Annotated in this window: 51 protein-coding genes, 2 tRNA genes and 2 rRNA genes; 4 read left to right on the top strand and 51 right to left on the bottom strand. The window is 44.2% G+C overall.

The annotated features are described in order from the left end of the window. From E4663_RS18870 to spoIIE, 14 genes are all read right to left on the bottom strand, one after another. Nucleotides 1-89 (bottom strand): 16S ribosomal RNA (locus E4663_RS18870); the annotation flags it as partial. 418 nt (nt 90-507) lie between these two features. Continuing rightward, on the bottom strand, nt 508-1,995 hold the full coding sequence (gene lysS / locus E4663_RS18875) for a lysine--tRNA ligase (RefSeq protein WP_135328762.1): 1,488 nt from the start codon (nt 1,993-1,995) through the stop codon (nt 508-510). 188 nt (nt 1,996-2,183) lie between these two features. Then, entirely contained in the window at nt 2,184-2,684 is a 501-nt protein-coding gene (folK, locus tag E4663_RS18880) for a 2-amino-4-hydroxy-6-hydroxymethyldihydropteridine diphosphokinase (protein ID WP_135328763.1), read from the bottom strand. Beyond that, nucleotides 2,681-3,043 (bottom strand): dihydroneopterin aldolase, encoded by a 363-nt coding sequence (gene folB / locus E4663_RS18885; protein WP_079477385.1) that lies wholly within the window; start codon nt 3,041-3,043, stop codon nt 2,681-2,683. The genes folK and folB overlap by 4 nt, the downstream gene beginning before the upstream one ends. After that, entirely contained in the window at nt 3,036-3,809 is a 774-nt protein-coding gene (gene folP / locus E4663_RS18890) for a dihydropteroate synthase (RefSeq protein WP_135328780.1), read from the bottom strand. Before folP ends, folB begins: the two co-directional genes overlap by 8 nt. Before the next feature lie 179 nt (nt 3,810-3,988). Further along, nucleotides 3,989-4,915 (bottom strand): cysteine synthase A, encoded by a 927-nt coding sequence (cysK, locus tag E4663_RS18895; protein WP_176140510.1) that lies wholly within the window; start codon nt 4,913-4,915, stop codon nt 3,989-3,991. A 167-nt stretch (nt 4,916-5,082) separates the two neighbouring features. Next, complete coding sequence (hslO, locus tag E4663_RS18900) at nt 5,083-5,964, bottom strand: Hsp33 family molecular chaperone HslO (RefSeq protein ID WP_079477387.1); 882 nt, start codon at nt 5,962-5,964, stop codon at nt 5,083-5,085. Nucleotides 5,965-5,970: 6 nt separating this feature from the next. Next, nucleotides 5,971-6,756: a type III pantothenate kinase gene (locus tag E4663_RS18905; protein WP_079477388.1), complete on the bottom strand. Its 786-nt coding sequence runs from the start codon at nt 6,754-6,756 to the stop codon at nt 5,971-5,973. A gap of 159 nt (nt 6,757-6,915) precedes the next feature. Beyond that, nucleotides 6,916-8,943 (bottom strand): ATP-dependent zinc metalloprotease FtsH, encoded by a 2,028-nt coding sequence (gene ftsH, locus E4663_RS18910; RefSeq protein ID WP_079477389.1) that lies wholly within the window; start codon nt 8,941-8,943, stop codon nt 6,916-6,918. A gap of 117 nt (nt 8,944-9,060) precedes the next feature. Beyond that, nucleotides 9,061-9,600 (bottom strand): hypoxanthine phosphoribosyltransferase, encoded by a 540-nt coding sequence (hpt, locus tag E4663_RS18915; protein WP_079477390.1) that lies wholly within the window; start codon nt 9,598-9,600, stop codon nt 9,061-9,063. Between the two features lie 12 nt (nt 9,601-9,612). Then, nucleotides 9,613-11,016, bottom strand: coding sequence for a tRNA lysidine(34) synthetase TilS (tilS, locus tag E4663_RS18920; RefSeq protein WP_241657243.1), 1,404 nt, complete (start codon nt 11,014-11,016; stop codon nt 9,613-9,615). Between the two features lie 73 nt (nt 11,017-11,089). After that, nucleotides 11,090-12,019, bottom strand: coding sequence for a protein kinase domain-containing protein (locus E4663_RS18925; RefSeq protein ID WP_135328764.1), 930 nt, complete (start codon nt 12,017-12,019; stop codon nt 11,090-11,092). Continuing rightward, nucleotides 12,000-12,734: a vWA domain-containing protein gene (locus E4663_RS18930; RefSeq protein ID WP_079477393.1), complete on the bottom strand. Its 735-nt coding sequence runs from the start codon at nt 12,732-12,734 to the stop codon at nt 12,000-12,002. Before E4663_RS18930 ends, E4663_RS18925 begins: the two co-directional genes overlap by 20 nt. 64 nt (nt 12,735-12,798) lie before the next feature. Then, nucleotides 12,799-15,246: a stage II sporulation protein E gene (gene spoIIE, locus E4663_RS18935; RefSeq protein ID WP_079477394.1), complete on the bottom strand. Its 2,448-nt coding sequence runs from the start codon at nt 15,244-15,246 to the stop codon at nt 12,799-12,801. Between the two features lie 279 nt (nt 15,247-15,525). Here spoIIE and E4663_RS18940 point away from each other — a divergent pair. The 3 genes from E4663_RS18940 (at nt 15,526) to E4663_RS18950 (ending at nt 17,462) form a co-directional block, all read left to right on the top strand. Continuing rightward, nucleotides 15,526-15,602: transfer RNA gene (locus E4663_RS18940), tRNA-Met, on the top strand. 18 nt (nt 15,603-15,620) lie between these two features. Continuing rightward, nucleotides 15,621-15,692: transfer RNA gene (locus E4663_RS18945), tRNA-Glu, on the top strand. A gap of 207 nt (nt 15,693-15,899) precedes the next feature. After that, entirely contained in the window at nt 15,900-17,462 is a 1,563-nt protein-coding gene (locus E4663_RS18950; RefSeq protein ID WP_135328765.1) for a methyl-accepting chemotaxis protein, read from the top strand. A 151-nt stretch (nt 17,463-17,613) separates the two neighbouring features. On the opposite strand, the gene E4663_RS18955 is transcribed toward E4663_RS18950, so the two are convergent. The 25 genes from E4663_RS18955 to metG all read right to left on the bottom strand — a co-directional run bounded on the left by E4663_RS18955 (nt 17,614) and on the right by metG (nt 42,231). Then, nucleotides 17,614-18,000, bottom strand: a complete 387-nt coding sequence (locus E4663_RS18955) for a S1 domain-containing RNA-binding protein (protein WP_079477396.1) — start codon at nt 17,998-18,000, stop codon at nt 17,614-17,616. Between the two features lie 75 nt (nt 18,001-18,075). Then, on the bottom strand, nt 18,076-18,459 hold the full coding sequence (locus E4663_RS18960; protein ID WP_079477397.1) for an FtsB family cell division protein: 384 nt from the start codon (nt 18,457-18,459) through the stop codon (nt 18,076-18,078). A gap of 25 nt (nt 18,460-18,484) precedes the next feature. Then, nucleotides 18,485-19,069 (bottom strand): spore cortex biosynthesis protein YabQ, encoded by a 585-nt coding sequence (gene yabQ, locus E4663_RS18965; protein ID WP_079477398.1) that lies wholly within the window; start codon nt 19,067-19,069, stop codon nt 18,485-18,487. Beyond that, entirely contained in the window at nt 19,066-19,344 is a 279-nt protein-coding gene (gene yabP, locus E4663_RS18970; RefSeq protein WP_135328782.1) for a sporulation protein YabP, read from the bottom strand. The genes yabQ and yabP overlap by 4 nt, the downstream gene beginning before the upstream one ends. 148 nt (nt 19,345-19,492) lie before the next feature. Continuing rightward, nucleotides 19,493-19,750: an RNA-binding S4 domain-containing protein gene (locus E4663_RS18975; RefSeq protein WP_079477440.1), complete on the bottom strand. Its 258-nt coding sequence runs from the start codon at nt 19,748-19,750 to the stop codon at nt 19,493-19,495. Between the two features lie 2 nt (nt 19,751-19,752). Next, a complete protein-coding gene (gene yabN, locus E4663_RS18980) occupies nt 19,753-21,213 on the bottom strand; it encodes a bifunctional methyltransferase/pyrophosphohydrolase YabN (RefSeq protein WP_135328766.1) in 1,461 nt (486 codons plus the stop codon). 5 nt (nt 21,214-21,218) lie between these two features. Further along, entirely contained in the window at nt 21,219-22,763 is a 1,545-nt protein-coding gene (locus E4663_RS18985; RefSeq protein WP_135328767.1) for a putative polysaccharide biosynthesis protein, read from the bottom strand. A gap of 147 nt (nt 22,764-22,910) precedes the next feature. Continuing rightward, nucleotides 22,911-23,447 carry a stage V sporulation protein T gene (gene spoVT / locus E4663_RS18990; protein ID WP_135328768.1) on the bottom strand — a complete coding sequence of 179 codons (537 nt, stop codon included), beginning with the start codon at nt 23,445-23,447 and terminating at the stop codon, nt 22,911-22,913. Nucleotides 23,448-23,792: 345 nt separating this feature from the next. After that, nucleotides 23,793-27,329: a transcription-repair coupling factor gene (gene mfd / locus E4663_RS18995; protein ID WP_135328769.1), complete on the bottom strand. Its 3,537-nt coding sequence runs from the start codon at nt 27,327-27,329 to the stop codon at nt 23,793-23,795. A 36-nt stretch (nt 27,330-27,365) separates the two neighbouring features. Beyond that, entirely contained in the window at nt 27,366-27,596 is a 231-nt protein-coding gene (locus E4663_RS19000; RefSeq protein ID WP_079477404.1) for an anti-sigma-F factor Fin, read from the bottom strand. A gap of 85 nt (nt 27,597-27,681) precedes the next feature. Further along, the gene (gene pth / locus E4663_RS19005; RefSeq protein WP_135328770.1) at nt 27,682-28,245 is read right to left on the bottom strand and encodes an aminoacyl-tRNA hydrolase; all 564 of its coding nucleotides are present in this window, start codon (nt 28,243-28,245) and stop codon (nt 27,682-27,684) included. A 185-nt stretch (nt 28,246-28,430) separates the two neighbouring features. Next, nucleotides 28,431-29,084, bottom strand: coding sequence for a 50S ribosomal protein L25/general stress protein Ctc (locus E4663_RS19010; protein ID WP_079477406.1), 654 nt, complete (start codon nt 29,082-29,084; stop codon nt 28,431-28,433). Between the two features lie 79 nt (nt 29,085-29,163). After that, nucleotides 29,164-30,117, bottom strand: coding sequence for a ribose-phosphate diphosphokinase (locus E4663_RS19015; RefSeq protein WP_079477407.1), 954 nt, complete (start codon nt 30,115-30,117; stop codon nt 29,164-29,166). Nucleotides 30,118-30,132: 15 nt separating this feature from the next. Next, nucleotides 30,133-31,512 carry a bifunctional UDP-N-acetylglucosamine diphosphorylase/glucosamine-1-phosphate N-acetyltransferase GlmU gene (gene glmU, locus E4663_RS19020; protein ID WP_135328771.1) on the bottom strand — a complete coding sequence of 460 codons (1,380 nt, stop codon included), beginning with the start codon at nt 31,510-31,512 and terminating at the stop codon, nt 30,133-30,135. Between the two features lie 168 nt (nt 31,513-31,680). Next, on the bottom strand, nt 31,681-31,980 hold the full coding sequence (gene spoVG / locus E4663_RS19025) for a septation regulator SpoVG (protein WP_079477409.1): 300 nt from the start codon (nt 31,978-31,980) through the stop codon (nt 31,681-31,683). Between the two features lie 219 nt (nt 31,981-32,199). Then, entirely contained in the window at nt 32,200-33,018 is an 819-nt protein-coding gene (purR, locus tag E4663_RS19030; protein ID WP_079477410.1) for a pur operon repressor, read from the bottom strand. A 66-nt stretch (nt 33,019-33,084) separates the two neighbouring features. Beyond that, nucleotides 33,085-33,945, bottom strand: a complete 861-nt coding sequence (ispE, locus tag E4663_RS19035; RefSeq protein ID WP_079477411.1) for a 4-(cytidine 5'-diphospho)-2-C-methyl-D-erythritol kinase — start codon at nt 33,943-33,945, stop codon at nt 33,085-33,087. 152 nt (nt 33,946-34,097) lie between these two features. Continuing rightward, nucleotides 34,098-34,271, bottom strand: a complete 174-nt coding sequence (locus E4663_RS19040; RefSeq protein ID WP_079477412.1) for a small, acid-soluble spore protein, alpha/beta type — start codon at nt 34,269-34,271, stop codon at nt 34,098-34,100. 156 nt (nt 34,272-34,427) lie between these two features. After that, nucleotides 34,428-34,688 (bottom strand): biofilm formation stimulator Veg, encoded by a 261-nt coding sequence (veg, locus tag E4663_RS19045; protein ID WP_035545428.1) that lies wholly within the window; start codon nt 34,686-34,688, stop codon nt 34,428-34,430. 211 nt (nt 34,689-34,899) lie between these two features. Continuing rightward, on the bottom strand, nt 34,900-35,775 hold the full coding sequence (yabG, locus tag E4663_RS19050) for a sporulation peptidase YabG (RefSeq protein ID WP_079477413.1): 876 nt from the start codon (nt 35,773-35,775) through the stop codon (nt 34,900-34,902). A 387-nt stretch (nt 35,776-36,162) separates the two neighbouring features. After that, a complete protein-coding gene (gene rsmA, locus E4663_RS19055) occupies nt 36,163-37,035 on the bottom strand; it encodes a 16S rRNA (adenine(1518)-N(6)/adenine(1519)-N(6))-dimethyltransferase RsmA (protein WP_135328772.1) in 873 nt (290 codons plus the stop codon). Further along, nucleotides 37,028-37,588: a ribonuclease M5 gene (gene rnmV / locus E4663_RS19060; RefSeq protein WP_135328773.1), complete on the bottom strand. Its 561-nt coding sequence runs from the start codon at nt 37,586-37,588 to the stop codon at nt 37,028-37,030. The genes rsmA and rnmV overlap by 8 nt, the downstream gene beginning before the upstream one ends. 400 nt (nt 37,589-37,988) lie before the next feature. Continuing rightward, nucleotides 37,989-39,230, bottom strand: a complete 1,242-nt coding sequence (locus tag E4663_RS19065; RefSeq protein WP_135328774.1) for a G5 and 3D domain-containing protein — start codon at nt 39,228-39,230, stop codon at nt 37,989-37,991. A gap of 213 nt (nt 39,231-39,443) precedes the next feature. After that, a complete protein-coding gene (locus E4663_RS19070) occupies nt 39,444-40,214 on the bottom strand; it encodes a TatD family hydrolase (RefSeq protein WP_079477417.1) in 771 nt (256 codons plus the stop codon). A gap of 58 nt (nt 40,215-40,272) precedes the next feature. After that, nucleotides 40,273-42,231: a methionine--tRNA ligase gene (metG, locus tag E4663_RS19075; protein ID WP_135328775.1), complete on the bottom strand. Its 1,959-nt coding sequence runs from the start codon at nt 42,229-42,231 to the stop codon at nt 40,273-40,275. Between the two features lie 415 nt (nt 42,232-42,646). Here metG and E4663_RS19080 point away from each other — a divergent pair, with 415 nt between their 5' ends. Continuing rightward, complete coding sequence (locus tag E4663_RS19080) at nt 42,647-42,925, top strand: AbrB/MazE/SpoVT family DNA-binding domain-containing protein (RefSeq protein WP_079477419.1); 279 nt, start codon at nt 42,647-42,649, stop codon at nt 42,923-42,925. A gap of 146 nt (nt 42,926-43,071) precedes the next feature. Here the strand turns inward: E4663_RS19080 and rsmI are convergent, their stop codons facing one another. The 12 genes from rsmI to rrf all read right to left on the bottom strand — a co-directional run bounded on the left by rsmI (nt 43,072) and on the right by rrf (nt 50,863). Then, nucleotides 43,072-43,944 carry a 16S rRNA (cytidine(1402)-2'-O)-methyltransferase gene (rsmI, locus tag E4663_RS19085; RefSeq protein WP_135328776.1) on the bottom strand — a complete coding sequence of 291 codons (873 nt, stop codon included), beginning with the start codon at nt 43,942-43,944 and terminating at the stop codon, nt 43,072-43,074. A gap of 3 nt (nt 43,945-43,947) precedes the next feature. Then, entirely contained in the window at nt 43,948-44,208 is a 261-nt protein-coding gene (locus tag E4663_RS19090; protein ID WP_135328777.1) for a GIY-YIG nuclease family protein, read from the bottom strand. Then, on the bottom strand, nt 44,198-44,941 hold the full coding sequence (locus E4663_RS19095; RefSeq protein WP_135328783.1) for a tRNA1(Val) (adenine(37)-N6)-methyltransferase: 744 nt from the start codon (nt 44,939-44,941) through the stop codon (nt 44,198-44,200). The genes E4663_RS19090 and E4663_RS19095 overlap by 11 nt, the downstream gene beginning before the upstream one ends. Before the next feature lie 185 nt (nt 44,942-45,126). Then, on the bottom strand, nt 45,127-45,480 hold the full coding sequence (gene yabA, locus E4663_RS19100; protein ID WP_079477423.1) for a DNA replication initiation control protein YabA: 354 nt from the start codon (nt 45,478-45,480) through the stop codon (nt 45,127-45,129). Nucleotides 45,481-45,496: 16 nt separating this feature from the next. Next, entirely contained in the window at nt 45,497-46,324 is an 828-nt protein-coding gene (locus E4663_RS19105; RefSeq protein ID WP_079477424.1) for a PSP1 domain-containing protein, read from the bottom strand. 7 nt (nt 46,325-46,331) lie between these two features. Further along, nucleotides 46,332-47,318 carry a DNA polymerase III subunit delta' gene (gene holB, locus E4663_RS19110; RefSeq protein WP_079477425.1) on the bottom strand — a complete coding sequence of 329 codons (987 nt, stop codon included), beginning with the start codon at nt 47,316-47,318 and terminating at the stop codon, nt 46,332-46,334. 15 nt (nt 47,319-47,333) lie between these two features. Further along, nucleotides 47,334-47,771, bottom strand: coding sequence for a YaaR family protein (locus E4663_RS19115; protein ID WP_135328778.1), 438 nt, complete (start codon nt 47,769-47,771; stop codon nt 47,334-47,336). A gap of 17 nt (nt 47,772-47,788) precedes the next feature. Continuing rightward, nucleotides 47,789-48,118, bottom strand: coding sequence for a cyclic-di-AMP receptor (locus tag E4663_RS19120; RefSeq protein ID WP_079477427.1), 330 nt, complete (start codon nt 48,116-48,118; stop codon nt 47,789-47,791). 30 nt (nt 48,119-48,148) lie between these two features. Further along, nucleotides 48,149-48,784: a dTMP kinase gene (gene tmk, locus E4663_RS19125; protein ID WP_079477428.1), complete on the bottom strand. Its 636-nt coding sequence runs from the start codon at nt 48,782-48,784 to the stop codon at nt 48,149-48,151. 2 nt (nt 48,785-48,786) lie between these two features. Next, a complete protein-coding gene (locus E4663_RS19130; protein WP_135328779.1) occupies nt 48,787-50,202 on the bottom strand; it encodes an aminotransferase class I/II-fold pyridoxal phosphate-dependent enzyme in 1,416 nt (471 codons plus the stop codon). Nucleotides 50,203-50,308: 106 nt separating this feature from the next. Continuing rightward, nucleotides 50,309-50,494, bottom strand: coding sequence for a sigma factor G inhibitor Gin (locus tag E4663_RS19135; protein WP_079477430.1), 186 nt, complete (start codon nt 50,492-50,494; stop codon nt 50,309-50,311). Nucleotides 50,495-50,749: 255 nt separating this feature from the next. Beyond that, a 5S ribosomal RNA gene (rrf, locus tag E4663_RS19140) occupies nt 50,750-50,863 on the bottom strand. Nucleotides 50,864-50,874 lie beyond the last annotated feature (11 nt).

Consider the following 50,874-nt stretch of genomic DNA (forward strand, 5'->3'; position numbering starts at 1 on the left):
AGGGGATCAACTCGCTTCCTGCGCTCGACTTGCATGTATTAGGCACGCCGCCAGCGTTCGTCCTGAGCCAGGATCAAACTCTCCATAAAAGTTAAGTTTGACTTGCTCATTTGCACACCGAATGTGCTTCGTTGTCTTTTCTTCACTAAGAAGAAAAATATTGACGTACTGGTTGGTTCGTTCAGTTTTCAAAGATCAAATTGTGTCTGCTGTTCAAAACAGCGACTTGACTATCATAACATTTCGCTTCGTTATTTGTCAATAACTTTTTTTGAAATGTTTTTGATTGTGTTTGCCGCGTCGTTTTTGCGACTTAATTAATATACCACGTTGTTCTTGTTTTAGTCAATAACTTTTTCATGATATTTTTTGCGGCTTTCAAGTGTTGTCGGCTTTTTTGCGACAAGTAATAATATACCACGGTATATTCGTTGATACAAGAGTAAATCCAATAAAATATATCTTTTCTTATAAAAAGCCCCTCGCAAGAAGCGAGGGGCTTTTACATTAAGATTCGCGATTTCTCATTTGAGGGAATAGTAATACGTCTCGAATGGATGGAGAATCTGTTAATAGCATTACTAGACGGTCGATCCCGATTCCTAGTCCGCCTGTCGGAGGCATACCGTACTCTAATGCTTCAATGAAGTCATTGTCCATCATGTGCGCTTCGTCGTTTCCTTCTTCACGCTCTTTAAGTTGTGCTTCGAAGCGTTCACGTTGATCGATTGGGTCATTCAATTCAGAGAACGCATTAGCATGTTCGCGTCCTACGATGAACAGTTCGAAACGATCCGTGAATCGTTTGTCTTCATCGTTCTGTTTAGCAAGCGGAGAAATCTCCACTGGGTGACCATAGATGAAGGTCGGCTGAATAAGTTTATCTTCTACACGCTGTTCAAAGAATTCGTTCACTATATGACCGAATGTCATAGTATCTTTGATTTCGATGCCGTGTTCATGAGCAAGTTCTTTTGCCTTCTCGTCTGTCATCCTCTCCCAGAAGTCCACACCAGTGTAGTCTTTGATGGCATCTACCATATGAAGACGTGCCCAGTTCGGTTTCAAGTCAATGGCTTGTTCGTTGTAAGTGACGGTAGTGGAACCCAGCACCTCTTCTGCAATATGAGCGACCATGTTTTCAGTTAGATCCATCACGTCGTGATAATCCGCATACGCTTCGTATAACTCAAGCATAGTGAATTCTGGGTTGTGTCGAGTAGAGACACCTTCATTACGGAATACTCGTCCGATTTCATATACCTTCTCCAAGCCACCTACGATTAGTCGCTTCAAGTGAAGCTCGATCGCAATACGCATGTATAGTTGCATGTCCAGCGCATTGTGGTGAGTGATAAACGGACGCGCTGATGCTCCGCCCGGAATTCCGTGCATAAGAGGGGTTTCCACTTCAAGGAATCCTAACCCGTCTAGGTAACGGCGCATGGATTGAATGATTTTACTTCTTGTAATGAATGTGTCACGACTTCCCGGGTTCGTGATCAAGTCCAAGTAACGTTGACGATAACGCTGCTCCACATCTTGTAAACCGTGGAATTTCTCCGGCAGTGGACGAAGAGATTTCGTCAACAGATGAAATTCGGACGCTTTTACCGAGAGCTCCCCTACGTTCGTTTTGAACATAACACCTGTAACCCCTACGATATCACCGAGGTCAGCTGTTTTGAATACGTCGTAAGCTTCTTCCCCAATCTCATCTTTACGAACATACAATTGGATTTGTCCACTTACGTCCTGGATATGTGTGAAACCTGCTTTCCCTTTACCGCGTTTGGTCATGATACGACCTGCGATTGTTGCAGGTACCTGTTTTTCTTCCAGCTCTTCTTTCGAGAATGAATCATACTTTTCGACAAGTTCTTCTGATAAATTCGTTCGTTCAAATTTCCCGCCGAACGGATCCATCCCCTGCTCCAAGTAAGAATTCAATTTATCGCGGCGCACCTGCATTTGTTCATTGAGTTCTTCTGACATGATAATCACTCCATTCCTTATCTATAAAAGTTACGTAAACTCCGCTTCAATAATAAAAACTGCCAGCGAGAAACTGGCAGTAGACTGTCTATCGTTTAGTATAGAAAAGTCCTTCAACCGTGTCAACGATCTTACGTTCACTTACCCGCGTATGGTCGTTTCTTGGCTAAAGGGCGAAACCTCCATGTCTAAATGCTTCCCCACACTTTCATGTCATTCACATCAGACTCCGGCAACTGGTTTATCATTGCGCTAACTGTTTGATCGCGCCCTGGAATGGTCACGTTTGGCGCCACGTCCCGAAGCGGAACCATAACAAATGCACGCTCATGCATGTGAGGATGCGGGATAATAAGTCGCTCCCGTTCTATATTTTCATCATCATATAGTAAGATATCAAGGTCTATCGTGCGCGGTCCCCACTTTACGACTCGCTCACGCCCGAGCTCTTGTTCAATAGACTGGCACTGCTCCAATAATTCTAAAGGAGTTAACGTAGTCTGCACTTTAACGACCATATTCAAAAAATCACTTTGATCTGTATAGCCTACTGGTTCCGTTTCATAGACATAAGACTTCTCCACCAATTCCACCGCTTGATGTTTGTCGAGTAGTTGGAGAGCGCGGGCTAGATAACGCTCCCTCTCAGAAAGGTTAGAACCAAGGGCGATAAAAGCTGTATGATTCACTGGCGACTCCGATATATCTCAATTGCAACGGATTGATAATGCCCCGGGATTGGTGGATCGGGCTTGTACATTTTGATTCTACATGCATCAAGTATCTCGAATTGATTCAACAGTTCACTAGCAATCTGCTCCGCTACAGACTCAACGAGGTTATAGGCTTTACCCTCTACAACTTTCTTTGTGATTTCATAGATTTCTGCATAGTTGATCGATTTGTTCATGTCGTCAGAAGTCGAGGCAGGTTTCAAGTCTAACTCAAGCTCAGCATCTACATAGAAACGCTGTCCTAATTTATTCTCTTCTGGAAAAAGCCCGTGATACCCCCAGAACTCCATCTGGTTCACATATATCTTATCCACTCTCTTCACCCTTTCCTATCATGGCATCCATCATTTTTGTCATTCTAGCTATCGGTTTTACATCATGTACTCTTACTATGTGTATGCCCTGGGAAACGGCATAACAAACTGTCGCTCCCGTGCCTTCCACCCGGTCCTCTTTCGGTAGATCAAGTGTCAGTCCGATAAAGGATTTGCGACTACTCCCAAGCAACAGCGGATACCCAAGGCTATGGAATTGTTCCAGGTTCCGCATCACAATAAGGTTATCTTCCGGTGTTTTAGCAAAACCTATACCAGGATCCAAGATGATATTTTCTTCTTTAACACCTGCTGCTTTTGCAATCGCGATGCTCTCTTCAAGGTCCTGCTTCATGTCTTCAATGATAGAATCGTAGTCCCTTTTAGGACGGTTTTGCATTAAAATGATTGGCACGTTACAGTGGGCCGCAATTTTTGCAATGGCAGGTTGCTCTTTAGCTCCCCAGACGTCATTAATAATCGATGCTCCAGCTTGCACTGCTTGGCTGGCCACTTCCGCTTTGTAAGTATCAATGGATATCGGAATTTGAACAGCGTCCTTTACAGCGCGTATAACCGGAAGGATACGATCTAATTCTTCCAGTTCTGACACAGGGTCGTGCCCCGGTCTCGTTGACTCTCCTCCGACATCAATAATGTGAGCACCATCCTTCTCCATTTGGACGGCCTGTTCCACAGCAGCCTCCACATTATTGTAGTGTCCCCCGTCTGAGAAGGAATCTGGAGTAACGTTTAAGATCCCCATGACAAGGGTCTCTTTTGATAAATCATATGTTTTCTCTTTTGTTTTTAATAAGTAACCCACGAGCAGCCCTTCCTTCTGTAGAAATCCTTCTTCTCATCTTACACCATTTAAACCGAGGTATCATGTCCACAAAAGCATAAAAAAGCATTGACCAGCTCTCGCCGTCAATGCTTTTCATGTTATTCTTCGTCGAATTGGTAAAGTGGTGTTGAAAGGTAGCGCTCTCCGTTACTTGGAATAATCGCTACAACCTTTTTCCCTTTGCCTAACTTCTTCGCAACCTGTTTGGCAACGTGGATCGCAGAACCAGAAGAAATTCCGCCCAGGATTCCGTCTTTGCGAGCTGCTTCGCGAGCGGCAGCAAAAGAATCTTCCTGTGTTACTTGATACACTTCATCGTAGATTTCCGTATTTAAGATACCTGGAACAAATCCAGCTCCGATTCCCTGAATCTTATGTGGTCCTGGATTTCCTCCAGACAATACAGGAGACCCCTCAGGCTCGATTGCAACGATTTGGATGTCTGGATATTGTTGTTTCAACACTTTACCCGCACCCGTAATCGTTCCACCTGTTCCGATCCCTGCTACAAAGGCATCAAGTTGGTCACCCATTTGTTCTACAATTTCTGGACCTGTTGTTTTTTCATGAATCAACGGGTTCGCTTCATTGTTGAATTGTTGAGGCATAAAATAGCCGTGTTGTGCTTGAAGTTCAGATGCTTTCTTGATGGCACCCTTCATCCCTTCACTACCCGGAGTCAAGACAAGGTCTGCACCGTAAGCACGTAGTAAGTTGCGTCGTTCCTGGCTCATTGTATCCGGCATTACTAAGATTGCCTTGTACCCTTTAGCGGCAGCAATCATCGCAAGACCAATACCAGTGTTTCCACTTGTCGGCTCGATAATGGTATCTCCATCTTTAAGGTTGCCTGCTTTCTCAGCTTCCTCAATCATTGAAAGGGCTATTCTGTCTTTCACAGAACTTCCAGGGTTCATGTATTCCAGCTTCAAATAGATATCTGCACTATCCTCATCTGCACTTCCGTTCAATTTGACCATAGGGGTTTGCCCTACTAATTCACTCACGTTATTCGCTATTCTCATCAACTCACTCCTAAAACCAAGTATTTTTATAGGATTTAACCTAAATGTACTGAAATTCCGAGATAATGTCAAACTATTCAATCACATTTAAAGGTTACCCAATAAAGAAAAGAGCGAAACAGCAATTGTTCCGCTCTTAGTATATCAACCTGTTCAGAAAATCATGATTACTCAGATGCTGAAGATTGAAGTTCTTTTAGTTGTTCTACATCAAACTGATAGTCTTCGTTGCAGAAATGACACTTCGCTTCTGCACCTTGGTCCTCGTCTATCATACGTTGGATTTCTTCGTCACCAAGACTTGCGATAGCTGTCTCTACTCTTTCACGTGAGCAGCGGCACTTGAATTGGATTGGAAGGGTGTCGAGAACTTCCACATTTTCTTCTCCAAGAACTGTATGAAGAATTTGCTCGGGTGACTTTCCTTCTTTGACTAAACCAGAGATGGAAGGCATCTCTGAAAGACGCTTCTCAATTTCGGCAGTCGTTTCTTCGTCTGCTCCCGGCATCATTTGAATGATAAATCCTCCAGCAGCAAGCGTTGTATAATCCGTACCCACAATAACTCCCGCACCTACTGCGGATGGGACTTGTTCAGAGTTCGCGAAATAATACGTGAAATCCTCACTTATTTCCCCGGAAACAAGTGGGACTTGCCCAGTGAAATGATCTCTCATGCCGAGGTCCTTCACAACACTTAACGTCCCGGCAGTTCCTACGGCGCTTGCAACGTCCAATTTGCCTTGTTCATTGGAATCAAAGTCTACGTGAGGGTTCTTAATATACCCGCGCACCTCTCCTTTAGAGTTGGCGTCAGCAATAATTGCCCCAGCAGGGCCGTCACCCTCTATCTTAATTGTTAACTTATCTTCACCTTTCAACATAGCCCCCATCATAGAACTGATGGTCAAGGTACGCCCCAAAGCAGCAGTCGGTGTTACCCACGTGTCTTGTCGACGGCGTGCCTCCTCAACTGTGTCAGTGGATTGGACAGCATAAGCACGGACTTGACCTTCATAGGCCATTGCACGAACTAAATAATCTGACATTGCGTATCATTCTCCTTTAAATGTTTCTTTATTTCTTTGATAGATCTTATGAAGACCTTTCAGTGTAAGGTGGTGGTCTACGTAATCGATTGTACTGGACTGATCAGCAATAAGGGAAGCCAGCCCACCTGTCGCAACAACTGTAGGGGCGACATCTCCTGTTTGCTTCATACGCGCCACCACTTCATCGACTTGACCTACATATCCATAAAAAACTCCAGCCTGCATGGCTTCGACAGTACTTTGTCCGATGACATGGTCTGGACGTTTGATTTCAATTTTCGGCAGCTTGGCTGCTTTTGCGTAAAGAGCCTCCATTGAGATATTGATCCCTGGCGCAATGGCACCTCCCAAATATTCTCCCTTTTCATTGATATAACAATACGTCGTAGCCGTACCGAAATCGATAATGACAAGAGGTAACGGGTATTCGCCACTAGCTCCAACAGCATTCACGATTCGGTCTGCCCCGATCTCTTCAGGATTCGGATATTTCATCGGCAACCCGTGATCTACTTTCCCATCTCCGATGATCATAGGCTTTTTATTAAAGTAGTACTGAGACATGCGCTCCAGCGCAAACATTATCGGTGGGACAACAGAAGATATAATGACACCATCCATATCTTCAAACCGCAATCCCTCATGATCGAACAAAGACTTGATCAACATCCCGAATTCGTCTTCGGTTTTATGTCGATCGGTTTTGATTCTCCATTGATATTTTAATTCCCCTTGGTCAAATACACCGAGAACCGTGTTGGTGTTACCCACATCAAGGACAAAATTCATGCTTACAGCCTCCTGTGCCTTTTCCTTCGGCTTCCATCATATCACAATTCCACTTTTGACTATTAATACTTAAACCACGAGACACACAGAAAACCACACCGCCTTTAGTAAGGGTGGGTGTGGTTTTTTGATAGGTTGCATAAGGCACGCGCCTTTGCTTTAAGAACGAGGCTGATCAGAGTCCCCTGACTCCTCTTCCTTAGAAGAAGGATTTTCAGAAGGCGCTTCTTCATTTTCCTCTTCTTCCTTGGATTGGATGTTTACACGTACATCTTCTTCGTCATCATGACCTGAAGATGTATTGTTCTTGATTTTCTCGTTGTTCTTACGAGCAATCTCTTCTAACTCTTCATCTGTCGGCATACGGCCTTTATCGAATAAAGAGCGAATTTCTGTTGCATCCAATGTTTCTACATCTAGTAATGTTTGAGCAATTAACTCAAGCTTATCTTTATTTTCAGTTAGGATTTGCTTCGCTCGATCGTAGCAATACTCAATGAAATTCTTCACTTCAGAATCAATCTCATAAGCGATTTGATCCGAGTAATTCTGTTCGTTCTGAATATCGCGACCTAGGAACACTTGACCTCCGGAATTTGACCCGAATTGAAGCGGTCCGAGTTTTTCACTCATACCGTATTCGGTTACCATCTTACGGGCAATGCTTGTTGCACGTTGGAAGTCGTTATGAGCACCTGTACTCACTTCGCCGAAGATGATTTCTTCGGCTACACGACCACCAAGCAGACCAGTGATCTTATCGAACAATTCTGGCTTCGTCATGAAGTAACGGTCCTCTTTCGGAAGCATTACTGCATAACCACCAGCTTGGCCACGTGGAACGATAGTTACCTTGTGAACCATATCCGCATCATCCAAGACCATACCTATAACCGTGTGTCCACTCTCGTGGTGAGCAACGATATCGCGCTCTTTCTTCGAGATGACACGACTCTTCTTCGCTGGACCTGCAATGACACGATCAATCGCCTCATCGACATCGTCCATATCGACTTGTTTCTTGTCTGCACGTGCAGCTACTAGAGCAGCTTCGTTCAGCAAGTTCTCTAAGTCCGCACCAGAGAACCCTGGTGTACGAAGAGCAATAGTCTTCAAGTCAACATTCTCAGAAAGCGGCTTGTTCTTCGCGTGTACAGCTAGTACCGCTTCACGGCCTTTCACATCAGGGCGGTCTACCGTGATTTGACGGTCGAAACGTCCTGGACGAAGTAAGGCTGGGTCTAGAATATCTGGGCGGTTTGTTGCGGCGATAATGATGATTCCCTCGTTAACGCCGAATCCGTCCATTTCGACAAGCAATTGGTTCAATGTTTGCTCACGTTCATCGTGACCACCGCCAAGACCGGCACCACGTTGACGACCTACTGCGTCGATCTCATCAATGAAGATGATTCCTGGAGCATTCTTCTTCGCGTTTTCAAACAAGTCACGTACACGTGATGCACCGACACCGACGAACATCTCAACGAAGTCCGAACCACTAATAGAGAAGAACGGAACTCCTGCTTCCCCTGCAACCGCACGGGCAAGCAACGTTTTACCTGTACCTGGAGGTCCTACTAGTAAGACACCTTTCGGGATACGGGCACCGACAGCAGAGAATTTACGAGGATCTTTCAAGAAATCGACGACCTCGACGAGTTCTTGTTTCTCTTCGTCCGCTCCGGCAACGTCTTTGAAACGTACTTTCTTCTTCTCTTCTGTGTACATCTTCGCTTTACTCTTACCAAAGTTCATGACACGGCTTCCGCCACCCTGAGCTTGGTTAAGTAAGAAGAAGAAGAGAATGAAGATAATGATAAACGGAATGATGGATGTTAAAAATGTCACCCATGCACTCGGTTGTGATTCTTCAGCTACCTCAAGAACGCTTTGCTCTGTTGCCAATTGCGTGACATTCGCAATGACCTGATCATTTTCCGGAAGATTGACGACGAACATTCCTTCGCCCTCTTCAGCACCTTCCACTTGACCTGTGGCCTGGATCACCCCATTGACAGGCTGAAGCGTTACGGAATCAATTTCACCGTTTTCCAATTTATTAAGAAATTGTTGCACATTGAAGTTTTCTTGCGGCTCACCTTGACCTCTGAATAGACCAACAACGCCTATAACAACGAGGAAGATAAGTAAATAAAAGATAGTGTTACGAAATATTCGGTTCATTGCCTACCTCCTCCCAAGCGAGAAAAACTATAGTAAATCGTACCATAATCAAAACGGACCACACAACTAATTACCCTTGCCCATAACCGGTTGAAACTAATTGCCGCCGGTTGAGCTTTAACCACCGTACACTTCCGGCTTTAAGACCCCAATGTAAGGAAGGTTACGATACTTTTCTTCATAATCCAATCCATACCCGACAACAAACTCATCCGGTACCTCAAAGCCAATCGTATCAGCCTTGATGTTAGCACTTCTGCCGGTTGGCTTATCGAGAAGCGTTACAATCTTAATAGATTTAGCACCACGATATTTGAATAAGTCCACTAAGTAACTCAATGTCAAACCACTATCGATGATATCTTCAATAATAAGTAAGTCGCGGCCTTCCACTTTCGTATCTAAATCTTTAACGATTTTTACTTCTCCTGAAGATTCCATTCCACCATGGTAGCTTGATACGTCCATGAAATCCATTTCCAAATGAGTTTCCACACGTTTCAATAAATCTGCCATGAATGGCGTTGCTCCTTTAAGAACACCAATAGCTAAAGGGAAACGATCTTGAAATTCCTCTGTTAGCTGCGCCCCGATCTCTTTACACTTTTGTTGGATCTCTTCTTCTGAGATCAAGACCTTTTCAATTTCGTTATGCATGTTCTGCTCCTCCTACGTAACTGCTTTATTTTCATAATGTAACCGAAGCCACACACCAGATTCACTGGATGCACAGAACCCACCTTTTTTAAGACCAATCAGCCATAGGATTTCACCTCGGCTGTCTGTCACAATGGGCCACGTATCTCGCATTTTCGCAGGAATTTTTTGATCAATAAAAATATCTTTTACTTTTTTTGACCCTTTCATTCCCCTTAAACGCATACGATCGCCATTTTTTCTTGTTCTCACCAAAAGAGGGAATTGTACGTGATGAGCATCACAAACAAAATCATAGGTCCCTTCTTCTTGTGCAAATTCCGTCCATTCCGCCGACAAATGCCCGTCCTCGAACTCGATCGTTTCACCGACAGAGATTTCATATTGAAAGGACGTGTGATCGGCTTTCTTAGCAAAAGAAAGTGTCACCTCATCATAGGCTCGAACGATGGATAATCCCTGAGGAAAGTGGAGCTCTGCGTTCGGTTTTGATTCATTTAATAAGTTGAAAAACATTTCCTCATGCAAATAGGAAATATCTTCTGTTTTGTCCACATACAGATAGTTCAATATTAGATGAAAGGCACTCCTTTGTAAAGCAAGCGGGAATGTTTTGAAAGTTTCTATTGAGAAACGTGCCGATTTTGTGAACTCCGTGCCAAAATCCACTTCTTCCAATACGCTTTCTGCTTGCTTCCGTATGTACGCTTGATCCTCACGAACGCGCTCACTCATCGCCTGCATATGTCGGTGGAGTCTTGGGTTCTGCTCTTTTAAATAAGGAACAACGTTTTTCCGGTATGCATTTCTCTTATAAGCTGTATCTTTATTAGAAGGGTCGATTCTCGGGTCAATATCATGTAACTTAACGTACCCTTCGATTTCCTTCTTCGATAAGATGAGGAAAGGTCTGACGAGTCGCCCTGTTCCGAATGGGCGATTAGCAGGGATCCCTTGAACGGCTTCCGGCCGCGCACTTGTTGTCATCTGCATCATCATTGTTTCGATTTGATCATCGCCATGATGTGCCGTAACCAAAACATCTGCAGCCAAGCGGGACATTTCGTTCTCAAGCACTTGATAACGAAGCTTGCGAGCAGCTTCCTGGGTTCCAAGACCTCCCATCTGTTTATATCCTTTAACATCCACCGTCGCGCCGACAAATGGGACGTCCCATTCTCTACAAATCCGCTCTACATAAGCGAGATCGTCGGCCGACTCCTGTCCCCTGAGCCCGTGGTCTACCGATATGGCAGTCACGTTCCATGACCACTCCTCACGGATACTGCATAGGTAATGCAGCAACGCCATGGAATCGGGCCCTCCGGATACAGCCACCAGGATTGTTTCTTCTGGGCTAAATAGTTGGAGTCTCTTAATGAACGAATCGACGAGCTGTTCCATTGGTCGGTTCACTCCCGTTCATTACAAGTTGTTTATTTCTTCCTTCCATCGTACCATTCTTCTTAGGTTCTGCAAAAGAAAACACTTACAGCCAGAAGCTATATATAGAAAGCCCTAGAAATGCCGTGACGAAGGCAGATATCGTCACCATCTCCGCCTTCTCAGATCGTACTTTTCTGTCTCTTGACTGTACTCTTGATGGAGAAGAATTCGACTTTGATTTATTCCGCTTCATAACAATCCGAGAAAGGGCCAGTTTCATTTGAGTCGCATCCTGATATTTCCCTTGCCAGCATTGCAACAGAAATGCCCGGTAAGGTTTGAGCCAGACAGAAGATCCAGCTTTCGCTTCCAGTGTCTTTCTCGGATGTGCCCCCTTCTCAAATCGATGCGGATAGGCCATCTCCATCATAATCATTGTTACGGCGAACAGATCATAGGAAGGTTCTGCTCTACGTGAGCCGATCCCCCAATACCCTCTATCATAAAACTCGGTGTACTCTTTGATCGCTCTTCCGATTGCTGTTACTCCTCCGACATCTATCCACCTAAGCTGTGATTGACACATTAATACGTTATCCGTTTTCAAGTCACCAAATACGTACCCTGCTTTGTGAAGATTTTCTAAGTGCGTGAGCAGCTGGATCGCGCATACGCCAATCCAGTCTTTGGTCTTCCCTTTTAAAAAAGAAGGAAGCGATTCCCCTTTGATATATTCCATCACATAAAAGGGATACGTTCCTTTATTCGTCACCCAGTCGTCTACGTCAATGAAAGAAGGCCCAAGCTTGACGCCTTGGACCTTGCTGAACTTCTTAAGCATATTCACCTCAAGCATCATCCGCGCGCTGTCTGTGCCGACTTTGAGGGCATACGTGTCCCCTTGATCGTTTTTGCATAAAAAGACCTTTCCACACGCCCCCTCACCAAGTTCACGGATGATGGTATATCGACGTCCGCTCCACTTTCCACGCACACTCATCCCTGGGTATAAATTAGAAGCCGGTTTCTTCATAAGGATCGACTCCATCTTGCATTCCTCGTATTGGTCTCTCTGTAAAAGCGTACAGCGCTTCTTTAAGTGCTGGGCCTGTCGGTGTGTATCCGCCACTGGACAACTTCGAAAACACCCGATTCATGTCCCCGAGCTCTGGTGTCCAATCAATCATTTTTCTGATTGTATGTTTAGCATCCGGAAAACAGAACACACTGAAGTGGTTCTCACCAGAACGCGCATTCAAACTTAAAGAAAGGTCATAAAGGGCGTCTTTAACAGTAGGCAGCTTATGATGCATACTGGCACTGGTATCTACTAATACCAATACTTCCAAATCGCATGTCTCACCGAGATCATCAACGACTTCGACGACTTCGCCCCGCTTCTCTGGAGGAAGTTCTTCGATTGACTGACCTTTCCCTAAGATCTGTTGCAATTCTTTATTAACGACTCCTTGAATCGTTTGAGTCATGGCTTGTCTCGTTACCATTTGCACGGTTTGGGACAAACTTTTCTGATATACAATTTGACTGACGCCTCCACCTGCCTCAGCTATTGATTCAACTTCTTCCAACCCTTGTGGCTGGCTCTTCTGCTGATCGTCAAGAACGCCAATCACATTGACCGTTACCCCTTGATTTCTTGCGAGCGCGGCTACAGCAATCGGGTCTTCTCCATGGTTTGAGCATCCATCTGTTAATAAAAGAATCTGCTTTAAACGGCCTGGTTTCATAGTCGTCATCCCTCCTGATTCGTTGTCACCATCATCGCCGAAAAAGGAGGAGATTATACGCAGGCTACGCCTCTTTTTTGTCAATACGGATCGAGGACCACTCCGGCATATACCGGTCGATACGAGCGACAAGAATAGTCATATCATCCCCGATTGATCCTGCTTGAGTGCGGATCACTTCCTCTAACAATAAGTCCGCCACTTCTTGCGGATCATCACTTGTAATTTCCCTTATCTTACGCTTCAGCCACACCTCCACATTCTCGACATGCTTAGGTCCTTCGAATAGACCATCACTCATCATAATCATCAAATCGCCTGCTTTTAACTGTTCACTCGTCATATCTACATCCACCTCTGGGATGATTCCCATCGGTAAGTTCCCCGCTTCAACCGTCAGGATCTGCCGCCCCCTCTTGATGAAGGTAGGTGTACTTCCGACTTTAATGAATTTAGATGTAGCTTGATGTAAATCGATTACTGCAAGATCGAGTGTTGAGAATATCTCATCATTCGTACGTAAGGAGAGAATCGAATTGATAGACTGGATCGCTACCGATTCCTGAATGCCTGATTGCAAAATCTGCTTCAGCAAACGCAGTGTTTCCATACTCTCCTCATGTGCTCGTTGGCCATTTCCCATTCCATCACTGATCGCTAACGCATATTTACCCCTCCCAAGTTCCATCATGGTAAAGCTATCACCTGAAATGAATCCTCCTCCTTTGGCTGCGTGCGCAACGCCTGATTCAATCGCATAGTGCTTTGCTGATCCGAATGTTAAATAACACCGTCCACTTGGATACGGAGAAATCTCTTCCATCGTCACGACAATCGTTTCCCCTAAAATATCCGAAAGAACTGGTGCAATGATCTTCGCCCCTTCCCCCCTATAGTCATCGAGCTCGACAATCAGTTCCAGATCCATATTTCCTGAATCCAATGAATAGATTTCTAGTTTTTGGATGACCATCCCCATTCGTTCTAAAGCTTTATAGATGATTTGTTCTTTCTCTTCATGATGTTCACGCTCTTTCACAATTTCCGCAGCAAAATTATTCATGACTTCTGATACACCTTGGAGCTGCTCCGCTACAAACCGGCGACTTTCCAGCACTTGTTTTTTCAATTGTTTATTCGCGTGATAGAACGACAGCTCATGATTCATGGTGTCGATCAGTTTCTGCGACTTCACACAATGCTGGTCCACATTTTTACGTAAGACCCGGCTTGCTTCTCCTTTATCATCCAATTCCATCATCAAATCGGTCATGAGTTGATGGGTATCATCAAACTGGTTGACCCAACATTTTTCTTTCTTGAAACAGGATTGGCAGGTCTTTTCTGTTACATGACTGAGAAAATAATCCACCTCTTCTGCTTCTTCCTCCTCCTTTTCTCTAGGAACTTCGAGATGACTGAAGCTTTTGGATAATGCTTGAAACACGTCGGAAAATTTTCCGACTCGAACAGCCGTGACATCACGGACTTTTTGTAAGTACTTTTGTTGTTCATGTTCGTGCTCATCGGTTCCTGGTATATGCCTTGAGATCCTCTTCACCCATGAATTAGGGGTCAAAACAAATAATAAAACGGCCCATGCCGTCGCCCAAAGCGAAGATGGCAAATAGGCCCCGTTACTTACATAAAACCCAATAAGTAACGTGCCGACAATAAGTCCAGCACTGACTCCCGCTTTTTTCCCTTCTTTCAACAATCCCCCTAGCAATCCAGAAAAAGCGAGAAGGCTCATTTGATAGACATGTTCCATATTCGATAGACTGAGGACTAAACCTGTGACAACGCCGACCGTAGATCCGATCGCCGCTCCTGCAATATACGCAAGAAGGATTACTAAGTACCTGGCAAATATGTCAACAACCGCAACACCTGAAATCTCCCAGCCGATCATCCCTGTGAGTACAGAGGCCAGCAAAATGATCAAACAGACGATTTCTTCATTTTTCAGTGTCGGTTGGTATCTTTGTGGTGATAAGAGCGGAATGCTCTGCATAAAGATAAGTACAAGGATAAAACTGAGAACTCCTTCGGCTACCATTAACGAAAGTTCGTAGAGCTGCCACCTATCTAGTAGAGCCAAGCTCGCCGTTCTCGGGATCAAACTAGCGAACAATGCGATCAGCGGCAGCCATCTCTGGGGGTGACTTGTTTTGTACAGCCCCAGACTTAAGAGCAAAAAAGTCGCCGACGCTCCTGCGATAAACCCCGCGTGCCCTACACTATATGTAGATGCCCCTGCTGCCATCATGATCGTAACTGGTATCACCAGCGGACGCTTCAGCCACCACATCACCGCTAGAAACGCGACACCGAACGGAGCCATAGAAGATAGTATAATTGCTCTTCCTAGTAAGACGGCCAGCACCATATGAAAGACACCCTTATCCATCAAAAACGTGTACGTCCCCATCGACAACCGCTGCATCCCTCTTTGAATCCCTGACTGTTTGACCACTTGCTGATCTCCACGCTTCGTTAATGCTTGTAACATCTTCATCACTCCTTCTCCCTGTTGGAATCTATTAAATCACATAGAGAAGCTAGCATTTTGTCAAAACAACAGGAGAGCGGTAACAAAAGTTTCGATGGTTTTCTCATGGTCGGAGACTGTTTCTACAAATTCTCTCCCACTCGTCTACTTAACCACCTATAATCCACGATATTTCCCTAGCGAAAAGACAGACTACTCTGATATTTTATTTTCTTGTTGACACTTTTTTTTGGATGGTGTACTATATTCCTTGTGCTTATGAAAAGCACACAAACAAATGGCGGTGTAGCTCAGCTGGCTAGAGCGTACGGTTCATACCCGTGAGGTCGGGGGTTCGATCCCCTCCGCCGCTACCATTTTTTCATCTTACATAAGGCCCGTTGGTCAAGTGGTTAAGACACCGCCCTTTCACGGCGGTATCACGGGTTCGAATCCCGTACGGGTCATCTAGAAGCATTCTTGTCCTAATAAAGACGCTTCCTCATCATGAGGAAGCGTCTTTTTTTATAATCATTTAGTCGAATCCATTATTTTATAGGAAGCTTTCTTCAAGTAGCACACTCCAACACATTGACAGGTACTCACGGGGGTTTGGGACTTCGGATGTAGGGAACGTATCCTTTGTACCACATCATAGGAAGGAAGAACCCAATTTGACCAACCAAAAAAACAAAACAATGCTACTGTTTGCCGTCATCGGCATAGCTGTTGCTTGGATTATCCATTTCGTCCACAGATTCATGCCCATGAACAATAACATTTCAGGTGGTTCCTATTTTCAATTGTATGAACCCTACCTTTATATCACTTTAGGAATCCCCATGGTATTAACTTTACTCACCTTCAGCGTTTACCGATTCCATTCAACCGATAAAAAAATCCCGTGGTTGATGAGCCTTACCTTTACCTTTATCAGTTTAGCTATGATTGTAAACGGCGAAGGCATGGTCGTTTATCACTTTTCTATTTTCCTGGTCGTCGCCTTGATCGCTTTTTACGACCGAATAGATACCATCAGTCTAATGACCAGCCTTTTTGCATTCTTCCATATTATTGCGATGTTCGCAGGAACCGAGTTCCTCTATGGCTCCTCTAGCTATACGTGGTTCATGTTTGCTTTACATGCCTTCTACTTGGTACTGACAAGCGCCGGCACTTCGTATCAAATCGTTGTGAAAAATCGCTATACGACGAGCCTGGAACGATCCAACCAAGAGAAACAAGAACGTATCCAATCTTTATTCAAACAAATCGATGATATGGGGCGTTCCGTGAAATCTACAGTTGATACATTAGGGGCTGACTCTGAGAAAGCAACTCAATCGTTTGAGAAAGTAACGACTTTATTAAAAGATCGCAATCAACATGCGGATTACATGGTATCGGAAACAGAACAAAATGCTATTTATATTTCTGAGGTCCAATCGGCTATTGAACAGATCGACAGCAGCATCGAAGCTGTCTCCACTCAAGCACAAGACACCGTCCTACAAACCAAGCGCGTTCAAAACCAGATAGAGGATGTTGTATCCGATATGCAAATGACTCGGTCCAGCATCCAAGAAACCAACGACGGACTGATTGCTTTGCATTCACGCTCGACAGAGATCGGAAGTATTACAGAGGAAATCTCGAAGATAACCGAAAGTACGAACCTCCTGGCACTCAATGCCTCTATTGAAGCCGCACGCGCCGGAGAACACGGCAAAGGGTTCAGTGTCGTAGCAGATGAAGTAAGAAAACTAGCACTCCAATCAGAAGAAGCAACGCAGCGAATCCTGGTTATTGTCCAATCAATTCTCGAGGATATCCAAGAAGCAAACAATTCTTCTACTCGGAGCGTTAGTCAAGTAGCACACAACCGTGAACAGTTATCAGAGATGGCTGAGGTGTTTCATGAGCTTCAAGGGAAGTCGACAGATGTAGAAGAGCGGACGCATGAAGTGAGGTCCGCCACACAAGAACTGCTATCCAGTACTCAATCCATTACGGAAACCTTTGACAAACTCGTTCATTTCACAAAACAAGCGAAGACTCAAAACAAGCATGTCTTGGAGGCTTCGAAGTTCCAACATCAATCGATGCAGCACATGTTGACCAACGTGCAATCCTTAGCAGAAATGACGGCAAGCTTAAACAGCCTGATCGCTTCGATGAGTGGGAAAGGAACGCTAACTACCAACGCTTCCCACGTACCATTGAATAGAGTGGGCTAATTCAAACATGCAGTGCGAGCAGCCTGCATGTTTCTTGTTCAGACATGTCCTCAAATGCCGGAGTCCATAAACAAAAAAGAGCAGATTCCGTATGGAATCTGCTCCTTTTATATGAACGTGCACCTTTTACTCATTGTCCTAGACAGCAAGTTTATCCGCGTTTAGCACCTCGGCCACCACGCTTAGACTCAGTGTGCTTCTTCAAAGATGTTAAGCGCTCTTCGCTATCCTTCATGAAACGGTTCATTTTCTGTTCGAACGATTCAGCCGGTTTGCGAGGCTTTGGCGGACGACGATTCGTGTTTTCTTTTGCTTTCTTGATGGATAATCCGATCTTTCCATCATCTCCGACATTGATGACTTTCACTTCCACCTGGTCACCCTGGCTTAAGTGATCATTAATGTCTTTTACATAGTTATCGGCAACTTCACTAATGTGAACGAGCCCTGTCTTTCCATCTGGAAGCTCAACGAAAGCTCCGAAATTAGTGATACCCGTTACCTTACCCTGCAGCTTGCTGCCTACTTCAATTGACATAAAAAAAATGCTCCTCCTTAAAATTTTCGATAAATAGCCTTACTTATATATTATATATAAGCTTTGAAAAGAGTGTCAATATAATGGGTCCTCATTAGGCATTTTAAAGATAATTTCGCCTTCTTTTGAGAAGAAGTAGTTCGTTCTGGCAATTTGCAGGACATACTCTTCATTATTCAAAAGTTCGATTTCCTGTTCTAAATCTTTCTCCTCTTGCTTCAAAGCTTGCATGTTTTCTTGCATTTGCTCATACTGTTCTTTCTTTTCTGCATAAACAGTCTGTTGTTTAATATGATAAAACACCATGGAGCCTGCTACGATCATCACGAGAACAGCAAACATAACAATGCGGCGGACGAGACGCTTCTTCTTACGCTGGTGTCGTTCCATGTATGCATCGTAATGCTGCATGTATGTAGAATCTAAACGTGCGACCGACTCGGACTGCTTCTTTGCCATGGACGTATTCAGCCTCCTTTGTTTATTAATCCTTGCTTTTCCAGCTAGTGAATATATTCTTTATTTTAGCCGAAATCCCTTTTAAATACCGTAAGTATTTTTTCACATTTTTCGGCAGCAGTCGCCAAATCATGCTAAAAATCCACTTTAAAGGTAAATAAATGACATGGAACACAATAGTTATACCCTTCCAAACTATCTTATAAACCAATAAAAGTAAAGAAATAACAAATAAAATTAATGTCCGAACCGGAACAACAATCAAATAATATCCGGTTTTCTTCAAGAATTGCAAAATCGAACTCATAATACGAATCCCGATATTAAGGCACTTCATATACACCTTCTGCAATAATGCTTTGTACATGGCAAACCCGCATACGATGGCAACGAACACGTAAACCCTGAGCTCTCCGTAATTCGCTAAATAAAGCAAATAAAAAAGAATAGATGCCTGACAAAGCCAAAAGCCGAGCTGGTATACGATCTCTAACCAGCTCTTTTTATTCCGCTTATGAAAAAAGCGTTCAAACGTATCCAACGAAGCACCCACAATTGCGCCACCGCCAAGCATGGCCAATATGGTGACAAACTGAGTGGTGAGCGTCATTTGAACAGCTTGCTAAAGAGTCCTTTAGCTTTTTCTCCCTGATGCTCATCCAAATACGTCATTTCATACATTTTTCCTTTAATCGAGACGATCCCTGATTCTAAGTCCAAGTTTTTCATTTGTAAGTTTTGTCCCCGGACGACGAGATACCCCATAGATGTTTGAAGCAGAAACTCTTCACTATCGAAGCTGTCCACTTCTTTCACTCCGGAGATCTCGATGTTTCTTCTATTCCACACCTTCACATTATGCTCGGCTTGTTGTTGACTGCGCATCGTATGGTTTTTATCATAAGTTTCCATTAGTTACAGCCCCCTTCTCTAGTACAAGCTATGAGAAAGGAAAGGGAAATAGAACAATGCCCAAGTTAACTACAAAAAAAGAGGATGACACGAAAACAACGTGACACCCTCTTCCCTCTCTTTATTGTACAGGTTCTTCTTTCTTGATCTCATACAAGGTAGATGCTTCATTCTTATTTACGTTTTCCCGCAATGATTTCACTTCGATCGTCAAGACCTTCTGACCGAATTGGATCTTCAGCTCGTCACCGACAGAAACATTTGTCGCAGCCTTACTGGGGTTACCATTAATAGCAATACGCCCTTGATCAGCCACTTCTTTTGCCAGTGTGCGCCGCTTGATTAACCGGGATATTTTCAAGAATTTATCTAAACGCATCATTATTCCGCTCCTTTGTTCTTCTCTTTTGCATCAATCCATAATTCCTCTAGTTCTTCTAAGGAATAGCTTTCTAAAGTGTCGTTACGCTCCTGGACGGTCCGCTCCATCGCCTGAAGCCTAGTGCGAAACTTGGTGTTTGTTCGTTGCAGTGCTTGTTCACTATTCAATTTATAGTGCCGTGCAACATTAGCGAGTGCGAAGAGATAATCTCCGAATTCCTTTTCCATCTCTTCTCTGTTGTTGTTCTCTCTCGCTTCCTCAAATTCCTGCCATTCTTCCTGCATTTTTTCGAGGACAGGTGCAACGTCATCCCAATCAAACCCTACCTTCGCCGCTTTCTTCTGGAGCTCTTCGGCCTGCAATAAGCCGGGGAAGCTTGTCGGAATGCTGTCTAGTAGTGAAGTAGGCTTTTTTCCTTTCTCCACTTGCTTGATAGCTTCCCAATTTGTCACGACTTCTTCTGCATCGTTCACTGTCACCTGACCAAATACATGTGGGTGGCGGCGAATCATTTTGTCTGTAACCGACTGAATGACGTCTCCGATCGTAAAGAAGCCATCATCTTCTCCGATCTGACTGTGCAGCATTACTTGAAGAAGGACATCGCCCAGTTCTTCAATCATGTTATCGTCATCTTCACGGTTGACTGCATCGATGAATTCGTAGGCTTCTTCAATCAAGTATTTCCTTAAGGATTCGTGTGTTTGTTTCTGGTCCCAAGGACAGCCACCTGGTGCACGCAAGCGACGAATCACTTCCCTCAGACGGAAGAATTGATGGTTCAATTGATCTTCCTGAACAGGAGGCACGTAGACACTCGTTAAGTTATTCACTTCAACAGAACGATCCAATTCTTCCAAAGGGACCGTTGTGAGTCTCTGGCCCTTGCTTCCTGCTGCTGTAACAATCGTAACCGGGTAATCAGGCGATAGATCTTCCAGTAACATCAACTTTAACTCAGAAGCAACCATCGTATCGTACACTTGGCAGAAAATCGTGTGGTTCATCAGTTGAAGGTGAGCTGGCTGTACATCCAATGCATCGAAAAACTGAAATCCCTCGATCGGATCTATTTCAAGTGCTTGGAACGTGGCATCAAGGAAACTCTGTCCTCCTTCAATGACCAACTCAATCGTCCCAGCGTCGCGAGCTTCGATTAATAACTGTACGGTTCGCTCTGCAAGCATCGGGTGTCCCGGCACTACGTACAGCACATCCTCTTCTTTCTCAATCAGCTGTTTCACAATGGTTTCATACACATCTACAAACCCATCGTGCTGTTTGTAGACCTCATCAAAACTGCTGAACTCTACCCCTTCACTTTGCAGGTCCTCCACTACAGGGTGGTCCAAGGTTCTTGTATAAATGGTTCCTTTATATTGAAGAAGTTTCCGGTAGACTCCAAGTGGTAATTGCTCGAGATCCCCAGCTCCCAGTCCTAATATGTGAATAGTCTTCATAGTTCTCATCCTTTCGGTAATACTCTCATCCACCATTTACTCATAGGCAGCCCCTCTACTTCCTTCTTAGTGAAAGCTCCGAGCCTCAATAAAGACAATAGATAAACGAGGGCCCCTGCGCCAACAACTGCTAAGGTAAAGAATAGTAAAAGAAGACGTTCTCCTCTGAACAAAGGACTGAGTAACATCGCCCCCCTCACTACGACGGTCATAAACAAGAGGGAGAAGGTTACTTGTCGAAACGGAAGAGACGACCAACTTGCGAACGGCATTTCTCGTCCTAAGGTTACGACATTTCCAAATAAAACGAAAGTAACAGCCACGACAGAGCTAACAGCCGCTCCGTTCAGACCAAATGCCGGTACAAGCCATAAGTTACAAAGCCACTTCAACAAGGCTCCTCCAAGGATCAGAAAGGCAGTTGTCCTTATATAACCCAAGCCTTGGAGCACAGATGCTGTCGTCATGACTAACGAACTGACAACAACTACAAGCATCAAGAGTTGCAAAGCACCCGTCCCTTTTCCATCAAGGAAAAACAGCGGATTGATGACGGGGAATAAGAGAATAAGTCCAAGTGTCGCCGCGGCGGAAATGATAAAGCTGAACTTGACCGCCGAAATGATAGAATCTAGCGTTCGTTCCTGTTGATTAGACCAACGTTCTCGTGTAACCGCTGGAATGAGAGCAAGTGCCACCGAAGAAGCGAGAACCGTTCCAAGCTGAATAAGAGGCTGTCCACGATCGAACACGCCTTTTGCAACCTTCGCCTCCTCTAGGGTGAAACCAGCCTTCACAAAGCCCGGAATAAGTGTGAGGGCATCGATCCCCTGCAAGGAAAGCAGCAGGGTGTAATTCAAGCTGATGAACATACCGTATAGAACAATGGTCCTCACATACGTAATTGAACGACTCCAATGCCAGTGAAACGAACGGGAGTGGTTTCTCATATAACCTATTAAAACAAACAATGCCCCTAGGGCCGCTGCACAAGAGGCATAAGCTGCCCCTCTTCCCACATGATAAAAATCCCCTGATCTGGTTGCGAACCAAGCGGAAAGAAGAATACCGACAACACGGATTATTTGTTCAGTTAATTGAGAAGCAGCTGTCGGTATCATATAACCACTTCCCTGGAAGTTCCCTCTTAGTACAGACAAGAATGGCACAAATAAGAATACGAAGAAAGCTGCTTGCAAAGAGGGAACCAGCTTAGGATCCCCCATGATGATGGCAATTTCATCTGCTTGCGTATAGCCGATTGAAAATAGGAAACCGCAGATTATAAATAACACTGTCACCACCGTGAGCAGGGATACTTCTTTGTGTTCGGAAGCAAGCTTCGAAACCGCTGCAGGAAATCCATACAACGCAAGGATAAGCGCTATCCCTAGAATGGGATACACTTGCTGATAAATATAAAAACCTAAATCCCCAGTGATATTTTGAAGCGGCACACGATATCCTGCACTGATCACTTTTCCGATCAAACCGGCAAGTGTTAGAATCATGGCACCTCTCATCACGGAAGAAGGAGATGAATTGGTCATATCCGACCCTTTCTTTCTATGTAAAGTCATATGCGCATTATACCATATGAGGTTGGGAATTTATTGGGTAGGGGCTTGTGTTGAGGGCCGCTCTAAACGCGAAAGGTCAGATCCAATTCATATGAGGGATCTGACCTTCAGGGACTTCTACTCCATCTGCTTGGCCAAGAAACTGGCAGCAGCATGTATTGCCTTCTCTGTTCCATCTTCCAGCGGGGATCCTTCCTTTGTCATCGCGACAACACACCCAATTGGATCGCCTTGAGCAATGATAGGATGAATTATATAAGAAGTCACGTCTTCTTCTTGCCCTTTGACAAATTCAATAGGGGTTGGGTGCTTCTCCATGGTCATGGATCTTGCTTCCATCACTTCTTCAATTTTGGAACCTACTGATTGATTGAGGTAGCTTTTCTTCACTCCACCGGCAACGGCAATATACTCATCGCGGTCACAAATCAACACTGGGGCTTCCAACGATTCACTTAATGCTTCTGCATATTCTTTCGCGAAATCACCTAGCTCGCTGATCGGGGAATACTTCTTGAGAATAACCTCCCCTTCACGGTCCACAAAAATCTCTAGTGGATCTCCTTCACGGATACGTAATGTACGGCGAATTTCTTTCGGTATTACAACTCGACCTAGATCATCAATACGTCGGACAATGCCTGTTGCTTTCATTCTTATGCTGCCTCCCTTTCTGTGATGTGGGCCTAAACTATTCTGATAAGCGCATGCAGAATAAGCAGGTGATTACAGTTAGTATGATTCAGCAAGAAAAACCTATACACCCTGTGAATGGATTTTTTGCTCAAAGAGCGGATATGCAGTGTAATTATGGCAATATATTTTTTATCCATTCTCTAGCCAATGCCCCTCTTTACCATTGTCCACCATATTACCTCTTTTTATCCAAAAAATTATTTCGGAAAAGAAAAACAAAGAACTTCACACCCTTACGTACTTAAAAAAGAGAGAAAGAGGCATCATTAAAAACAAAAAAAGCCCTCAAAAAGAGGGCTTTTTTTAAGCATTGGATGCTTCTCTCATCATTTCCGGAAGCTTACTAATAAATTCCTGGACCATTTCATACCGGTTGAATTTTGTTTTCCGATCCCATGTAAAGGTGACTTTCAACTGGTTGTCTTCTGTTGAAAGCTGGATCATTCGACCGTACTGATTGGCTAGATCGAACAACTTAGCTCCGTCTATTTCTTGGCTTTGTTCTTTTTCCATCACCATTTCAATCTTTTTCTTCTTCTCTGAGATGGCTTCGATCCGTGACTGCTTCGCATATAAACGAAGGGTGGAAGCGGTAAATAGGTTACCCACTTCATCCGGATAATCGCCGAAGCGGTCGATCAATTCATCACGGAGGTCTTGAATGTCTTCCTGTGACTCAATCGCCTGAAACTCCTTGTACATATCGATCTTCTGCTTTTCATCAGCGATGTACTCAGGTGGAATGTAAGCATCAATCATCAGATCAAGCTCCGGCTGGAAAGGTTGAACCGCTTCCGGTTCCTTACCCTGCTGTTTTGCTTCGATTGCGTCTTTCAACATCTGAGAGTACATATCGAAACCGACAGAATCGATGAAACCGTGTTGCTGGGCACCCAATAAGTTCCCCGCTCCACGGATGGACAAATCGCGCATGGCAATCTTGAACCCTGAACCCAGTTCAGTGAATTCTTTGATAGCCTGGAGCCGTTTCTCCGCTACCTCCGTCAATACTTTATCTTTTTGGTAAGTAAAGTATGCATATGCAACACGGTTCGAACGCCCAACACGACCGCGAAGTTGATAGAGTTGACTGAGCCCCATACGGTCCGCATCGTAGACGATCAAAGTGTTTACATTCGGTATGTCGACACCTGTTTCGATAATAGTCGTGCTGACGAGAACGTCAGACTCGCCTTCTAAGAAGGAGAACATAACGTTCTCGAGTTCTGTTTCGTTCATCTGACCATGCGCGAACGCCACTCTTGCCTCCGGGACGAGCGCGGCAATTTCCTGCGCCATTCTTTCAATATTCTCTACACGGTTGAACAAAAAGAATACTTGACCGTCTCGAGCCATTTCCCTTTCCACCGCTTCTCTTAAGAAAATCGGATTATACTCAAGCACGTATGTCTGGATCGGGAATCGGTTGGCCGGAGGCGTCTCAATAACAGACAAGTCACGGACACCGAGCATGGACATATGCAACGTACGCGGAATAGGCGTCGCTGTTAAGGTCAACACATCTACGTTATGTTTCAACTGTTTGATTTTTTCTTTATGCTTTACACCGAATCGCTGTTCTTCGTCGACAATCAGTAACCCTAAATCTTTGAACTTGATATCTTTCGATAAAATACGGTGCGTGCCGACGACGATATCAACTAACCCTTTTCTCAAGCGGTCCGTCGTTTCAGTCTGCTGCTTCTTTGAACGGAAGCGGCTCATGAGACCGATATTAATGCCGAACCCTTGAAAACGCTCTTGTAAGGTTTCATAGTGTTGTTGAGCTAGGATGGTAGTCGGAACGAGAATGGCTACTTGCTTCCCGTCAAGAATAGCCTTAAAGGCAGCCCGGATAGCCACTTCCGTTTTACCATAGCCAACATCCCCACATAACAGGCGATCCATCGGACGGATACGCTCCATATCCTCTTTTATTTCTTCGATACAACGGATTTGGTCTTCGGTTTCTTCATACGGGAATGCTGCCTCAAAGTCCCGCATCATTTCATCGTCCTTGCTGAAAGCATGCCCCTTGGATGCTTCACGTTCGGCATAAAGCTGGATCAAATCGTCCGCGATATCTTCAACGGAAGACTGAACACGACTCTTCACTTTCTTCCACTCGCTGCCGCCGAGTTTGTACATTTTCGGTTCTTTTCCTTCTGAACCGACGTACTTCTGTATCAAATCAATCTGATCGATCGGAACATACAATTTATCATTGCTTGAATACTTCACCATCAGGAAATCTTTATGAGTACCATTCATCTCAAGCGTTTCAATGCCAAGGTACTTTCCTATACCGTGATTGGCGTGAACGATATAATCGCCAACCTTCAATTCTTGGTAGTTCTTAATTCTCTCAGCATTAGACATCTTCTGCTTACGCTTTGGTTTTGCTTTCCGTTTCTTGAACAGCTCATTCTCCGTCAAGACAGCTACATGATGCATCGGAAATTCGAAACCATTGCTCACATTTCCAATGGCTATCGTAGGCTTGACTAACGGGAAGGTAACAGACTCCTTTGCGATGACCGCTTCCATATCATAGTCTTCTAGTACAGAATGGATTTTATCTGCACGTTGCTGATCTGGTGCTAGAATCAGTACAGAAAAGTCCTGTTTCTCCCAACGGTCCATTTCATTCTTTAACAAGTTCATCTGACCATGGAACTGCTGCATTTGTCTACTGGAGATGTTGACGATGTTTTGTGGTTGCGTGTTGGGTATGTGGCGCATGAATACAGACATATAAAGCTTCGGCTGCTCCATCTTCTCCCATGTATCATGCCAGTCGAATGAAATCTTGAGACTTCGCACTGTCTGATTGGCTTCCAATAAACTTTGATGCCACTCCGCTTCTTCTTGATCGAGACGATTGGCAGTTTCTTGGATACGACTCATCTCATCCAATACAATCAAGCCATTCTGAGGTAAATAATCTAGCAAGCTATAATTTTCCTCATAGAAGTAGCCGATGTACTTATACATCTCTTCAAATCGTTCCTGCTGCTTCAAACGGTCGATATCGTGCTCCATAATCTCGTTGAGCGTTTCCTTCGCTTCTGACTTTTGCAACTTTTGAAGAGATTCGCCGAGCGCTCCCTCTAACCGCTGTTCTGCACGGGCATAGTCTTCCTCTGTTAACAACAGTTCCGTTGCGGGACCGATATTGACCTGTTCCATTTTTTCCTGCGAACGCTGTGTCTCCGAGTCAAATGTACGAATTGAATCCACTTCCGTATCGAACAATTCAATGCGGTAAGGGTACTCTGAGGTAAGAGGGTACACATCAATGATTCCTCCACGAATAGAGAACTCTCCAGGTGTCGCCACCATTTCAGAACGCTCGTACCCCATGCTGACGAAGCGTTTCAAGTAGGCATCCAAATCGATTTCTTCTCCAACACGAAAAGGGAGCTGATTATGCTCCCAGTATGTCTTCGGTGCCATGATCCGTTTTAACGCTGCAACCGGCGCGATCAAGATGCCTGATCCCTGCTCCATCCAATTGTGCAACGATTCGATCCGCTGACTGCGGAGCTCCGGGCTGGCAATCGCAATTTCCGATGCCATCAACTCGTTCACAGGATACAGATGGACCTGTTCCGCTTCGGTTAATTCCTGAAGATCGTCATATAGTTGTTGTGCTTGTATTAATTGGTGAGTGACAAGAAGGACAGGACGATTCAGTGACTCTTTTAACAATGAAATCATCACACTTCTCGACGCACCAGACAGTCCTGCCACCATTTGTTCCTGCAGCCCTGATTCAAAGCCCTCTACAACAGAATGGATATCATCCTGCTGGTATAAATACTGCTTTATTCCTTGCATAACGAACTCCTCCACCATCCCGCCCAAGGACAAGATTTAATGAATAAAATTATCTAATTCATGGTAGTGAGGATGCTGGTCTAATCCTTCTTTGCAGTCGTCACAAATGGTCCGGATGTTCAAGTCCCCATTGCCCTGCATATGGACCATCTGTTCTTGATCCGTATCGTTCAGCACATCAAAACCGAGTTGTGATACATCGACCTGCTTAGCATCCAATTCACCGACCTGACGTTGACAGTGCCGACAAAAATAACGAATTTTCATTTCCATCCTCCTCGGAGTGTTGATGGTCATTAGTTTTGCCGGCATTTCACTGGGTTATTCAGAAAGGGGCCAACTACTCCCCTTTTTATTTCGCATTAAATTCATTCATAACTTCATCAAAAGACTTCTCTATCCAGGCTTCACATGCTTTTACTGCTTGTTCGATGCTATCAGACACTGCACCAGCCTCAGACTTCGGAAAGTCCCCCAACACGTAATCGACGACCGTAACAGGAGCCTCAGGCCGTCCAATGCCCATACGTAGACGCTTGAACTCTTTCGTGCCGAGTTGGTCGATAATATTCCGGATACCGTTATGCCCACCATGTCCACCTTTCTTACGCAGGCGGATCTTACCAGGAGGCAGATCTAAATCGTCGAAGACAACGAGAATGTCTTCATCGTCGATATCGAAATAATCCATGAATGCCCTCAAGGACTCCCCGGATAGATTCATGTACGTTTGAGGTTTCAGTAATAGAACTTTCTCCCCGTTCACGTGTTCTGTTGTGTATAAACCTCGGAATTTCATCTGCGAGATGGACCAATGGTTCTGTCTTGCCAACTCGTCCATCACCATGAATCCGATGTTGTGTCTCGTTTTTTCATACTTCTTCCCTGGGTTACCCAGTCCTACAATACACTTCATTTGGAACTCCTTTTCTTACTTTAGAAATCCTATTCATTTCAACTTCCTCTTATTATAGCAGAGCGATTTATAAAAAAGATGTCAAAAGAACAAGAGAGGAAAATAAATACGTTTTCCGTAATATAGATATTGTAAAGCAAAGAAAAGGGGCGGGCCATTCGGCCGCGCCCCTGTTTTGTATACTTTTACTCTTTGTCTTCTTCTTCGCCGTCTTCATCGTCATCACTTTTCTCGTTGATGACTTCAGGCTCTGCGTCTGCATTCTCTACGTCTGGCTCTTCCGGCATTTCTTCCGGAGGAGTGACAGATACGATTGTCGTATCTCCATCTTCTGTAATCTCGTAGTTACGAGCAGCCTTCAGATCACTTACAAGAATGCTGTCACCGATGTTCAATTCAGAAACATCAATTAAGATTTCTTCTGGAATGTCAGCCGGCTTCGCACGGATAGCCAACTCATAAAGTGGCTGTTGCAATACGCCGCCTTCTTTCGAACCTGCCGCTTCACCTTCTAAGTGAACTGGTACTTCAACGTCCATCTCTTCAGACATGTTGACCACGTAGAAGTCTGCGTGAATCAATTCGTCTTTCAGTGGATCGACTTGATATTCATGTAACATGACATCAACAGTTTCCCCATTATCGATGTCTAAGGAAATGATAGCGTTCTTTCCTTCGTCGCGTACAGTTTTTAGAAGCTCTATGCTGTTCACAGATACTGTGATCGGTTCATTTTCTTTCCCGTACACAACACTTGGAACGTCTCCTGCAAGACGTAATTCACGTGTTACGGATTGTTTGAGATTTTGTCTTTGATTCGCTTTTAGTTTAATAGCCAAATTAATCAACCTCCATATAAATACCAATCATTTATATCAGTTTCCCGTTAATTCGATTACTTAAACCTCTTTTAAGAAATTAATCAAACAAAATACTAATGGACTGACGTTCATGAACACGGATGATCGCTTCACTGATCAACCCTGCTACTGATAGCTGCGTTACTTTATCAATCTTCTTCTCTTCTCCGAGAGGGATCGTGTTCGTGACAACTAGCTCCTTGATCTTAGAGTTATCGATGCGCTCGATAGCTGGTCCGGAAAGAACAGGGTGCGTACAACAAGCATAAACATCTGTCGCTCCATTTTCAATCAAAGCATTTGCTGCAAGGGTGATAGTACCTGCTGTATCGATGATATCATCAATTAAAATCGCTGTCTTACCTTCGATATTACCAACGATGTTCATTACTTCCGCTACGTTCGGACGAGGGCGTCGCTTATCGATAATGGCAATCGGAGCTTTCAAGCGATCTGCCATCTTACGTGCTCTTGTCACTCCACCATGGTCAGGGGAAACAATAACAAGATCGTTAAAGTTCTTCTCCTCGAAGTAATCAGAAAGAATCGGAACCCCAACCAAGTGGTCGATTGGAAGGTTAAAGAACCCTTGAATCTGAGGAGCGTGCAAGTCGAGCATAAGCACACGAGTTGCACCCGCCGTCTCCAATAGATCAGCAATCAACTTCGCTGTGATCGGCTCACGAGCGCGTGCTTTACGATCTTGACGTGCGTATCCGTAATAAGGCATGACAATGTTTATAGAACGTGCAGATGCACGCTTAAGGGCGTCAATCATGATGAGTAGCTCCATGATGTGTTGGTTGACAGGCTCACAAGTCGACTGAACCACATACACATCACAGCCACGAATGCTTTCTTCGATGTTAATTTGGATTTCTCCGTCACTGAAGCTTGTAACTGTACATTTACCTAATTCCACCCCGATATTATCGGCAATTGCACTCGCCAGCTCCGGATTAGAGTTCAGGGAGAAAACTTTTAAGTTTGAATCCTTATATCCCGTTGTCATGGATGGTACCCTCCGTTAGTCTTTTTTTATCGATTTGAATTTTGTTGCGTAGCCTTCTTTGTTCGTCTGACGAGATCGTGCGATTGACAGAGCTTCAGCAGGTACGTCCTTATTAATAGTGGAGCCGGCTGCGACATACGCGCCTTTTCCAACAGTCACCGGTGCAATCAGGTTAGAATTGCAACCAATAAACGCATCGTCTTCAATGGAAGTCAGGAATTTGTTATGACCATCGTAATTGACGGTGATCGTTCCACAACCTATATTCACGCCGCTTCCTACTTCTGCATCCCCAATGTAACTCAAGTGGGAGGCTTTACTTCCATCTCCGAAAGATGCTTTTTTCACTTCAACAAAGTTTCCGACTTTGACATCGTCGCCGAGAGAAGATTCTGGTCGAATATGGGCAAACGGTCCAATCTGAACCCTCTCCCCGATACGACTGTTTGTCGCAACACTTTGTTTGACTACTGACGCCTTCCCGACGAAGCAGTCTTTAATAGTCGAGTGAGGACCAATGACGGCATCTTCTTCAATAACCGTCTCTCCCTCTAAAACCGTTCCAGGATATACAATTACATCTTGACCAATCTTCACATCAGGCCCGATATAAGTGTTCGTTGGATCTTGAATAGTTACGCCTGCACGCATGTGGCGTTCATTAATACGCTCTTTCATCAACGTTTCTGCTTTAGATAGTGCTACACGATCATTCACACCAAGAGACTCAGAAAAGTCCGGTGTTTGATAAGCGCTGATCGTTTCAGATTCGTTCTTCAGAATTTCTACGACATCAGGGAGGTAGTATTCCCCTTGTACGTTATCATTAGACACATTCTGCAACGCTTGAAAAAGCGCCTGGTTATCAAAACAGTATGTGCCTGTGTTGATTTCCTGAATCGCCTGTTCTTCGTCCGATGCATCTTTTTGTTCAACGATTCGCTCGACTTGCCCGTTCCCACCACGGATCACACGTCCGTAGCCATTCGGATCATCCGCATGAGCGGTTAGAATCGTAGCCTTAGCCTGCTCGCTGTCATGGTGATCCAGAAGCTTCTGGAGGGTCTCTCCTGTAAGTAAAGGTGTATCTCCACAAACGACGACCGTTGTGCCTTCTTTGTCAGCTAAGATGTCTTCTGCCTGCAGTACAGCATGTCCTGTACCCAGTTGCTCTTCTTGAACGACGTAATGACTAGCATCGCCAAGTTGGTCCTGTACCTTTTCGGCACCGAAGCCGACAACTGTGATCAATTCATTCAGCTCCAATGTATTCAGCTGGTCGACGACATGCTGAACCATCGGTTTACCACAAACAGGGTGCAATACTTTATATAACTTCGACTTCATACGAGTTCCTTGTCCAGCTGCCAAAACGACAGCATATCGATTCGTCATGAACGTACCTCCATCCTAATTATCCATTATGAATAATATCTTAAAAACAGCGTAATTTCAATCCATAGCCAATGTGGTAAAAAAGGCTTTATCATCCATTTTTACTAGGTAGACCGTAAAAAAAAGAAGCCTAACCCCTATAGGTTAGACTCCTGGTGTTCGTAAGTATTAGGAAGCTCCGGCTTCTTCGAATTCTACTTCAGCCTGCTCCTCTTCCCCAGCACGGTGGTATTCTTCAAGAACAGCGTCTTGAATCTTGCCACGTGTACCAGAGTTGATCGGGTGCGCAATGTCTCTGAACTCACCATCTGGTGTACGCTTGCTAGGCATGGCTACGAATAAACCATTGTTGCCATCAATCACCCGTATGTCATGGACAACAAACTCCTGGTCCAAGGTAATAGAAGCAATTGCTCGCATTCTTCCTTCCGTATTTACGCGTCGCAGTCTTACGTCAGTTACTTCCATTAAGATTCACCACCTTTTTTCATAAAAGAACTTATATACTTCAATTCCACAAAACGCCAAATATTCCTGCCTATTTTAATAAAAAAATTTCAATTTGGTTATTTTTTTCATACATTTGATGGAATTCAAAAGTATTATAAGTTCTCAAGGACCGTGAAAATAGGATTGTTAGAAATAAAATAAAAAAAGCTCCTCAAACAATTTTGAGAAGCTTAACCATTATATTTGATTCAATAAATTACCAGGACGCACTTCGATCGTCTGCTTACGATCATCTGAATGGACAATCTGAACGAGCGATAAATAATCCTCGACTACGCGATCTTCATCCTCGTCTTCCGCTTCTGCCAAAACGCCGATTCCTGCAACTTCCGCTTCGAACTCTTTAAGCAGGTTCTTCATTCCGTTGATTGTTCCGCCAGCCTTCATGAAATCATCAATAATGCAAACTCGTGCCCCTTGCTTCAAAGAGCGCTTCGTCAGTACCATTGTTTGGATTTTACGAGTCGAACCGGAAACATAGTTAATACTTACGGTCGAACCTTCCGTGACCTTAGGGTCTCGCCTTGCGATCACGACAGGGACATTCAAGTAAGATGCGACGGCGTAAGCAAGCGGAATACCTTTTGTCGCCACGGTCATGACAGCATCAATTTCTTTATCATGAAAAGCAGAAGCAAAAAGACGGCCGATATTACGGGTCGTTTCCGGATCACCGAGGATATCACTCATGAACAGGTATCCCCCTGGTAATAAACGCTCCGGGTCTTCCAGCTGCTTACAGAGAGACTGTACAAATTCATGACTGTATTCCTTGGAATAAGAAGGAATGTACTTCACCCCTCCGGCCGCTCCCGATATCGTTTCCAAGTAACCAATTCCTTCGTGCTGAAACATTTTATTTATAATCCCTAGATCTTCACTGATCGAGGACTTAGCCGAATCAAACTTCTCAGAGAAAAAGGGAAGAGAGACCAACTCTCTTGGACGATCCAAAATAAAATGTGTCATAGCCACTAAACGTTCACTTCTTTTCAAGATACACACCCCAAAATCCGAATATTTCTCTATAATATATCAGATTTGTACGGTTTTAATCAAGTTTCACTCCCGATAGCCTAACATTCTTACAATATATACTTCTTCACAGAAGCCTTTTAAGCTATTGTATATACGTTGAGCTCGGGCATCTTGTTCGACAAGAGCGAAAACGGTAGGTCCGCTTCCACTCATCAACACAGCATCTGCTCCACCTTGACGCATTTGTTCTTTAATCTGGCCGACTTCTTCATGAAGGTTCAGCGTTACTCCTTCAAGGGTATTGCCAACGTTTTGGCAAATGGAAGCAAAATCCCCTCTGTTCAAAGCATCAATCATCGCTTCCGTGTTCGGATGTTCCGCTTTATCGAGATTCAAGTTCTGATAAACTGTTTGGGTCGATACTCCAATGGTCGGTTTCGCCAAAACAACCCAGCACGGAGGAGGAGCGGGTAGTGCTCTCACTTTCTCTCCTCTCCCTGTAGCATGCGCCGTACCTCCGTATACACAAAACGATACATCCGAGCCTATCTGTGCACCGAGTTCAGCCAATTCATCTATACTTCTATTCAAATCCCATAAACGGTTGAGTCCTCTCAGGACAGCGGCAGCGTCACTGCTTCCTCCAGCAAGACCTGCAGCTACAGGGATGTTCTTCTCAATGAAGATACGCACCCCTTTACGAACGCCATAGTGATCCTTCATCAACTTCGCTGCGCGGTAAGCCAAGTTACGTTCATCATTCGGAACAAAACGGTTTTCCGATTCCACTTTGATCACGTCACGATCCACATAGGTCAGTTCAATGCGATCTGCTAAATCGACCGTCGTCATCACCATTTCCACTTCGTGAAAACCATCGTCCCGTTTATATAACACATCCAGCGATAAATTAATTTTCGCAGAAGCCTTTTCTAACTGTTGCATACGAGCACCTCATCTTTAAAGGTTATCTGCATGCAATTGTATCACATTCTCAGGTGAAAAAGCTTCTCCATCTTTTTTCTGTAGAAGCATGGGTCGGCTAATGGTGCATATAAAAAATGCCCCTTGTTGAATAAACAACAAGAGGCATCCGTTTATTTCCTCATCATCTGTTCTTGAGCCATTTGAACAGCACGCTTCACCATACTCCCGGCTTCGCGTCCTGTTATACCGCCCCAGCCATCGTTCTGTACTTTGTCGTAAAAACCAAGTTCCTTCGCGATCTCTTCCTTCAACGAATCGGACATTATCTGTTTACGACTGCCCATCGTCTTCAGCTCCTTTCGCTTTCACTTGCTACGACATTTCTTAGTATGCTCGAGGGATGTTTTCTTTAACCAGGCATATGTATGTAGCAATGGAAGAGAATTGATGTATGAGAAAAGACCACTTTTGGACAAAATAAAAAAGCAGCAAACGAAGGTTTACTGCTCAAGAGCCATAGTTTGTAAATCGTCGAAGTTTAATTCAACGGTTTCCGTAAGTACATCTGCATAGCTGTAAGATACACGTTCAAAAGCATTTTCTTCTTGGTCAAGTTCAACAATGAACACAGCAGGGTACGTCTCTGCTAAGATTCCTGAGCGTTCGATCGTCTTACGACGTCCACCATTTGCCTTCAGCGTTAAACGTTTACCAATCTGACCTTCTAGGGATTGCTTAATTTCTACTAGCGTTTTAGCCACTACACTCCACCTCACTGATATTAGTGTACCACGACTCCCGGACAAAGTCAAATAAAATTATTAATTATACCAATGTTCATAAATTGATGTCAACATAAACATTTTTAAAAAGCACTTCTCCGTTAGCATATCCATGAAAAGGAAAAATATGTACAATCTAAGAAAATTCGAAAAAAAGAGCTAAAAGCCGCTACTGCTCTTAAGCAGGCGGCTATAGATCATCATATGACTCTTTAGAATATGGTATGCCTATTCTGAGTAATCCTCGGGTTTCCACTCCACCAAGACCAGACTCACCGCTGATGGTGTTCCGAATAACTTCCCACACATTGATGTGGCTCGTAACGGACGTATAAGCGACTCTGGCCGCTACATAGACTGGGTCGATTGCATGGATGTTCACACGTTGTGGAGAGCTCGCAAAGTTCGCACCTGCTCTAATAATGGATTCAAAGTGAGACTGACAAGCACCAGCAAACACGACCATCTGATCGAAATGCGGGTACTTCTGTCGAATCGTTCGAACGGCCTCGACAAAATACTTGGAATGACGATAGGATTCTAAGTCTCGCATGGACCCCTTTGCCTTAGAATAAGAGTCATGTCCGGTGAGGACTACAATTTCAGGATGGACTTTTTCAATCAAAGACATGATTTGAGAGGGCATTTCTTTTTCATGGAGATATTGACCGTGCACTTGAAGACCGAGTTGCTCGTATAAGGCGATGCACTTCTTCAAGAATAGTGGATCACCGTCTACGTGAAGAATACGAGGTGGAATTTGAAAGTAATTGGATTCATTGCTGCTCGAGTATCCATTCCCCGCTTCAGACTCTCTCTTTTCCCTTAGCAAGCGGTAGTCCTGCCTGAACAAGCGGTAAGAATACGACTCTTGTTCATCGACTTTCTCTTTAATGCGATGATACTCAGCACCCGTCACCTTCTGTAAATCCCGTAACTCTGCGTCCGCCTCCAACCGGATATGCTCCCCCATCAGTTTGATAAGCGGACCACCAGTTGATTGCACTCGGAAAATAATGTCATTAGAATATGATTTTCTTGTTACTAGGTCTCCCGTTGATATCATAAATTCCCACCTCACAGAAAGCACTACTTTTAGTGTATGTGGGCTCTCTGGGATTGTGCTTTTTACCACATAAAAAAGCACAAACGCTACTGGCATTTGTGCTTCCAAAGCTGTGGGTGAAGTATGTACACCGGTGCTGTCATTGAAAAATATGAACCGTGGGGTGGAAAATAGGTCGCTTTCCGCGGCGGAGCCTCCCCATTTTCCACCCCACTAATCGTAAAGGTGTTGGAGAAACGGTGAGACTCCTACGGGAACATAGTACAGTCTGAGACCCCGCAACGACCGAAAGGGAGAGAGGAGGCTCAGCGAACGCCCGTGGAAAGCAAATCGTTTCTCCTACACCGGTTCTCTATATTAATAGAATCGACAAAACTTACCCTCAATCTATTTTGAATATAAACGGTTGGCTAGGCGTGCGAACTCCTCCATTGAGAGGGATTCACCGCGACGTTTCGGATCGATTCCAATGTCGTCTAACCGCTCTCTTAACTCCTCTTTTTCGTAAGTCCCTTTAAAGTGACGGGCAAGATTATTCATCAACGTTTTGCGACGCTGTCCAAAAGTGGCTTTCGTTACATCAAAGAAGAAATCCTCATCTTCTACTTGAACAGGTGGCTCTTTCCGCATCTGTAAATGGAGGACAGCAGAATCAACATTAGGTTGTGGTTGAAAGACCGTTTTCGGTACGTTCATTACAACTCTCGCTTCTGTATAATACTGCACGGCAATCGAAAGAGACCCATAGCTTTTCGAGTTCGGACTCGCAGCCATTCGATCCGCCACTTCTTTCTGGATCATGACGGTCAAACTGCTGATCGGAAGTCGAGCCATTAACAGTTTCATTAAGATTGGTGTCGTAATGTAGTATGGCAAATTAGCAACTACATGAACAGGTTGTCCAGGCTGGAACTTCTCTTCTATCACCTGTTGGACATCCGCCTTTAAGATATCCTCGTTAATGATGGAAACATTCCCATATTCCCCCAGTGTATCATCAAGGATCGGCAATAAACGTTGGTCGATTTCAAAGGCGACAACGTCTTTTGCATGGATGGCCAGTTGCTCGGTCAAGGCTCCGATTCCTGGTCCAATTTCAATCGCACCGGCTTTTTTATCGATGCCAGCGTGTTCGATGATGTTCTTCAGTATATTTACATCCACTAAAAAGTTCTGACCTAAGCTCTTCTTAAAGGAAAATCCGTACTTCTTTAATATTTCCCGCGTCTTCGTCGGGGTTGCAATCGCTCTGTTACTCATTTCTTTCCTCCTGAATGATCTGCCTCATCGTTTCATCTAGTTGTTCTGATGAGATTTGGAACATGTTTAAACGGCGCAATAGCTGCTTACCGTTCGTTTTTCCGATGTGTAGGCGGATTCCTAATTGCTCACGGCGTTTCCTCGCCATAGGGCCTCCAATGAGCCCGTAAGCAATCAAGTCGTCTTTTGTAATAGTTTCCTTCCAATCTTCCGTTAATTCATAAACAGAAGACAAAGCTTCTCGAATATCCTCGACCGAAGCGTGTTCAATCCCGATGCCTTTGTCCTGTTTAGCACGGGCCAAGTGCTTCGGTAAAAAGGCATGCTTGCAGTGAGGGACGTATTGAGAAACGATATGGCGGATTCGTTCGCCAGGATAGTCGGGGTCTGTAAAAATAATGACGCCCCTCTTTTGCTGGGCATGAAGAATCTGTTCAAGAACCGGCTCATCTACTGCTGAACCATTCGTCTCGATCGTATCCGCATCAACCGCTTCGCGTATTCGGGCTGTATCATCTTTCCCTTCAACGACAATGATTTCCTTGATTCTCAATATCTCTTCCCCCTGTATTCACGCACGTTTATCCACTCCTAGCATACCACGAATCCAATACTCGCGACACTCTCCCCCATAACCAAAAAAAGCCGGGACCTTCACACTCCTATTGTTTCTATTAACACTATTGAAAAGGATAAAGGTTCTAATAAACGATAAATTTTTTGTAAAGAGGTTCAGTTTGTTTATCACTAAGGGTTTGGATAAACAGAGAGACTCCTACGGGATCATAGTGCAGCGTGAGACCCCACAACGATCGAACGGGAGTGAGGAGGCTCACCGGACGCCCGTGGAAAGCAAGCTGTTTCTCCAACACCGCCACAGAGACCAGTGAAGAACCGACAGCGATATTCTGAAAATCTAAAAAGAGCAGGGAACTTGCATCCCTGCTCTTTCATTAATCTAGAATTTTAACTTTTACGTTTCGTCGACCGAAACTTAGAGCCTTGCTCTGAGATGAAACGTGAAGGTCGATACGGTTTCCGTTAATCGCGCCACCAGTATCCCCTGCAACAGCATATCCATAGCCTTCCACCCAGACGCGTGTTCCCAGGGGAATAACACTTGGGTCAACGGCAATAACTTTCGCATTCGGATTGGCATTCAAGTTAATGCCAGTAGCTGTAACGCCCGAGCAGCCTGAACAACTAGCTGTGTAGGCTGTGGCGTGCATATATAAAGTCTTCGAGCTACTTGTGTTTCCACGAGAAACAGTGGTCGCACTATTTGAGCTGCTTGAACTGCTTGAACTGTTTGATGCTGAACGTGTTGGTTGGGATACCTTCGTTCCAACCGCTACGATTTTTTTCTTACTTTCTTTCTCGACCGTCTCTTCTACTAACTCACGGCTTGCTTCTTCACCGTTCTTTAAGATCACTTCGTATTCCTTTGTAACGAGACCTTCTTCGCCAGAGGATACTACTTTCTCTTTCCCTTTAGCCATAGAATCATCATTACGTGTTTCGACGGTGAACCCTATTTCTTCCTCCACGATGTCTGTCACTTTTTCCACTCGAGTAAGTGTTACTTTCGTGTCAGGTTTTAAAGCGTCTTTTTTGGCTGGCTTTATTTCATCCAGTTTGTTGAGCTCTACATCTTGATTCTTTAGGAATTCACCGACAGTGGAAGCCGTCGTCCATACTTTCTCTTTCTCGCCACCTTCATCAAAAGCGACTTGGAAAGCATGATCGATGTGAATGTCCATCCCGTTCTCCACTTGCGCGCTCGCTTCATGGGACAAGTCGTCACGTTCTTTCACATCAACATTCTCTTCTTCTAGAAATTCTCCGACCGTCTTGGCGGTCGTAAAATAAGACTTCGATTTTTTATCGTCTACTGCAAGATTTATAGATTTAGATGGTATGTACGTAACATCCATTCCAAAAGTTATAGGTTCAGATAGCTCATGCGAGAGTTCATCATGCGCTTCTACTTCGACGCCAAGGTCAGTGAGTAACTCGCCAACCGTATCGGCGTGTGTGCGGACAAGCTCTGTCTGCCCATTTTCCGTTACTTGAACAGAGGCTTTCGTTGCTTGATACGAAACGGTTAATAAAAAGGCGATGCTCGCAACAGAAATTATAGAAATCCACAATGCTGCATTACTGAATACAGATTGCACCTTATTCTTTTTATCCATTCTGCCGCCTCCTTTCTTTAACACTCGTTCCATTCTAGTCATCGCGATACTTGATGTCAATAAAAGCCCCTTAACATGGAAAAAGGAGCCAGCACCTTTTTCGCTGACTCCTCCATTATGCCTTTTCGCCTACGTGATTAACATAACAAACATGTTACAATTCCCATACATTTTCACCCTTGATTTGTAACATTAGGACGAAAGTACGTATGATTAGGACGAAACTCCAAAGAATTTGAGTGCATTCCGGGTGGTGATCTCGCTTACCTCTTCATAAGAAATTCCTTTTAACTCAGCAATTTGTTCTGCTACGAGAGAAACATAGGCTGGTTCGTTTCGCTTACCTCTATTCGGGTGTGGAGCTAGGAACGGGCAATCCGTCTCGACCAACATATGCTCAAGGTCTATTTCTTTCGCTACTTCTTTTGGAAGCTTGGCATTCTTGAATGTTACAGGTCCACCGAGAGAAATCATGAAATTCATCTCGATGCATTCCTTTGCAATTTCAGGAGGGCCACTGTAACAGTGCATGATGCCGCCAACTTCTGCTGCATTCTCTTCACGCAGGATCTCCACAATATCCTCTGTCGCTTCACGGTTGTGAATGATGATTGGCATGTTCACCTTTTTGGCAAGGGCGATTTGTTTACGGAATACTTCTTTTTGCACTTCCACCGGTGATTTGTCCCAGTGATAATCCAGCCCCATCTCCCCGATAGCAACCACTTTAGGATGAGAGGACAATTCTTCGATCCAGTTCAAATCTTCTTCCGTCATATCTATAGCGTCAACGGGGTGCCAACCGACCGCTGCATAAATGTGGTCATTGTCCTCGGCAATTTGAATGGCTTTCGGAATGGTTTTTCGGTCAAAGCCCACAACTGTCATGTACCGGACACCCGCTTCGTGAGCCCGTGCGATCGTTTCTTGCAAATCGTCCTCGAATTGATCGGCATTCAAATGTACGTGCGTATCAAATAGCATCTGTTATCCACCTTTCCGATTCAAAACAAAAGGGAAGCCTGCGCCTCCCTTTTGAAAATTATTTCACTTTTGTTCCATTGGTCATCGTTTGATCGATGGAAGCTAAAGCAAGCTTACCATTCTCATCTTCTCCAGCTAAAATCATACCTTGAGAAAGTTCGCCACGAAGTTTTACTGGTTTCAAGTTTGTAATGCAGATCACTTTACGCCCTTCTAATTCCTCTAAGGAATAATGTTCAGCGATGCCTGAAACTACTTGACGCTCTTCATAGCCAAGGTCCAACTGGATTTTCAATAGCTTATCCGCTTTCTTCACCTTTTCGACCTTCGTGATTTCCGCTACTCGGAAATCGAGCTTCGTGAAGTCATCAATCGTAACTTCTTCGACTTGCTCCGGCTTTTCCGGTTTCTTTTCTTCCTTTTTCGGTTCCGGTTTTTTCATCATGTCTTTGATGATTTGTGTCTCTTCTTCTGCATCTAAGCGAGGGAAGATCGGATCGTCTTTTTGAACAGTTGTCTCTGCTCCAATCGCTCCGAATTCTCCGAGACTGTTCCAAGTCTTCAGTGCATCATCTTGTACACCGAGTTGTTTGAAAATACGCTCTGGTGTCTGCGTCAAGAATGGCTGCAGCATCACCGCGATGTGTCGCAAGGACTCTGCCAGGTGTGCCATCACATTGCCAAGACGTTCTTTCTTCGCTTCATCTTTAGCAAGCACCCATGGTTGTGTTTCATCAATATATTTGTTTGTACGGCTTACGAACTTCCATAAGTCTGCAAGCGCTACGGAGAACTCCATGTTTTCAAGGTTGTTCTCAACAGATAGACGCGTTTCCTGTGCGAGCTTCTCTAAATCTTGATCGAATTCATCTTCCCCAAGCGTAAGTGCAGGAATGTTTCCATCAAAGTATTTGCTGATCATCGCTACCGTACGATTCAACAAATTACCAAGGTCATTAGCTAAGTCATAGTTCGTACGTTCAACGAATGCTTCTGGTGTGAATACCCCGTCGCTTCCGAATGGTACTTCACGAAGAAGGTAGTAACGAAGCGCATCCAGGCCATAACGGTCACTTAGTTGTACCGGATCCACCACGTTCCCTTTCGATTTCGACATTTTACCGTCTTTCATCAAAATCCAACCGTGGGCAAAGACTTGTTTCGGAAGAGGCAGATCAAGTGCCATCAACATGATTGGCCAGTAAATCGTATGGAAACGAACGATTTCTTTTCCGACAAGCTGGACATCTGCCGGCCAGAATTTCTGGTATTTCGTATCATCATCCGAATCATACCCTAACGCTGTAATGTAGTTACTTAGTGCATCAATCCATACATAAATAACGTGCTTTTCATTGCCGGGAACGCCGATACCCCAATCGAAGGTCGTACGTGAAACAGCTAGGTCTTCAAGTCCTGGTTTGATGAAGTTGTTGATCATTTCGTTCTTGCGGCTTTCAGGTTGAATGAAAGTCGGATTCTTTTCGTAGAAATCCAAAAGCTGATCAACGTAATTGCTCATCTTGAAGAAATAGGATTCTTCTTTAACCTTCTCGACAGGACCGCCGCAATCCGGACAATGTCCGTCGTCTAATTGGCGCTCGGTGAAGAAGGATTCACAAGATGTACAGTACCAACCTTCATATTCATCTAAATAGATGTCGCCTTTTTTCATTAAGTAATCAAAGATCTTCGCTACGACCTTTTTGTGACGATCTTGCGTTGTACGAATGAAATCGTCATAGGAAATATCAAGCTTATCCCAAAGCTGTTTAATACCACTTACGATCTCATCGACGTATTCTTGTGGTTGTACGCCTTTCTCATCCGCTTTTTTCTGGATTTTCTGACCGTGTTCGTCCGTTCCAGTCAGATACATGACCTCATACCCCTGAAGTCGTTTATATCGAGCCATAGCGTCACCAGCTACTGTCGTATAGGCATGTCCGATGTGCAGGTTACCGCTAGGATAATAAATCGGTGTTGTGATGTAAAAGGTATTCTTTTCCTCTGGCATCATGTTCCCTCCTCAAAAAATCTAAGCACGTATTGGCTTTTAAGCTTATTGTTTCATTCTATCGATTTATCTACTTTATTTCCATTCCTAACATTAAAATATACCGAATTTCCAGTAAAACTGTCAAAAATAACACAATACCATATTTCACATTTGTAAAGACTCTGGTAAAATAAGATGTAAAAGATAGATGGTTAAATCAACCATTTTTGGTATAGACAATTTTATTCCGCTTCCCTAAATAGGTCTGTTTGTTGCATTATTCAGTAATTTCGAATACCCTGGTTGGTATGAAAATCTGGAAACAGTTTTTAGCTTATAAGGAATTGACTTGTCTGGGAATGGTTGGTACTATTATGTCGAGACATATGTCGAAAGATGACGAAAAAACTTTTGATTGAGGGGAGACAGAATAATGAAATCTACAGGTATTGTACGTAAAGTTGACGAACTAGGTCGGGTGGTGATTCCGATTGAACTTCGTCGTACTCTTGGAATCAATGAAAAAGACGCTTTGGAAATCTACGTGGACGATGATCGCATCGTGCTTAAGAAGTACAAGCCGAACATGACTTGCCATGTGACTGGGGAAGTTTCTGATGACAATATGAAACTTGCAAATGGTAACCTTGTACTAAGCAAAGAAGGCGCAGAAAAGCTGCTTTCAGAGATTCAAACTAACCTAAACAAATAATAAAACCATAGAAACAGATAAAGAATTTTTTTGAGACGATAGGTTAAAAGACGACTAAAAAAATAGACATATGTTATAGAAAAACCCCTTACTGGTACAGGCCTGCAGTAAGGGGTTTTTTATGTCAGCTAGAAGTTAAAGAAATCTTAATCGACGTGATAAGTTTGGTACACGTCTCGCTTCTGCAGCTTCCGATCAACCGCAACTTGCTTGATTGCATCCTTGCTTCTCATGCCCTCTTTTTCAATGTAGTGCTCAACGTGTTCGACAATAGAAAGGTCCGACCACCAAATATCGTTCGCATCCTCTTCCTCCCCGGACGCTCCTTCGATGATCACACAAAATTCCCCGCGGACATGCTCTTCTGTAGCCCAGTCGATAAGCTCTACTAACGTGCCACGGACATATTCTTCATACCGCTTCGTTAATTCTCGAGCAAGCGTCGCTTCCCGGTCGCCTAAAATCTCTTCTGTATGAGTAAGCATCTCCTTCAATCTGTGGGGCGACTCGTAGAAAATCAAGGTTGCCTTCAGACGCTTCAATTCGTTCAACTGTTCTGCCCGGTCTTTCTTTTTTCGTGGCAAAAAGCCACAAAATTGAAATTGTTCTGTTGATAACCCAGAGCCAGCTAGAGCAGGAAGTGCGGCATTCGCACCCGGTAAAACAACGACAGGAACATCTGCTTCTACAGCCAGTGCTACTAAATCAGCACCAGGATCCGAAATAGCCGGCATTCCAGCATCACTCACTACAGCAATCGATTGTCCTTCCTGCATTAATTCGACGAGATGAGGGCCTTTTGAATGTTTGTTATGTTCGTGATAACTCACTAATCCAGTCTGTATCTCAAAGTGGTTCAATAATTTTTTTGTATTCCGCGTATCCTCTGCGGCGATGGAATTCACGTCACGAAGCGTTTGAACCGCACGATACGTCATGTCTTCCAAGTTGCCGATGGGAGTAGGGACGACATACAGCGTCCCAAGCGTTGTATCCGAAAAACTTTTTTGGACCTTCACTTTCTAAAAACCTCCTTGTTCTTTCACGTAACGCTCTTTCTGGGTCCGAGACAGCCGTTTAATACGGTATTCCGTCTGCATCGCTTCCCTCTTCGTCTCAAATGTCTGCACCAATTCTATTACAAACGGACCTCGTCCTCTTGTGTATTTTGCCCCTTTGCCTGATTCATGCATCTTCAGCCGGTTCTCGAAATCATTCGTATAGCCGGTGTAAAACGTATTATCCTTACACCTTAACATGTAGACATAATGCTCATCCGCCATAAAGTATCTTCCTTAGTTCCGGTGTGTAATCACCAGAATCGGTCAGTGCATAGAGGGGTGGTAGAACATCAAGACCAGGGTTACCATCTCTCGTTCCTTCAATTAACAGTATATTGGCCTCTTTTCCCTTTTTCGGATAGACGAGCCTCATCCGCTTCGGTTCCAATTTATACTTGCGGAATAACGTCAAGATATCCACCAGCCGCTCCGGGCGGTGAACCATCGATACCTTGCCGCCTGACTTAGCAAGCTTACTGCACGATTCAATCACTTCCTCGAGGTTACAATGGATCTCGTGTCTTGCAATCGCCAGATGTTCATTTAGGTTCTTCTGATCTTGCTTCGGAGTAGGGAAATAAGGAGGGTTACATGTTACGAGATCGAACTTATCGTTTCCGTAATACCCTGGCATATCTCTCAAGTCCCCGTGAATCATCGACAACTGGTCGCCAAGTTCATTCAGCTCGATATTCCTAAGTGCCATATCATAGAGTCTCTCTTGAATTTCCACCCCTGTAATCGGAACGTTCGAGCGTGTCGTTAAAAAGAGCGGAATCACACCGTTCCCTGTACACAGATCTAGAATTTTCCCTCTTGTTTTCGGTACATACGTAAAATCCGCTAATAGTACCGCATCTAGGGAAAATGCGAAGACACTTTCACTTTGGATAATTCTCATATTCTCCTCTGCAAGCAAAAAATCGATTCGTTCATCACCATACAATTGCACCATCTTGTTTGTTCCTTTCTTATATCTGTATAACAATAATTTTCAATTCAATCTATCTACTCTTTCCTATAATCAAGGACAAGTACGGAGTCTTCCATCTTTTAATAGCATAAGAGTTCGTCAACTTTGACGCAAATATAAAAAAAGAAAGCCCTCCCTTTATTACAAGGAAAGGCTTGGACACGGGATTATTTTTGTTTATTTAAAAACGAAAGGCAGAATAGGCAGTCTTCATCTCTTGGGCTGCCGAAGTGCAAATTACAAATATGAAAGCCTTCTTCATAAAGGCGAGCCAAGTTATCGTAGCCTTCACCTACTACAGCGCCACGATCCTGCTTGGAATCGCGCGAAGAAGTGGATGATTGATTCTCTTCGTTTTCTTGATCTAAACGTTGTCGTAAATGATGATTTTCAAGCGATAAGTGCTGATTCTCTTCTAATAAATAGGCAAGCTGCTTTTTTAAATCGCCGAGCTGTTCATATAATTCACCGATTTGGCTCTCTAAGTGGGATACTTGTTCAAAAATGGCTTTCTTCTTCACGCTTGACTCCACCTTTTTATTCTGAAGCTTCGGTTTGGAGGACTCCTTCGTCGATCAATTCTTGTAAGGAGTACTCAAGGACACGCTCTTTATCACGGAATTCGACCTGGACCATTCTTTCTAGCATGTTCAGTCCAACGACTTTTCCTTTTCCAAATGACGTGGCGATACTTTCCCCAAGATCAGGTAGCTCTTTCTTAGCTGCTTCGTAGTCATCGTTCTCATACTTGAGACAGCACATAAGACGTCCACACAAACCGGAGATTTTGGCAGGGTTCAAGGAAAGGTTCTGATCCTTAGCCATCTTAATCGATACCGGTTCAAAATCACCTAGGAATGTGGAGCAGCAGAGCATACGACCGCACGGACCAATTCCACCTAACATCTTAGCTTCGTCCCGAACCCCGATTTGACGGAGCTCAATGCGTGTTTTAAAAACAGAAGCTAAGTCTTTCACTAATGTTCGAAAATCGACTCGACCATCAGCTGTAAAATAAAAGATCACTTTATTGCGATCAAATGTGTATTCGACATCAACAAGGTTCATGTCCAATTTATGTTCACGAATTTTCTTCTCACAAACGCGGTATGCTTCAGAAGCGTTGTCTTTGTTTTCATCCACCGTGACCTTATCTTTGTCGTCGGCCATACGGATAACTTTTTTGAGAGGTAGTACGACGTCCTCTTCATCTACGGATTTATTAGCAATGACAACTTTCCCGAATTCAATCCCACGAACTGTTTCGACGATGACATAGTCTTCTGTCGTCATCTTCAATCCGCCGGGATCAAAATAATAAATTTTCCCCGCCTGTTTAAATCGGACACCTACAACTTCGATCATACGGTAATCACCTCTGTAGTTGAAGGGTAAGTTGTTCCATCACTAAGTTCGGATGGACATTCTGATTTATCTTTCGCTTCGCCTCTAATATCTTAGACAAACAGTGAGCTGCAGATTGACGTGACCACTTCATGGCAGCTTGGCTCACTCTTTCTTTTTCTGTGATAAACACCATTGCATCATCCCGGTCCAAATAGTCATTAATCACATCTTGGAACCAAAGCATGAGTACGTCCAGTCCTCGCTGCATCTGTGTTCGTTCTTTGAAATGAGGCATCCACTGATGGTTGATAAATAAAAGTCCTTCGTTTGGTTTATTTTGAAGCACTTCAATTAATTGTATCACTAATTTTCGCACATTAGCAAACCACTCATCCTCGTTCATCTCAAGCGCCTCAGACAAGTTATTCGTCAAAGCGGCCAACAATTTGGCATTCGACTGGGAAACGCCTTCTTCTACCAAACGCTTCTCTACACGGGCAGGATTCAGAGGTTGGAATGCGAGCAGCTGACACCTCGAGCGAATGGTGTCCAACATCGTCTGACCGCTCTCGGTCAATAGCATAGCCGTTGTCTGTTTGCTCGGTTCTTCTAAGAACTTCAAAAGCCTATTCGACGCATTCGTCGTCATCTTATCCGCATCGACTACGATATATACTTTACGATTCGACTCAAGACCTGTATAAGTAAATTCCTTCTGTAAATGCAGGATCTGCTCTTTCTTGATGGACTGCCCGTCCGGCTCTACCCAATGCAGGTCCGGATGGTTTCCTGAATCAATCCGTTTGCATTCACGACAGTTTTGACAAGGCTCTGCCCCTTCCCGGTTTGGACAGAAGATTGCTTTAGCAAACAAGGCAGCCATATCTTTCTTTCCCGTTCCGCGGCTTCCTTGGAATAAATAGGCGTGTGATATGCGATTTTTTTTAAAGCTGTTCATGAGCATCTGAGCAGCAAGAGGCTGCAACTCTTTCATCTCGTTCCATGTCTGCATGGTTCGTTTCCGTCCTTACGTATATATATTGATGAGTAGTCCTTTAATTTCACCGATGATCCCTAGTAGATCAATCGATCCCTTCTCCTGATCCATTACTGCATCGGTAAGCTCTGCTAATTTCTCATCAACAGATTCGACAATCGTAAGCTTTCGTGTCTGTCCATGAGGGCTGAAGCTACGGGAATGTTTTAAGTTCATTCCATACTGGACGGACTCTTTCATGAAATCTTTGATCAACCGTTTATATTTTGCCAGATCACGAAAAGAGCGGAACCTTGCAACCCGTTCCCCTTGCGTCGTAATCTTAGACATAAGCTGATTCAACTGGGCTTGCTGCATTTGACGGGATTGCGACTGAACAAGTGTATCAAAGCTTTGCTTCCCTTTAGTATGTTGAGGCAGCTTCTGTGTCGCTTCCACTTGAGTGCGCATGTCCTGACTAATTTTCATAGGGAATCTCCTTTATATTAGAACTGGAAAAAAGAATCCACAGGTAAAATGAAGACTGTCGCTCCGCCCACTTCTACTTTGACAGGCTTTGGAATATAGGAATCTGCATTCCCGCCCATTGGGGAAATCGGTGCAATCATCTGTTCACGCTGACTGCAGTTATCTTTGATCACCTGCAATACATCATCGACTTGGTCATCTTCACAACCAATCATGAAAGTAGTGTTCCCCTCTCTCAAGAAACCACCTGTCGTCGATAGCTTCGTTGTTTTAAAATCGTTCTCGGCTAAAGCATCCGTCAAACGATTGCTATCCTTATCTTGTACAACAGCTACAATCATTTTCATGGAGTAAATCCTCCTCGTATTTTTATCCTATTATAACATCCTGGTCGGTAGATGGGGCTTAATCGTTCTGTAAGCTGACTCCACCACTTTATCGATCGATGGTGTGGCATCAATGACTTGAATCCGGTCATATCGCTCCACCAACTGTTGATAAGCCTCATACACTTTTTCATGAAAATCAAGCTTCTCTAGATCCAGGCGGTTTTGCTCTCTGCCTTTATTCGCCTCAATACGCGCAAGTCCTTCTTCTGGTTTAATATCGAAGAACAGCGTCATATCTGGCATGCGATTTTCTATAGCAAACTCATTTATTTTATATACATCGTCCATCCCTAGCCCACGTGCATGTCCTTGATAGGCTAAGCTCGAGTCGATAAATCGATCACACAATACGATCATGCCCTCTTCAAGAGCTGGAATGACTTTCTCGACCAAGTGCTGCCTTCTAGCGGCAGCGTACAATAATGCTTCCGTACGGCCATCCATCGCTGTGTGAGACGGTTCTAAGATGACGTGGCGGATTTTTTCAGCAATTTCAATTCCTCCAGGCTCACGCGTTTCCAAAACCGGATATCCTTCTTCTTTCAGTTGCTGGCCGACTTCTCGTAATACCGAACTTTTGCCGGCCCCTTCGCCACCTTCAAACGTTACAAACAATCCTGTCACTTTCATTCTCCTTTAAACACTCGTATCCCCGTTTCAATCGCTTCATTTTGAAACCTAGCGCCTTGGCCTATAAGGGCTTCAATATAGCAGATCTGCGATTCAGTCATTCGTTCTCCCTTCAAGACAACAGCAATCCCCGGAGGATATGGAAGTATCGCCTCTGCTGCAATTCTCCCAGCTGCTTCCGACCAATGTACCCATTCCACTGGGGTTTCCTGCATACTTGAAAAACTCATCTCCAACGACTGAACAACGGGAAGCCGTGGTTGATCTACCTTTATTGTAGCATGCTTAGACTTGTTTTTTAATCTCCAATCCAGCAGCTCAAGCCTCTGTTTTAATTCATTGAGATCAAAGGCAGTCCCCAATCCGAATGTGAGCAACACTTGAGAACTTGTAGCAAGCTCAGGGTAGAGATGAACCTCCTCTAATACCTCGGCGATTTCAAAACCATTCCCCTCTACCTCCAGTGTTGCCTTAAGTGGATCATCCTTATCCGTCACAGGTAGGAGTCGCCAGTGATCATAAGTCTCTAACACTGTCCGTATATCTTGTATAAAATGAAGAGCGTCCTCTTTTTCCTTTACCGTCATAGTGGCCAAGAAGTACCTAGCTAGATCCAAACTGGCCATCAGCGGATAAGATGGGCTACTCGACTGGAGCATTTGTAAGTAATGCTTGAGTTTTCTAAGGTCGACTCTTTCTGTCCCTCTATGTAAAAAGGAAGCCATCGTCATAGCAGGGGCCATTTTATGAGCAGATTGCACGACAACATCCGCCCCTGACTCAAGTGCTGGCTTCGGAAAAGGCGCACCTAACTGAAAATGGACGCCATGAGCTTCATCAATTAACAGCGGTAGACCATAACGATGTACCACATCGGCAATTTCATCTAAGCGATACGCTCTACCAAAGTAATCAGGGTAGGTTAGGAGCACCCCTTTGGCAGATGGATAAAGCTGCAACGCTTCTTCTATTACCTCTCTCGTTATAGAGCTATAACGCCCTGTCTCCTCTTCCCACTCCGGAGCGATAAACACAGGTTCAGCACCAGCAAGCTCTAATCCATTCAACACAGACTTATGGCAATTACGCTGGACAATTAAACGGTCCCCTCTCTCACAAGTAGACAGCACCATCGCTAAATTCCCCACTGTCGAACCATTAATAAGGAAGAATGATTCATTGCTGCCAAAATAATCGGAAGTGAGTTGCTCTGCTTCCTTTATAATGCCCTCTGGAGCGTGCAAATCATCCAAACCGGCAATTTCCGTAGCATCGATCTTCAAAATGCCTTTGAAAACATCCGTCTCCGGAAACACTCGACCACTTTTATGTCCAGGGACATGAAAAGAGATAGGGTCCTTCTCTTGGTGTTCAATCAACGCTTCATAGATGGGTTTCCTGTTTTGGTCCATAACACACCTTCTTTCCTCTACCTCTGATTGTACAATGAGGTCTCTATTGAAAACAAAAAAAGCAGCCCCTTATGGAACTACTTTTTCATAGCTGCTAAGCCGTAAATCAGGATACGATCATAGATTGATGGTGTGCCTTCGACATTTGATCCACGAAGAATTGATACTTAGGGTCTTCTACCGGCGTGTTGACCATTTCTTGTTCACATTCGTGACATAGAAACACATTTAACACATAGATCCCTTTGCTCGTTCGTTTGGAACAAACACTACAGCAACTTTGCTCTCTCATTCTATTTCCCTCCCCAGATGGCTTTCTTATAAACTAGTTTGTCCCAATCTATGAATGTTATACTTTCTTTTTTATGAAACTTTCAACAATCGGGAAGAAGTATAGTAGATATACTGTCACTCTTTGCGATTCCAATAAAAAACATCATGATTCTACTGCTGCGAGGCGATAAAGTGGATTTTGTATTACCATCATGTAAGCTGTATCCATACGAAAAACCCCTTAGAGGAATTCCTCTAAGGGGTTTCATAATTGACGTGGCGGCGTCCTACTCTCACGGGGGTAAACCCGACTACCATCGGCGCTGAAGAGCTTAACTGCTGTGTTCGGCATGGGAACAGGTGTGACCTCTTCGCCTTCACCACCACATCATTATAAGG

It is taken from the genome of Halobacillus salinus (assembly GCF_004684905.1).
In the GTDB taxonomy this organism is placed as follows: Bacteria; Bacillota; Bacilli; order Bacillales; family Halobacillaceae; genus Halobacillus; species Halobacillus salinus.

Excerpts from the sequence above, each read along its gene's own strand:
- E4663_RS19080 (WP_079477419.1), top strand. The coding sequence starts at position 42,647 with ATGAAATCTACAGGTATTGTACGTAAAGTTGACGAACTAGGTCGGGTG.
- E4663_RS19105 (WP_079477424.1), bottom strand. The coding sequence starts at position 46,324 with ATGATCGAAGTTGTAGGTGTCCGATTTAAACAGGCGGGGAAAATTTAT.
- holB (WP_079477425.1), bottom strand. The coding sequence starts at position 47,318 with ATGCAGACATGGAACGAGATGAAAGAGTTGCAGCCTCTTGCTGCTCAG.
- yabQ (WP_079477398.1), bottom strand. The coding sequence starts at position 19,069 with ATGACGCTCACCACTCAGTTTGTCACCATATTGGCCATGCTTGGCGGT.
- E4663_RS19000 (WP_079477404.1), bottom strand. The coding sequence starts at position 27,596 with ATGAAAATTCGTTATTTTTGTCGGCACTGTCAACGTCAGGTCGGTGAA.
- E4663_RS19015 (WP_079477407.1), bottom strand. The coding sequence starts at position 30,117 with ATGACAACGGGATATAAGGATTCAAACTTAAAAGTTTTCTCCCTGAAC.
- E4663_RS19120 (WP_079477427.1), bottom strand. The coding sequence starts at position 48,118 with ATGAAAATGATTGTAGCTGTTGTACAAGATAAGGATAGCAATCGTTTG.
- E4663_RS19115 (WP_135328778.1), bottom strand. The coding sequence starts at position 47,771 with ATGAAAATTAGTCAGGACATGCGCACTCAAGTGGAAGCGACACAGAAG.
- spoVG (WP_079477409.1), bottom strand. The coding sequence starts at position 31,980 with ATGGAAGTAACTGACGTAAGACTGCGACGCGTAAATACGGAAGGAAGA.
- metG (WP_135328775.1), bottom strand. The coding sequence starts at position 42,231 with ATGCCAGAGGAAAAGAATACCTTTTACATCACAACACCGATTTATTAT.
- yabG (WP_079477413.1), bottom strand. The coding sequence starts at position 35,775 with ATGATATCAACGGGAGACCTAGTAACAAGAAAATCATATTCTAATGAC.
- E4663_RS18925 (WP_135328764.1), bottom strand. The coding sequence starts at position 12,019 with ATGAAGAAACCGGCTTCTAATTTATACCCAGGGATGAGTGTGCGTGGA.
- E4663_RS19040 (WP_079477412.1), bottom strand. The coding sequence starts at position 34,271 with ATGGGCAGTCGTAAACAGATAATGTCCGATTCGTTGAAGGAAGAGATC.
- spoVT (WP_135328768.1), bottom strand. The coding sequence starts at position 23,447 with ATGAAAGCAACAGGCATTGTCCGACGTATTGATGATCTAGGTCGAGTT.
- E4663_RS19130 (WP_135328779.1), bottom strand. The coding sequence starts at position 50,202 with ATGGACCAAAACAGGAAACCCATCTATGAAGCGTTGATTGAACACCAA.
- yabN (WP_135328766.1), bottom strand. The coding sequence starts at position 21,213 with ATGAAGACTATTCACATATTAGGACTGGGAGCTGGGGATCTCGAGCAA.
- pth (WP_135328770.1), bottom strand. The coding sequence starts at position 28,245 with ATGAAGTGTATTGTAGGACTGGGTAACCCAGGGAAGAAGTATGAAAAA.
- hpt (WP_079477390.1), bottom strand. The coding sequence starts at position 9,600 with ATGCATAACGAAATTGAAAAGGTCTTGATCTCAGAAGAAGAGATCCAA.
- hslO (WP_079477387.1), bottom strand. The coding sequence starts at position 5,964 with ATGTCAGATTATTTAGTTCGTGCAATGGCCTATGAAGGTCAAGTCCGT.
- rsmA (WP_135328772.1), bottom strand. The coding sequence starts at position 37,035 with ATGAGTAACAGAGCGATTGCAACCCCGACGAAGACGCGGGAAATATTA.
- E4663_RS18905 (WP_079477388.1), bottom strand. The coding sequence starts at position 6,756 with ATGAATTTTGTCCTTGATGTGGGTAACACCAACACGGTTCTCGGTGTA.
- E4663_RS19065 (WP_135328774.1), bottom strand. The coding sequence starts at position 39,230 with ATGGATAAAAAGAATAAGGTGCAATCTGTATTCAGTAATGCAGCATTG.
- E4663_RS18975 (WP_079477440.1), bottom strand. The coding sequence starts at position 19,750 with ATGCGTTTAGATAAATTCTTGAAAATATCCCGGTTAATCAAGCGGCGC.
- glmU (WP_135328771.1), bottom strand. The coding sequence starts at position 31,512 with ATGACGAATCGATATGCTGTCGTTTTGGCAGCTGGACAAGGAACTCGT.
- E4663_RS19070 (WP_079477417.1), bottom strand. The coding sequence starts at position 40,214 with ATGCTATTTGATACGCACGTACATTTGAATGCCGATCAATTCGAGGAC.
- E4663_RS19135 (WP_079477430.1), bottom strand. The coding sequence starts at position 50,494 with ATGAGAGAGCAAAGTTGCTGTAGTGTTTGTTCCAAACGAACGAGCAAA.
- yabP (WP_135328782.1), bottom strand. The coding sequence starts at position 19,344 with ATGCGCAGTCAACAACAAGCCGAGCATAATGTGAAGGTGTGGAATAGA.
- E4663_RS18930 (WP_079477393.1), bottom strand. The coding sequence starts at position 12,734 with ATGAAACCAGGCCGTTTAAAGCAGATTCTTTTATTAACAGATGGATGC.
- spoIIE (WP_079477394.1), bottom strand. The coding sequence starts at position 15,246 with ATGTTACAAGCATTAACGAAGCGTGGAGATCAGCAAGTGGTCAAACAG.
- ispE (WP_079477411.1), bottom strand. The coding sequence starts at position 33,945 with ATGCAACAGTTAGAAAAGGCTTCTGCGAAAATTAATTTATCGCTGGAT.
- mfd (WP_135328769.1), bottom strand. The coding sequence starts at position 27,329 with ATGCAAGGAATAAAGCAGTATTTATACCAGCAGGATGATATCCATTCT.
- E4663_RS19095 (WP_135328783.1), bottom strand. The coding sequence starts at position 44,941 with ATGGTGCAATTGTATGGTGATGAACGAATCGATTTTTTGCTTGCAGAG.
- lysS (WP_135328762.1), bottom strand. The coding sequence starts at position 1,995 with ATGTCAGAAGAACTCAATGAACAAATGCAGGTGCGCCGCGATAAATTG.
- cysK (WP_176140510.1), bottom strand. The coding sequence starts at position 4,915 with ATGAGAATAGCGAATAACGTGAGTGAATTAGTAGGGCAAACCCCTATG.
- E4663_RS18960 (WP_079477397.1), bottom strand. The coding sequence starts at position 18,459 with ATGGCAAAGAAGCAGTCCGAGTCGGTCGCACGTTTAGATTCTACATAC.
- E4663_RS18985 (WP_135328767.1), bottom strand. The coding sequence starts at position 22,763 with ATGACCAATTCATCTCCTTCTTCCGTGATGAGAGGTGCCATGATTCTA.
- E4663_RS18955 (WP_079477396.1), bottom strand. The coding sequence starts at position 18,000 with ATGTCAATTGAAGTAGGCAGCAAGCTGCAGGGTAAGGTAACGGGTATC.
- ftsH (WP_079477389.1), bottom strand. The coding sequence starts at position 8,943 with ATGAACCGAATATTTCGTAACACTATCTTTTATTTACTTATCTTCCTC.
- E4663_RS19090 (WP_135328777.1), bottom strand. The coding sequence starts at position 44,208 with ATGGCGGATGAGCATTATGTCTACATGTTAAGGTGTAAGGATAATACG.
- folP (WP_135328780.1), bottom strand. The coding sequence starts at position 3,809 with ATGGGGATCTTAAACGTTACTCCAGATTCCTTCTCAGACGGGGGACAC.